A 57,671-nucleotide genomic window follows, 5' to 3' on the forward strand; every position below is an offset into this window, starting at 1 on the left:
TATCAGCAGCGGGTGGGCAAATACTTTGTTGAAAGTCGCCGATAAATTCGATGAAGCAGAAGCACAGCTATGGTGAGCGAATAAAGCAGATTTGGCAGATGCCAGAGCAGCAGCATCAAATATTCCTAATGACTGCTTTGGGTCGTTCTCTGCCGATCAGGGCTGCGAAGCGTGCTGTTCTAATACAATGCAAATGACTGGTCAGGTCGAATGCAACTGGTTGGACATGTCTGTGCAATTACCCAGCAGGCAGCGGGGCTTCAATTCTTTGCGCTTTGAATCATGTTTCCAGCTGCACCCTCATCATTTCCATGCTGAGTCTCCGTACTGATTCGCAAGATGTTACTACCCCCCCTGAGTATCAATATCGCCATCTTGAACCGGCTTATGTTCAGGTTCTGATTTGAAGTCGGGACTGAACGAGTTTTCTTCAGCTGCGGGGTCTTGTTTTGGATTATTAGGCGCGTCAACCTCGGCCGTTTTCGACGGAACTTCAGACCGCTTGGGGTCATGACCAGTTTCGTTATCCGTGCCGCTCGTAGTGCCCTGCTGCGATTTGTTTCCCGGTGCATTCTCATCGATATCCATGCTGCTCTCCGATAGTTATGTATATGTCCGCGCTTGAACATGAGAGGTAGAGAAACGCTGTAAGTGCCCGGCATTAGACGAATGGTGAGAACAAAAAACCCTGCGCACTGGCCGGGTTTCACTCCTATCGTATCGTTCTTCACCGGTTGCTTTTGGTCGATTACAGCCCTTCGTAGGGGCAGCTTTCGGCCAAAAGCGGACGCTGGCTGCCATTCCCCATCCAGTGCTCCCGGTCAGGAACCTGACCCAGTCATTTCAACGGGTCATACCTGATCAACGTCTTCGGCTCCAGATACGCGTTCATCCCCCATCTGCCCATTTCGCGCCCAAGACCTGAATGCTTGAATCCACCGAAGGGGGCACGCGGTTCGTGGGCCAGGGTGTTGATGAGCACGCGTCCCGAATCGATCTGACGGGCAACGTTCATACAACGTTCAGAGCTTTTTCCCAACACCAGGGCGCTCAGCCCATAGTCCGTATCGTTGGCAATGCTGATCGCATCGGCATCATCCTCGTAGGGGATGATCGTCAGCACGGGGCCGAAGATTTCCTCACGCGCGATGCGCATCCGGTTGTTGGCATCACTGAAGATCGTGGGCTTCACGAACCATCCGGCGTGCAAGCCTTCCGGACGACCTTCGCCACCCGCCAGCAACCTCGCGCCTTCTTCCTGGCCGATACGGATATAGCTCTGCACCCGGTCCCATTGTTTCTGGCTCACCATCGGGCCGATGTCGGTGTCGGCGTTACGCGGATCGCCCGATCGAATCTGTGAGACGCCCTCCTTCGCAACCCGCTCGAACTCGGCCAGCCGACTGCGCGGCACCAGGATGCGAGTGCCCGCGACGCAAGCCTGGCCGCTGTTGAGAAATCCGGCTTGCAGCACCAACGGCATGACCGCCTGGAAATCCGCATCGTCAAGCACCACGGTGGGCGACTTGCCGCCGAGTTCGAGCGTCACGCGCTTCATGGTGTCGGCACCGGTTCTTACCAGATGTTTGCCCACCGCGGACGACCCCGTGAACGAAATCTTGGCAACGTCGGGATGACGGACGATTTCCTCGCCAACCACATCGCCCCGTCCGTTGACGATATTGAATACACCCGCTGGCAGACCTGCCTCGTGCAACGCCCTGACCACGACCTGCGTCTGCAACGCGCTCATCTCGCTGGGCTTGATGACGGCGGTGCAGCCTGTCGCCAGCGCGGTGGCCAGCTTGTTGCAGATGAAGCCCGCGTTGCTGTTCCAGGGCGTGATCAGACCGGTAACGCCCACGGGCGTCAGAATGACCCTGGCCATGCCGACCTGCTCCTCGAAATCGAACGCTTCCAGTGCATCGATCGCTTGCGCGATCACGTCAGCCGGATAAGTCGCCATCCAGCGCCCACGTACCGCAGGTGCGCCGTATTCCACGAGGATGGCTTCCAGCAGTTCTTCCTCCCTTGCCGCCACGGCCCGGTGCATGCGTTGCAGTGCCGCAATGCGCTCCGCTCGGCTGGTACGAGCCCAGGCCGGGAACGCAGACTTGGCGGCGGCGATGGCACGCTGTGCGTCCAGTGCATCGCCCAGTCGAACCTGACCGATGACTGCCTCGGTGCTCGGGTTATGCAGGTCGAACCATTCCTGACCGTGCGGAATGACGAACTCGCCGTTGATATAGATGTGTTCAATGCGTTGCATGGAAACTCCTCGCTCAAAATGACTCGCCTGAATCGAGTCTCTGTGGAGCGAAGTCTAAGAAGAGTTCATTGTTCCGATAAGCTATCCTTTGACTCATGAAGCATCCGCATTTTCAGGACAATCCATGCACAGAACAGGAATGACCGAACTGGAAGTGGTTCTGGCCGTTGCGCGCCGCAGCAGTTTTCGAGGCGCAGCACAGGAGTTGGGCATGTCCACCACCGCCGTGAGCAGCGCGGTGGCCGGTCTGGAAGCGCGCCTGAAAGTACGCCTGTTCAATCGCTCCACGCGCAGCGTTGCCCTCACCGACATCGGGCAACGCTATGTGGAACGCATCGCCCCAGCGTTGGCACAGATCAAAAGTGCCGACGAAGAGGCCAGCGTCGGCCCCGACGAACCCAGCGGCACACTGCGCATCAACGCACCACATGGCGCCGCCTACCTGCTACTGGAGCCGCTATTGAAGCAGTACGCTGAGCGCTATCCCGAGGTGCGCATCGACATCGTCAGCGAATCAAGCATGGTCGACATCGTCGCCGGGGGCTTTGACGCCGGGATTCGCCTGGCAGAGTCCGTGCCGCAAGACATGATTGCCGTGGCGCTGTCGGGTGATATCCGTATGCTCGTGGTAGCAACGCCCGAGTACCTCAAGCGCCACGGCGTGCCCGAGCACCCGCGAGACCTGCTCACCCACCAGAGCATCGGCATGCGCATGGCCCATGGTGGTCTCTACCATTGGGAATTGGAGCGCGACGGCCAGAAGCTGCAGATGGATCTGCCGGTGCGCTTCGCCTCCAACGAATTGCTGGCTATCAAACAGGCCGTGTTGTCGGGCCTTGGCATCGGTTTCATTTCCGAGTGGTTCATCCAGGAAGAACTGGCCAGCGGCATCCTGTTGCCAGTGCTGATGCCGTGGTGCCCGTCGTTTGGCGGGTTGAGGCTCTACTACTCGGGCCATCGCTTCGTGCCGGCGCGATTGCGCGCGCTGATTGAACTGGCCCAAGAGTTGCGACCCGCTGTGGTTTGATCATGTTTCGCCGCCTTTTTATCGTCCAATGGAATACCCCATGAAAACCCGCCACCTGCATCGCTTGCTCCAGGGAACAGCGGAGTGTGATTCAGCTGTCGAGTCACTCATCCTCATACGTGAGTCCACTGTTGAACTGGTGTCGATTCCGGGAAATGATTTCTGCTGGTCGTATTGGGCTGATGAGTTCAAGGCAGCTAAATAGCCGCCCTCGGAAAACACTAGACTACGAAACACCGGCAGAACGATTTAGCCAATCTGTTGCATCGACCGGTTGAATCCACAGCCAATAGCGGTCATTCGTGTTTTCACACATGGTCAGCGTGCGTTTTGTATTTCAACGGTTCTTTTCCCATTGGTCATTACTTGTCGCCAAGCGAAATCCGAGATGCGACATGGAGTTCATAGGGTCTGCGCCCTGCCTGGCACTGGTTCGAAAACTCGTGCAGTAGCTGTCGCTACAAAGAAAAGATCCGCCTCGGATTACGCGCTGCGGTGCATTGGCCGTCACCCCAAGTTCGGGATCATAGCTGTCGGAAGGCCCCATTGGGTTTACCGCTACTTCACCCGCCGGTTGATGTTTGAGACCAACTCTAAACGCGTCGGCTCGATACCAATCGGCGACCCATTGCCAAACATTCCCGGACATATCGTAGAGCCCGTAGGCGTTAGGTCGGTAACTGCCTACCGGCTTTGTGCCAATTTTGAATTTGTTACTGGCGCCGGTCACGGGAAAAGGCTGTACCTCATCCCAGGTATTCGCCATCTTTTCTCCACCGGGCGAGAAGTCATTCCCCCACGCATAATTCGCTTGTTCCAGTCCGCCTCTCGCGGCGTATTCCCATTCAGCCTCGGTGAGTAGGCGCTTGTGCGCCCATGCTGCGTACGCCTGTACATCTTCACGTGAGACCTGAACAACTGGATGGGTTTCCTTGCCCTCGATTGTACTGTCGGGTCCCAGAGGGTGACGCCAGTCAGCCCCCGGGACAAATGCCCACCACTGGCTGAAATCATTGAGCGGAATGGGTCTGTCTGTGCCGACAAAAACCAATGCGCCAGGCACCAGGTCGCTGTCATCTGGCTCAGGCGTCCCAGGCGGTAGTTGGACTTTCAGATCCTCCCATTTGGGTTTGCGTTCGGCAGTAGTGACGTAATGCGTTTCAGAAATGAAACGAGCGAAATCGGCATTGGTCACGTCGTAGCGGTCGATCCAGTACCCGTGAAGTCGAACCTTGTGGGCCGGCCTTTCGTTTGGACGAGCCTGCTTATGATCGCTACCCATCAAAAATTCGCCGGCAGGAAGCCAGACCATTCCCAGTGGGCCATTTTTTCCATCACCCAGCGTCAAAGGCACAGGGCCACGAGGCTGATACACCACAAACGCCACGCAAACTGACACGATCACGGCGCAGACAATGGCAATACCCAAACGCCGTTTCCTGATAAGCATTTGCCCCCCCCTTGATTGAAGACTGCGGCCCTTGCTGAACCTGTCTGGTATCAAGTTCAGGTATAGACACCACGCCTCCAAAGTCAACGGCCACTCGAGTTAACGTCGAGATTAACTGGCGAGAGAAGAAAACGGTTCTACACTCCGGGCTTGGGGTTTCGAGGGGTTACAGGAGCTGGCCATGGCCACTGCACACTGGAATAAACCTATAAGGCTGCACCAGCGCATCAGTTCAGGATTGGCAGTTGCCTTGCTCGCCTTCTCTTGCGCGAATGCAGCGACACAAGAAGTCAACGGCACGCCCGGTTCACCCAGCGCAACTACGACAATCGATGGGCGATACCTCCCTAATCCCCCAGCCGCATTCGGCGGCGTTATCAACCTCGACGCCACGACCTCGACGCCCTACTGGTCGCCGACCGTCGTCCCGCCTAAAGATGCGCCCAATGTGTTGTTGATCATCACCGATGACGTCGGCTTCGGCGCGCCCAGTACGTTCGGCGGTCTTATCCCGACGCCGAGCATGGATCGCGTCGCGGCAGCCGGATTGCGCTTCACGCAATTCAATTCGACGGCACTGTGCTCGCCAACACGAGCAGCCTTGATTACCGGTCGCAATCACCACTCCGTTGGCTTCGGCGTCATCACGGAAATTTCAACCGGATATCCCGGCTACAACAGCGTCATCACCAAGGACAAGGTGACCATTGGCAAAATCCTCAAGGACAACGGCTATGCAACGTCTTGGTTTGGCAAAAACCACAACACGCCGTCATTCCAGATCAGTCAGGCCGGTCCGTTTGATCAATGGCCCATTGGTATGGGCTTTGATTATTTCTTCGGGTTCATGGGCGGCGAAACCAGCCAGTGGCAACCGGGCAATTTGATGCGCAACACTACGCCGATCCATCCTTACGTCGGCAAACCGGGGTGGAACCTGATCACCGCGATGGCGGATGACGCCGTCGGCTATGTCAATGAGTTGAATGCGCTCGATCCGAAGAAGCCGTTCTTTCTTTACTACGCGCCCGGCGGTACCCACGCGCCGCATCACCCCACGCCCGAGTGGGTCGACAAATTCAAGGGCAAGTTCGACATGGGGTGGAATGCTGCGCGCGAACAGATCTTCGCCAATCAGAAGCGGCTTGGCGTTATCCCGCCGACTGCCAAGCTCACACCGTGGCCGGACTCACTGAAAAAATGGGACGAACTTTCGGCGGACGAGAAAAAATTGTATGCCCACCAAATGGAGGTCTACGCGGCCTATCTCGCGTACACCGACAATGAAATCGGCCGGGTAATTCAGGCGATTGATGATATCGGCAAGCTCGATAACACGCTGATTATCTACATTAGTGGCGACAACGGCAGTAGCGCAGAAGGTACCCCTAACGGCACACCAAACGAAATGACCACTTTCAACGGAATCGACGTGCCGGTCGCCGAACAGATGAAGTATCTGGATGCTTGGGGATCGGACCAAACCTATCCGCACATGGCCGTGGGCTGGACCTGGGCCATGGACACCCCCTTCAAGTGGACCAAGCAAATTGCATCGCATTTTGGCGGCACCCGCCAGGGCATGGCCATCGCCTGGCCGAACCGGATCAAGGATGCCGGCGGCATCCGTAACCAGTTCCACCACGTCATTGACATTGAACCGACGATTCTTGAAGCCACCGGCATAGATGCACCGCTCCAGGTAGACGGCATTGCGCAAAAACCCATTGAAGGCACGAGCATGGCTTACCTCTTCGACAAGCAGAATGCCGAAAAGCCTTCTACACGCACCACGCAGTATTTCGAGATGTTTGGAATGCGCGCGCTTTATCACGAAGGCTGGATGGCATCGACGACGCCCTACCGCGCACCTTGGGACATTACTTCTCAGCCACCCAAGGACATCGTCAATGGCGTCAAATGGGAGCTGTATGACATCACCAAGGACTGGACGCAGAATGACGATATAGCCGCTGCCAACCCTGCAAAACTCAAGGAGTTACAGGATCTGTTCTGGGTGCAAGCGAACAAATATCAGGTGTTGCCGCTCGACGCTTCCGGTTTTACGCGCGTCATTGCACAGAGGCCGAGCATTGTGGCTGGACGCACCGAGTTCATTTACCTTTCGCCAGTGACCGGCATTCTTCCAGGCAACGAGCCCAACGTGTTGAACAAGTCCTACGTCATTACGGCAGACATCAGTGTTCCTGAAAGCGGCGGCGACGGTGTGTTGGTGACCGACGGCGGCCGCTTTGGGGGTTACGCGCTCTACCTGATGAAAGGTAAGCCGGTTTTCAACTACAACCTCGAAGGCGTTGCGCGATTCCGCTGGGAAGGGACCGAGGCGCTCACTCCTGGAAAGCACAGCATCAGCTTTGATTTCAAATATGCTGGGCCGGGATTCGGTAAGGGCGGCACCGGCGTGCTGTCGGTGGATGGAAAGCAACTGGCGAGTCAAACAATCCCACACAGCGTTCCATTCGTCTTCGGTGTGGATGAAAGTTTCGATGTCGGTTCCGACACCGGCACCCCCGTCGATGACAAGGATTACCAGATACCGTTTGCATTCACCGGTTCACTGCACAAACTTACCGTCAAGCTTGAACCAACGCAGTTGAATGTCGCGGGCAAGGAAGCAGTTCAGAACAAGGTCGGCACCAAAGACTAGGAAAAGCACGCGGGTCAACTCGCACGAGATGATCCGCGACTTACCCGCCAAGAGCTGCCACTCAGATCGCCGTTCAGACTGTTTTACACGTTAACCAGGCACTCCAGAACAGGCTGCTGAAAAACCGGGTAGCGTCCCCAAAACCCGCATCGTGCAAAAGCTTCTGAACTGCCGCCTCAGAATGTGGAGGGTCAGCGCCTTGAAGAATTTTCCCAAGTTTGATTTTCACTTCATCCGGGCTGGCTCCGTGCTGCCGCCAACGTTGCCCCCAGGCAGCGAGGAGTAACGGCTGGCTGGCATAGGCATATTGATTGCCGGCGACAATCAGCGGAGCCCCCGGTTTCAGACGAGCCCGAATGGATCGCAGAATGTCTCCCTTGGCCTCATCCCCATCCAGATGATGGAGCACACCGATCAAAGTGGCTGCGTCGTAGGACTCATCTGCGACCAAATCTTCAACGCGCCCAAGATGCACGTCCGTTCTTTCAAGCACGTTGTTTACGGCTAACTGCTGTTTCGCGGTTTCCAGCATCGGCTCAGATGGATCGACGGCGGTGAAGTGCCAACCCGGCTCGAGCCTGGCCATCGCGATGATCTCCTGCGCGGTACCGCCAGCGCCGACTACCAGTATTTTTGCCGAACCCCTATTTCCAAGGCTTGCCGCGAGCATGCACGCCGCCAAGTCCTGACAGGCGTCATAACCTGCCAGTGCAATACGACTCTGTCGTCCGTACTCATTGGCCCGAGCGTTATCAAACTTTTCAGCTGAGTTAAGTGGTGATTTCAAGGCGGTTCTCCATGTCCTTGAATCAACTTAGGTCATAAAAAGTGATAAGAAAAATTCATTAATTTTATGCACTGCATTCCTACCCGGAATGCCAAAGCAGTCAGGTTTCGTCCAGGCGACAGTTAGCGACGGGGCGCTTTCAGTCCTTCTCAACGGGCCGCAAGCGGCCAAAAGCACGCGGTAACTGGAGCAATGACAAATGTGCACCTATGCTTGGTTTTGCTGGAAAAAACCCATCAAGCAGACCGTGCTGCTCCAACAAGGGTGCGCAACATTTGTAAAAGGTCATCCGCGTCCCCCTCAGGGATGACCAGAGCGCTAAGTAAGTGACCGCGCCCAGAGAAATGTCCCTGCGCCAGTAGTTCCCCAGTTTGGGTAGTCCATGCATTTGGCAGCCTTCAAGGAGAACTCCATGACGCAAGCTCTTAAACCCATAACCGCTCTGGCGGCCGTTATCGCGTTGGCCTTGCCTGCCATGGCCGCCACGCAGGCGGCCACCGAAATTCCACGGGGAATCACCACACCCGATCGCATCGAAACCCGTATCGGCACGCTGGAGTTCAAGGACGGTGCGCCGAGCGTTAAAACCACGCAGGACGTCTACGACACCTTGGCGTTCACTCGCGGCATCGACGCGTTCATGAACAGCTTTTCAGGCGCATCGGCCTATGCGATTCGCGAGGGTTTCCACAGCATTGGGGCTGAAGACAATTCGGTGGTCATCTTCTCCGAGCTGATGGACTCCCAATCGCTGTTTCTCACCGCCAACGCCGACACCATCTATTCGCTCTCTGTTCTCGACTTGACGAAAGGTCCAATGGTGATTGAGGTGCCACCCAAATCACTCGGCACACTCAATGACATGTGGTTCGGCTGGATCATCGACATTGGCGCGCCCGGCCCTGATCGGGGCGAAGGCGGAAAGTACCTGGTCGTGCCGCCGGACTACGACGGTCCGCTTCCAGACAGTGGCTTCTTCGTAGGCCGATCCAAAACCAATCATGTGCTGTATGCCGTTCGCGCCTTCATGGAGAACAATGATCCGAAACCCGCTGTCGACCTGATCAAAGACAAGCTGAAGATTTATCCCTACACGCCCGGCGGCTACGGCACCAGCATCGCCACGGCGCTCGCCGGCCAGATCCGGCTGGAGCCCAATCCGCCGATACCACCGACAAAATTCGTGGAGGGCAGCGGCAAGGCTTTCAACACCATTCCCCCTAATGACTTTGCCTATTACGAGATGCTCGACAAGCTTGTGCAGCTGGAACCGGCCACCTCGTTCGACCCGGAACTCCTGGGCCAACTGGCGGCCATCGGTATCGTCAAGGGCAAGCCCTTTGCGCCGGACGAGAGGATGAAGAAGATCCTCACCGACGCGGCGGCCGTGGGCAATGCGGCGGGTCGATCACTGAACTTTCGTGGCGCCGAATACCCCGGCTGGGCTTACTACCCGAATTCGATGTGGGCCAGCATGCTTTGGCAGGGAGGTTTCGACTTTGAGACACCGCCGCCCATGATCACCAAGGAAGGCTTGTTCAAGCCATTACCACCGACAGGGGCGCGAACACTCGATTCGCGCACGGCCTTTTATTACGGCTACACCATGGATTCGCCGGGCATGATCATGCGACTGCCCAATGTGGGCTCGCAGTACCTCATGGGCTTCACCGATGCGCAAAAGAATCCCTTCGATGGCGGCAAGACCTACAAGGTGACCTTGCCGCCGAAAATTCCTGCGGCCAGGTTCTGGTCGTTCACCGTCTACGACAACCAGACGCGGTCCATGCTCCAGACGCCGCAGCGCTACCCGCGCGCCGGCAGCCAGACCTACCCTTCGCCGGCCGCCGTCGAGAACGCGGACGGGTCCACCACCATCTATTTCGGACCTACAAAGCCCGCCGACGCCAAGGCAGGCAACTGGATCCAGACCACGCCGGACAAGGGCTGGTTCACGATCCTGCGCCTCTACAGTCCACTTGAATCGTTCTTCAGCAAAGCGTGGCGGCCGAGCGAACTCGAACTGGTTCGGTGACACAGCGTCGCGGTCAGCACAACCGTTGGGGTGGTGCTGACCGCGGTGTTGGGGGGCTCAATCCCCAGCCTGCGACAAAGGCCTGGCCACCTGCTCCAATGCTTGACTCTGCGCAGCCACCTCCCCAACCCGCTTGCACTACCGCCGCCACATACATCAGCGCAGTGCCTATCAGTTAACCCACCAAGACTGCTGCGCTGCCGGGTCTGGATCAGTTGGCCAAACAGCATCGGCCCGATGATGCCGTCCAGACCAGTGCCAAACGCGTAAAACACCGCGATGGCCAAGGCGCGGATTCCAGTGGGAAGAGAAACGCCGTCGCCGCCGTAGTATTGCTATGTTCGCCAGCGAACAGACGAACAGCCCACCAAGTCACCACACTCAAGCTGAAAAGCTACGTCCACCCAGCGCTGCTTGGTGCTGGCGCGATGCGTTGGCGCACCTATAAAAAATGCATGCAATTGTATGATGCGTTTCAGGCTCAGGACCTTATGAACAGCATATGGACACGCCTACAGAAGGTATTTTCTCGCTCGTCCGATTTTTGGCGAACCCGTCTGTTTCCCCCACCCCGATTCAAATACGAACCCATTTTGCGCTCGGAGCTTTTCAGTGCCGATCAGATGGCCAGTCACGGCATCGCCCTGGCCGGGCAACATCGCCTGACTACGCTGTCCGCACGGGACTCGATGCTGCACAGGCTCGACGACAACGAGCAGTTGCTCAAGCGCAGCAACACGGCGCTGGCCAACGCGCAAGTGTCCAGCCGACGAGTGACGCCGGCAGCGGAATGGCTGCTGGACAACTACTATCTGATCGATGAAAACATTCGGACCGCCAGAGCGCACTTGCCCAAAGGCTATAGCCGTGAGTTGCCACGCCTGATTAACGGTCCGTCGGCGGGGCTGCCTCGCGTCTATGACATCGCGCTGGAGACCATCTCCCATGGCGACGGTCGAGTCGATGAGGAAAGCCTGAGCCGATTCATTTTTTCCTATCAGACCGTGATGCCGCTTGCGCTGGGCGAACTGTGGGCGATACCGATCATGCTGCGTCTGGCGTTGATCGAAAACCTGCGGCGAGTGGCCTCCAGAGTCATGGCCAACGCCAACGAGCGCAATCTGGCCGATGACTGGGCCGAACATCTGATCGAAACCTCGGAACGAGACGTCAAAAGCGTGGTGCTGACCGTTGCCGACATGGCCCGCTCCGCACCGCCGATGACCGCCGCCTTCGTCGCCGAATTCACCCGCCGCCTACAGGGCCAGAGCGCAGCGCTGGCCCTGGCGCTGAACTGGATGGAGCAGTCGCTGAGTGAGACAGGCTCCAGCATCGAACGCCAAGTGCAGCTCGATGCGCAACAACAGGCAGCGGATCAGGTGTCGATTGGCAACAGCATCGGCAGTTTACGCCTCCTGTCCGCCACGGACTGGCGCGAGTTCGTCGAGTCGATGAGTCATGTCGAGCAAATTCTCAATGAAGACCCGGCAGAAATTTACCGGGCGATGGATTTCAGTACCCGCGACAGCTATCGGCATGTCATAGAGCGCCTTGCCCGCAGAAGTCCCCAGCACTCGGAAATCCAGGTCGCCCGCGCCGCGATCAATCTGGCCGCGGCCGGAACCGCTACAGTTCCCTGCGAACTGCTGGCACGCCATGTCGGGTATTACCTGGTCAGCGCAGGGCTGCCGACACTGGAGCGACGACTCAATGCCAGAGTGCCGCTACATGAGCGCTGGAAACGGTTGTTGCAGCAGTCGCCGCTGATGTTTTATCTGGCGCCGGTGGCTGTTCTGACGCTCATCTTCGCCTGGCCTTTACTGGCCTCCGCGCAACGCGACGGGATGCCCGATGCGGCGCTTCTGATGATGGCGATTCCCTGCCTGATCATGACCAGCCGACTGGCGATCAGCCTGATCAACTGGCTGGTGACGTTCAGTCTGTTGCCGACGACGCTGCCGAAAATGGATTTTGCCAGCGGTATTCCTGATGGCGCGCGAAGTCTGGTGGTGATCCCGACGCTGATCGCCAGTCCGGCAGATGTGGACGAACTGGTGGAAGGTCTTGAAGTGCGTTTTCTCGCCAACCGCGACAGCAACCTGTATTTCGCCTTGCTCAGCGATTTTCTGGACGCGCCTGAAGAGTCTCAGCCGCAAGACGCCGAGCTGCTCACACAGGTCTCCCGTGCAATCACCCTGCTCAACCGAAAATACGCGGACGGACTCAGCGACCGATTCTTTCTGCTGCATCGGCCACGTCGCTGGAACGCCAGTGAACGTGTGTGGATGGGTCATGAGCGCAAACGCGGCAAGCTGATTGAACTCAACGCCCTGTTGCGTGGCCATGGACGGGAACGCTTCAACGCCATCGTCGGTGACATCACGCCATTGCGCGGGGTGCGTTACGTGATCACGCTCGACACCGACACCCTGCTGCCGCGCGATGTCGCTCGCCAATGCGTGGCGGCCATGATGCACCCGTTGAATCGTCCGTTGTTCGACAGTGGCGGCGAGCAGATCATTTCCGGCTACGCGGTGCTGCAACCGCGAGTGGGCATCAGCTTGACCAGCGCCACGCGCTCGATCTATGCCCGGCTGTTTGGCAGTGATGCCGGCGTCGACCCCTACACTCGGACGGTATCGGACGTTTACCAGGACCTGTTCCAGCAAGGTTCTTTCATCGGCAAAGGCATCTACGACGTGGACGCGTTCACCTGCGCCCTGGAAGGTTGCTTACCGGATAACCAGATTCTCAGCCACGACCTGATCGAAGGGTGTTATGCACGATCCGGCCTGCTCAGCGACGTGCAAGTCTATGAGCAATACCCTTCGCGCTACGGTGCCGATGTCAATCGACGGCATCGCTGGGTTCGTGGCGACTGGCAACTGCTGCCGTGGACATTACCCTGGGCGCGCAACGCCGACGGCAAGTGGGTGCGCAACAGGCTGAGCGTCATGGCACGTTGGAAGATTCTGGACAATCTGCGACGCAGCCTGGAACCGCTGGCGCTGTTGCTGATGTTCGCATGGGGCTGGTTTGCCAGCAGTCAGCCAATGAACTGGACCCTCACTGTCATCGGGTTGATGGTGATTCAACCGTTGCTGCGAGCGGTGACCGATCTGATGCAGCCCCCCGCTGATGTGCCCTACGGACAATACCTCAGGGCGCTGTTGGGGGATCTGGCACAAGACCTCGCCCGGGCGGGTCTGGCGCTCGCCTGGCTGCCCTACGAGATGTTCTACAGCGCCGACGCCATCCTGCGCTCGCTCTGGCGAATCGGCTTCAGCAGACGCCGGCTGTTGCAGTGGCAGCCCTCGCGCGAGGTCGAGCGCACCACCGAAAACCGGCTGTCCGGCCTCTATCGCCAGATGTGGATCGAGCCGGTGTCGGCCCTGATCTCACTGTCCCTGCTGGTGAAGGATCCGCAGACGCTGGCCATCGCCAGTCCGCTGCTGCTGTCGTGGTTAGTGGGCCCCTGGATCGCTTGGTGGCTCAGTTCGGCACCCAAGCAGTCGGTGTTCACACCGTCGACGGATGATTTGCGCTTCCTGCGGTTGCTGGCGCGCAAAACCTGGGCGTTCTTCGATCAATACGTCGGACCCGAGGACCATTGGCTGCCACCGGACAACGTGCAGGAAGACCCCAGGCCTGCCATTGCCCATCGCACCTCGCCCACCAATATGGGCATGTCACTGCTCGCACACCTGGCCGCTCACGATTTCGCTTACTTGAGCACCGAACGGCTGCTGTCCCGGCTTGCGGCGTCGCTGGACAGCATGGACGGCCTGGAGCGTTATCGGCAGCATTTCTATAACTGGTACGACACGCAGACCCTCGAGCCGCTGCGTCCGCATTACGTCTCCACCGTCGACAGCGGCAACCTGGCGGGCCTGCTGTTGACGTTGAGCACCGGCATTGCGCAGTTGGCAGACGCCCCGATGTTTGGCCCTGCCGTGATCAAGGGCCTGCGCGATACCCTGGACATCCTTGCAGATTCCCAACGCGCCTCAGGGGCGGATAAATACGCCCTGCCACTGAGAAAAGGCCTTGAAACGGTCTCGCAAGCGGCGCCCCCCGAGGTGCTGGCAGACCTGCTGCACACGGCTCGCAGCATGGTCACTAGCCAGCCAGCGGACACCGACGAGGAAAGCCTCTACTGGCGAGAAGCGTTCATCCGTCAATGCACCGATTGGACAGAAGAACTGCAGCGTTATCGCCTCCCTGCCCCCTTGGTTACGATTGAATCGCCTCGCACCTTGCGTCAACTGGCCCACCTGAACCCCACAGACTGGAGCGCCGAGCATCGTCCTGAAATCGAGCGGGTCCGTAGTGACGCCGCGCAGCGTCTGGAAACCCTCAAGCGTCTGGTGTTATTGGCCAATTCGCTGGCGCAGATGGATTTCTCTTTGCTTTACGACAACCAGCGCGACCTGTTTGTCATCGGTTACAACGCCGAGGAGCGCAGGCTCGACACCGGTTACTACGACCTGCTGGCGTCCGAGGTGCGGCTGACCAATTACGTGGCCATCGCTCAAGGACAAATCCCCCAACGCGCCTGGTTCACCCTGGGAAGGCTGCTGAGTGAAAACGCGGGCGTACCGACGTTGCTATCCTGGTCGGGTTCGATGTTCGAATACCTGATGCCAATGCTGGTGATGCCCAACTTCGAGGGCAGCCTGCTGGACCAGACTTGCCGCGCGGCCGTGTCGGTGCAGATCGAACAGGGCAACAGGCTGGGCATTCCGTGGGGCGTTTCGGAGTCAGGTTATTCCGCCGTCGACGCGCACTTCAATTATCAATACCGCGCCTTCGGCGTTCAGGCCCTGGGGCTCCAGCGCGGGCTGAGCAATGACGTCGTGATAGCACCCTACGCCAGCGCCCTGGCGTTGATGGTCGACGCCGATGCGGCCTGCAAGAATCTGCAACGCCTCGCCCTGCAAGGCTCCGCTGGACGTTTCGGTCTGTATGAAGCCGTGGATTACACCGAGGCCCGCTTACCCCGCAGCCAACACTTCGTCGTGGTCCGCTCGTTCATGGCTCACCACCAGGGCATGAGCTTGTTGGCCTTGACCAGCCGACTGCTCGACCAACCCATGCAACACCGATTCGAGGCCGACCCGGCGCTGCGATCAGCCCTGCTGCTGCTACAGGAGCGGGTGCCGAAATCCGCCGCGCCGTACCTGCAAACCGCGCAGTCGCCGGTACTCGGCGATGTCGGCCAGGGCCAGGATACGGGGCTTCGGGTGTTCTCTGATCCGGGACGCAAGCGTCCGGCCGTGCAGTTGCTCTCCAACGGTCGCTACCACGTCATGCTGACCAGCGGCGGCGGCGGTTACAGCCGCCGTAATGAAATGGCCATCACCCGTTGGCAGGAGGACGCCTCACAGGACAACTGGGGAATGTTCTGCTACTTGCGCGATGTCCAGAGCAACACGGTCTGGTCGCCTGCGCATCAACCGACGATGCATCAACCCGAGAGCCACGAGGCGATCTTCTGTGATTCCCGTGCAGAGTTCCGTGCGCGCAACCTGGATTTCGACACGCACCTGGAGATTGTTGTCTCGCCTGAAGACGACATCGAACTGCGCCGCCTGCATGTCACCAACCTGGCGTCATCGGCCAAGACATTGGAGATCACCACCTACGCCGAAGTCGTGCTGACAACCCCGGTCAACGACGCGATGCACCCGGCGTTCAGCAAGCTGTTCGTGCAGACCGAATTACTGCCTGCGCTTCAGGCCATTATCTGTAGCCGCCGCCCCCGGGCCAGCGATGAACCGACGCCGTGGATGTGCCATTTGCTGGCGGCACACGGGGTGGACATCGATGCGATCTCGTACGAAACCGATCGCGCCCGGTTCATCGGCCGAGGACGCAGCCTTGTGTCACCTGCCGCCCTTGATGCCGATTGCCAGCGCCTGTCAGGCAGCGCGGGCCCGGTCCTCGATCCGGTGATCGCAATTCGCTGCAGGATTACCCTGCAACCTGGCCAACAGGCCACCATCGACCTGGTCACCGGTGTCGCCGACAGCCGTGATGACTGCCTTTACCTCATCAACAAATACCGTGACCGCCACCTCGCCGACCGCGTGTTCGACCTGTCCTGGACCCATAGCCAGGTGCTTCTGCGTCAGCTCAACGCCTCATTGTCCGATGCCCGTCTGTTCGAGCAGATGGCCTCGTCGTTGCTTTACGCGAACGCCTCGATGCGCGCCAACCATGCGGTGTTGGTTGCCAATCGCCGCAATCAGCCGGGGCTCTGGGGTCAGGCCATCTCCGGCGACCTACCCATCGTGCTGCTGCAAATCCAGAGCCTGGACAACATCGCCCTGGTGCAGCAATTGGTTCAGGCCCACGCCTACTGGCGGCAAAAAGGGTTGGTGGTCGATTTGTTGATCTGGAACGAAGATCAGGTGGGGTATCGCCAGCAACTGCAGGACGCGATCCTGGGCCTTATCACCTCAGGCAGTGAAGCCGCTCTGCTGGATCGTCCGGGCGGAATTTTTGTGCGCCCCGCGCAGCAGATGTCGAATGAAGATCGCGTGCTGTTCCTATCGGTTGCCAGGCTGGTGCTGAGCGAAGATCTGGGCAGCCTGTCCGAACAGATTCATCGCCGCAAAGTATCGCCGGTGCACGCGCCGTTTGTGGCGACCCGGCATGTTCAGGCTCGGCCGGCACCGGTAAGACCGAATCGTCCCTTCCTGCTGCTGAGCAACGAATATGGCGGCTTCAGCGCCGATGGCGGTGAGTACATCATCACCGGGCTCGCGCCCGGTCCGACACCTGCGCCCTGGGTCAACGTGATCGCCAATGCCCATCTCGGCACGGTGGTCTCACAAGCCGGCAGTGCCTATACCTGGGCCGAAAACGCCCATGAATTTCGCCTGACGCCCTGGCACAACGATCCGGTCACCGATCGCAGCGGCGAAGCCATTTACCTGCGCGATGAAGAGACCGGGCACTTCTGGTCTGCAGCGCCTCAACCCTGCCCCGGACAAGGCCCGTACCAGACCCGTCACGGTTTCGGTTACAGCGTGTTCGAACATGAAGAAGACGGCATTTACAGCGAGCTGTGGATCTACGTGGCGCTGGATGCGCCGATCAAATTCTCGCGGCTAGTGTTGAGCAACCGCTCGGGACGCCGCCGGTCATTGTCGGTCACAGGGTATGTGGAATGGGTGCTGGGCGATTTGCGCAGCAAATCGGCGATGCATGTGGTCACCCAATCGGATCCCGCCAGCGGGGCCTTCTTCGCCCGCAACGCCTACTCGGTGGAGTTTTCCGAGCGAGTGGCGTTCTTTGACACCGACACGATCGATCACGGTGTCAGCGGTGACCGTACTGAATTCATTGGCCGCAGTGGCACCCTCGCCTCACCGGCGGCGATGCAGCACGCTGGTCTGTCCGGGCGCATGGGCGGCGGTCTGGACCCTTGTGCCGCCCTGCAAGTGTCGATCGAACTCGGCGAGGGTGATACACGGGAAGTCATTCTGCGGCTGGGGGCGGCGTCTTCCAGTAACGCCGCCACCCAGCTGGTGCAGCGTTATCGGGGCAGCCGGGTGGCTGCCGAGGAATTGCATAAAGTACGGGAACACTGGCGTTCATTGCTCGGGGTGATTCGTATTGAAACGGGCGCGCCTGAGGTCGACGTCATGGTCAACGGCTGGTTGATGTATCAGGTCATCGCGTGCCGTTTCCAGGCCCGAAGCGGCTACTACCAGTCAGGTGGCGCCATCGGTTTTCGCGATCAGTTGCAGGACAGCATGGCGATGATCCATGCCGATCCGGCAGCCGTGCGAGCGCACCTGTTGCTGTGCGCCGGCCATCAGTATGTGGAAGGCGACGTGCAACACTGGTGGCACCCGCCGATGAATCGAGGAGTTCGCACCGCCTGCTCCGACGACTTTTTGTGGCTGGTGGCCGCCACCAACCGCTATGTCGAAATGACCGCAGACGTGGGTGTGCTGGAAGAAGTCGCCGGATACCTGGAAGGACGCCAACTGGTGGCCGGCGAAGAGTCCTACTATGACCTCCCCGGTGAATCGCCCCTGCGAGAGTCCCTGTATCAACACTGCGTGCGGGCCATTGAACACAGCCTGCGCCGCGGTCATCACGGGTTGCCGCTGATGGGTTCCGGTGACTGGAACGACGGCATGAATCGCGTCGGTCACCTGGGTGCAGGTGAAAGTGTCTGGCTGGGCTTCTTCAGCTACCAGGTGCTGGAGCAATTTGCGCTGACCGCTCGCCTGCACGGTGATCACGCATTTGCCAAACGCTGCAGCGACAGCGCGGTGACACTGCAACGCAACCTTGATCAAACGGCTTGGGACGGCGCCTGGTATCGCCGTGCCTGGTTCGATGACGGACAAATGCTCGGCTCGGCGAGCAATGAAGAATGTCGTATCGATTCCATTGCTCAAAGCTGGTCAGTGCTGTCGGGGGCCGGCTCTGCCGTCCGTCAGATCAAGGCCATGCAGTCATTGGATGAGCATCTGGTCAAACGTGACATCCGCGCCGTGTTGCTGCTCGATCCCCCGTTTGACAAGGGCGCCCTGGACCCCGGCTACATCAAGGGCTACGTGCCAGGCGTGCGCGAGAACGGAGGTCAGTACACCCATGCTGCCGTTTGGGCGGGCATGGCGTTTGCGCAGTTGGGTGAAGCCGGCAAAGCCTGGGAACTGCTGAATCTGATCAACCCCGCCGCGCCTGCCAACAACGCTCAAATCGAGACCTATAAGGTCGAGCCCTATGTCATGGCCGCGGATGTCTACGGTGCCGCGCCCCATGCAGGCCGAGGTGGCTGGACCTGGTACACCGGTTCTGCAGGCTGGATGTACCGGCTGATTGTCGAGTCGTTGCTGGGCGTACAACGCAGCGGCCACACGCTCAGAATCGAACCGCTGATACCGGTCGACTGGCCGGGCTTCATCCTGCACTACCGCTTCGGCAAAACCCTCTACCACTTTGATGTGCGTCAGGGCAGTTCGACCTCCACCTCCATGACCCTCGACGGCCAGCCATTGAGTGACGCTACGCTGACACTGGAGGACGGCGGTCTGGAGCACTGGGTCCGGGTAGATTGTCGCGCCCGTTCACCCAGGCCTCAGGCGCTGGAATTCGAGCATGCCGCCGATGAATAGACATTGAGCACCAGCCATGGCGTGCATGGGAGTACCCTGAGCGGGCACGCCCCTGTTCCGCCACGGATGCTCTGCCATGCATGCCTCCCCCGATCCAAGCCACAATCATTTACTGGCGGCGCTCCCGACCGTCGACCTCCAGCGTCTTGTTCCGGACCTGGAGCAGGTCAGTCTGGCGCTGGGGGGATGTGCTGTATGAACCGGGGGACACCTTGCGGCACGTTTACTTCCCGACCGATGCCATCGTCTCCCTGCTGCATGTCACGGAAAACGGCTCGTCAGCAGAAATCGCCGTGGTCGGAAACGAAGGTTTGATCGGCATTGCGCTGTTCATGGGCGGCGAAAGCACCTCCAGTCGGGCGGTGGTGCAGAGTGCCGGTGGTGCATTTCGCCTGCCGGGGCAAAAACTCAAGAAAGAATTCAACCGTCATGGCGATCTGCTCCTGCTGATGCTGCGTTACACCCAGGCGCTGATCACGCAGATGTCACAGACCGCCTTGTGCAATCGCCACCATTCGATCGATCAGCAACTGTGTCGATGGCTGCTGTTGTCGCTGGATCGCCTGCACGGCAATCGCCTGAACATGACCCAGGAGCTTATCGCCAATATGCTGGGCGTGCGCCGCGAGGGCGTCACGGAAGCGGCCGGCAAACTGCAGCGTCAAGGCGTCATCGAGTACAGCCGAGGCCAGATCACGGTTCTGGATAGAGCGCGCCTTGAACGGCTCAGCTGCGAGTGCTACCTGGTGGTCAAGACCGAAACCGATCGGCTGTTGCATTACACCCGTCGTCAGGACGAGTGATGCATTCGAATGGACAGCCAGTGCCAGTACCGGCAGTCCCTTAAACCTGTCAGCGAGCGGATATTGTGTTGGCGTACGAAGGCAACCAGCTCATTGAAATCGGTACGGCGCGTTACGGAGCATATGAAGGCGATGCTCATTGCGAGTTCGCCGTTGCTGTTCGCGAGCGCGCTGGCAGCTTCATTCAATTGGGTGAAGCCCTGCCCTGCACTGTTCAGTCATCCGCCGATTAGCCGATAATCGAAATCCCCCTTCGCTATCGGCGCGCTCACATTGGATCAGGTTCTTTCGCTTCTCTCCGAAACCCTTCCAAAAGCCAAAACCCTGGAACAGCTGACGCGTCCCTTGCTGACCCTGCTCAGCCGGATAACCGGTATGGAGTCGACCTACCTGACGACCATCGATACCGACGAGGGTGTCCTGCGTGTCGAGTTCGCACGCAACGAACGAATGCAGATGCGCTACAACAATACATAGAACTCTGGGCCCCTCACTGGAAGCGAGCGAATGTATATGAAACGCAAACTCTGCGTCGTCAGGTTGGTTCGGTTCGCATCCGCTTCGCTCATCGTAGTAGCCCCCGGTGCAGTCGCAGAGGATCTCGAACCCAGGTCCTATGCCAATACGCCGGTCGGTATCAATTTCCTGCTCCTGGGCTACAGCGATCTCCATGGCAACGTGACGGCCAACCCCTCAATCCCACTCGAGGATGCCAAGCTCAACATCAAGACTGTCGTGTTTGCTTTTGCCAGATCCCTGGACGTCTGGGGCCGCTCCGGGAAGTTCGATATCGTCGTACCTGAAGCAGAATTGAGGGGCTCAGCTCTGCTCGCCGGTGAGCCCAAGGAACGCAATGTGACGGGATTGATCGATCCAAGATTCCGCTTCTCGGTCAACTTGTATGGCGCCCCGGCGCTGTCCCTGGCTGAATTCCCCAGCTATCAGCAGGATGTGATTATCGGCGCCAGCCTGGCGGTCACGGCGCCACTCGGCCAGTACGACGCTAACAGGCTGATAAATCTCGGCAACAACCGCTGGTCATTCAAGCCCGAACTGGGAATTTCCAAGCGCCTGGGGGCAGTGACCCTGGAGTTATCCGGCGCGGGAACCTTTTACACCGACAATAACGAGCTCCTCGGCGACCACACACTGTCCCAGAACCCGATTTACCAGGTACAGGGGCATCTTATCTATGCCTTCAGCAACGGTGTTTGGGCTTCGCTGGACACGACCTACTACGCGGGCGGCAGTACCTCGGTCGATGGGGTCGGTAACCACGATTTTCAGGAAAACACACGCTACGGATGCACCCTCACGCTACCGTTGAACCGCAACCATTCGCTAAAGCTGAATGCGAGTAATGGCGGGCATACCCGCACGGGCAGCGAATACGATGTCATTGGCATGGTCTGGCAGTATCGCTTCGGCGCAGGGCTTTGAAACACAGGATTGCCGCTACATCCAGTCATAAGATTGGTTTGCCATACCCTCCGGGGCACATTCAACTAATCCATCTTTGACAACTGAAATCTGGCCCGATACGCCCCCGGCGTAAATCCGACCCGCTCACGAAACAAGCGGGAAAACGAGCTGATGTCGCTATAACCAACATACTGAGCGATTCGCTCGGTGCTCAGGTCACCGGCCTCCAGTAACGCGCGTGCCGTATCGATGCGCAAGTTCTGCAAATAGGTCAGCGGCGACAGCTCAAGCACATTGTTGAAGCGGCGTATCAGTGTACGTTCGCTGACTGCCAATCTCGTCGCCAGGTCTTTCATGCGTATCTGCTCCGCCAAATGATCCTGTAACCACTTCTGTGCCTGTTGAATCAACGGATCATTGTGGGTGTTGTCGGCGATAAGCGGTTGCAACGGTGTCTGTGTCGTTTGGGTCAAGTCGATCAGCATGCTGCGTGCGCACTGCATGGCTATCGCCTTTCCGGCAAATTGGGTGAGCACGTGGATCGATTGCAACAGAAAAGTGGCGTGTGCGCCGCCGCACACCAGTCGCTCAGACTCGGTGACCAAGGGACGCATTTGCAGATCGACCTTCGGAAATCGCTCGCGGAAATGCCCCTCCAGCCACCAGGTAGTCGTTGCAGTCCGGTTATCGAGCAAACCTGTATCGGCGAGCACAAAGGTGCCCGTGCAATTCGCGCACAGCCATGCACCCTGCTCCCATTGCTTGATCAGCCAGTCGCGCACGGTTATCTGATTGGCCAGAAATTGCTGGAAATGCTGCCAGCCTCGGTAATGCAGGCTTGGGATAAAGACCAGATCGTAATTGTGGTTCTGCGGTAGTGGCCGCATGGCCAGTTCAAGTCCGTTGCTCGTCCGTACAGGCTGCCCGCTTTGCGATAGGAAATGCCATTCAAACAGTCCGGCTGGTGGCATTCCTTGCCTGGACATATGCGCATTGGCGACCTGCAACATGTCGGCAAATCCTCCGATAACGGAAGCATAGGAATCGTCAAACCCGAGAATCGCGACGGTAGGCATGGCAGCACCTTTGAGTGGGTATGGCGATATTCGCATATTTACAGTCGTTTTTGCCTATTACGCCCTATCCTGCGTCTCACTACAGTGCTCGCCACGCTGCTTTCCAGGCTAATGACGAGATTACTCATGACCCAGACCACGATTCCCCGCTACCAAGACAGCCTGTACCACGACCTGAATACCCCGCAGGAAATCCTCGCCATTCGCCAGGAGGTTCGTCGCTTCGCCGATGAGCATGTCGCACCGGTGGCTTATGCCATTGGTCATACCGAGGAATCTGTCGAAGCCTTCCCGCGCGACCTGTTCGCCAAGATGGCCAAGGCCGGTTTGTTCCGCATTCCCTTTGCTGCCGACGTCGGGGGACGCGGGCTCAAGCATCCGACAGCCGCCACCGCCGTGATGATCGAAGAGCTGGCGTACCATTCGAATTCGGTGGCCGCCATCGTTGACGTGCATTGCATTCTCGCGGGCAATGCGCTGAATCATGGGTCAGACTCGATCAAGCAACGCTATCTCACGCCCCTGCTCAACGGCGACAAGATTGGGAGCTTTGCCACTACCGAACCGGATGCCAGTACCGACCTGAGCATCCAGGCCATGAACACCCACGCCACGCGTACTGAAAATGGTTACATCGTCAACGGTCGCAAGCGCTTCATTACCAACTCCCCCGTCGCCGATTTTGTTGTGCTGCTCTGTGTCGATGGAGAGCGCATGACCGAGCTGGTGGTCGAACTGAATTGGCCAGGCGTTCGTGTGGGTGAGCCAGACAAGAAAATGGGCAACCATGGCCAACTCACGGCGGACATCTACTTCGACAACGTCAAGGTGCCCATGGAGAACGTTGTTGGCCAGCCGGGTCATGGTCTGAAGATAGCGTTGCAAACGCTGACCTATGGACGCGTCGGGATCGCTGCGAGCGGGACCGGCATGGCTCAGGCGCTGTTTGATCACAGCGTCGAACGACTCAAGACCCGCCGGGCTTTCGGCAAAGTCATTGCGCAGTTCCAGCACTGGCAGTTCAAGCTGGCTGAGCGCGCGACTGAAATCGAAAATGCCCGCAACCTGTACCTCAAGGCGGCGTTACGCATGGATGAGGGACATGCGTTCCCGGAACCCGAGGCCGCGATGGCCAAATGGTATGGCACTAACCTCGCCGGTGAATTTGCCCGTGATGCGGTACAGATCTTTGGCGGTTATGGCTTCATGCGTGAACTGGCGGCTGATGGTTCGCACTACCGAGTCGAGGAGATTTACCGCGATTGCAAAATCGCCGAGATCTATGAGGGGACCAATGAGATTCAAAAACTGGTCATCGCACGCGGCATCTTTGGTAAAGACATCACCGGCTGACGGGGCAGCCCACTATCGTCGCTAAACAACAGGCGTAGAACGCGTTGAAGTACAGGGCTGGGGGTGGTGATCCCCCTTCAATCCCCAGCCTGCGACAACGGCCTGGCCACCTGCTCCAGCGCCTGACGCTCCGCCGCCACGCCCCAAACCGCTTGCACCCCCGCCGCCACACACATCAGTGCAGCGCCGATCAGATACCCGATCAACAAACTGCTGCGCTGCTGGGTCTGGATCAATTGGCCAAACAGCATCGGCCCGATGATGCCGCCCAGGCCAGTGCCAAACGCGTAAAACACGGCGATGGCCAAGGCGCGGATTTCCAGCGGGAAGGTTTCTGCCACGGTCAGGTAGGCCGAACTGGCCGCTGCCGAGGCGAAAAAGAAGATCACCATCCACGCCGCCGCTTGCTGGGTCACGTCCAGCCAACCCTGCTGGAACGCATAGCCACTGAGCGCCAGCAGGATCCCGGACGTCGCGTAGGTGAAGCTGATCATCACCCGTCGGCCGATCACGTCAAACAAACGCCCCAACAGCAACGGACCGCAGAAATTGCCCAGCGCCAAGGGCAATACATACCAACCGACCTGCTCCGCGGGCACCTGATAAAAATCGGTGAGCACCAGCGCGTAGGTGAAGAAGATCGCGTTGTAAAAGAACGCCTGCGCGGCCATCAGGGTCATGCCCACCAGTGCCCTGCGCCTGAAGCTGATGAACAGCGTGTGGAAGATCTCCGCCAGCGGCGTATGGTCCCGCGCGTGCAGGCGCAGCGGTTGGCTGGTCACGGGCGGCAGTTCATGACCTTGTTCGCGCAGACGCGCTTCGATGCCTTCGACGATGCGTTGCGCCTCATCGTGCCGACCATGGATCAGCAACCAGCGCGGGCTTTCCGGCAGCCACAGGCGCATCACCAGAATCACCAACCCCAACGCAGCGCCGATGCCGAAACACAGGCGCCAGCCCAGATCGCCGCCGACCACGTTCGGGTCCAGCAGGACGATGGCCCCACCGGCGCCCAGCGCTGCGCCTAACCAGAATGTGCCGTTGATGGTCAGATCAACCCAGCCGCGAAAGCGCGCCGGTGTGAATTCCTGGATGGTCGAATTGATCGCCGTGTATTCGCCGCCGATGCCCATGCCGGTGAGGAAGCGGAACAACAGGAAGCTTTCCAGGTTGAAGGAAAACGCCGTCGCCGCCGTGGCGCCGACGTACAGCCATAACGTGATGAAGAACAACTTGCGCCGCCCCAGGCGATCGGTCAGCCAACCGAACAGCAAGGCACCGAGCACGGCGCCAGCGATGTAGACGCCGCCGGCCAAGCCAATATCGACGTTGCTCATGCGCAGGTCGGGGCTGTTTTTCAGCGCGCCGGACACCGAACCGGCCAGCGTCACTTCCAGGCCGTCGAGCAACCAGGTGATGCCCAGCGCGACCACCAGCAGCGAGTGAAAACGGCCCCACGGCAAGCGGTCCAGGCGTGCTGGAAGATCGGTTTCGAATATGGTGCCGGGGTTGCGGCTAAAGAGCTGTTGGTGGGTCATCGCCACTTCATTGTTATGGGCGGGGCATTGTGAGTTAGGAGTTAGGGCCGGGAGCGGGAGTTCAATTCCCCTGCCCGCTTAAACAGGTTTCAGGCCGCACGTTTAAAGACACTCGGTGAAACGTCCTAACGGCTACAACGCCTTGCGCCATCGCCTACGGGTAAGACAGAATCCGCCGGCTTGTGCGGCTGCGGGGTGGGCTATATCGTTTTCCGGTCACTGCAAAACAGTGATCGGGTTTGGTAGCCCGCCTCGAAACAATCGCATGACGACACCTTTCGCAGTCTCTTTTTTGGGACTCAGCTTTATGGTGGTCATGCGTGGGGCTCCTTTGTGAGCGCCGGGTTTCCTGTTTCGACCGGTCTACCAACCCACGCATGGCCGCCACCCATCGTTTGGTAGCGAGGGTGATGGCTCCTCTTTGATATTCGAAACAGGATTCATCTATGTGCAAACCAACACCCAACCCACCAGAAACCGATCCGGCATCGCCTTACGAATCTCACGATTCCAAAAAATTCCACGAAGCGGCCGAACGCGCCCTCGACCATTACCTCAACCCGGCTGCCCAGATCATGGCCAGCACCCACGAACCCGAACCGATGTTCCTCGCCAACCCCAAGTGCGACACCGAATCCCTGCTGGTCAACGCCAGTGAATCATTGGGCTCGGCGACCACCATGCTCAGCAATCTTGCAGCGTTGCTGGACAACTCAAACCGCAAGACCCTGTTGGGGATTACCCAAGTGGTCATGTTGGGGGAATTGGCGGTGAATCAGGTGTTGGATAAGGTTGAAGTGAAGGAGTAATCCAATCTGTCGCGTCGAGCTGTAGAATCCGCAGTCGAATGCCGCCCTTCGCGACAGAGAGCAACTGGGCCAAAAGCAGTCAATTCCGCACCTTTTCGTCTACCCTCACAGGGCGCCAGGCAGCAATCAGCGTGTGCCAGGCGCCTCGACATTTTTTCGTTAATGCACCGGAGAAACTCCATGCTCAAGCGTACCCTGGCATTGGCCGTCGGCTTGTCCCTGTCATTTTGTACCCTGTTGGCGCAGGCCGCCGACACCCTGAAAGTCAGTGCCATTCCCGATGAAGCCCCGACCGAACTGCTGCGCAAGTTCAAGCCGCTGGGCGAATATCTGGAACAAAAGTTGGGCATGAAAGTCGAGTTCGTGCCCGTGAGCGACTATCCGGCCGTGGTCGAGGCGCTGGCCACCGACCGTATTGACATGGCCTGGCTGGGCGGCTTCACGTTCGTGCAGGCACGCCTGAAAACCGGCAATGCCATTCCGCTGGTACAGCGCGAACAGGACGCTCAATTCACCAGCAAATTCATCACCGCCGACCCGGCCGTCAAGTCCCTCGCCGACCTCAAGGGCAAGACCTTTGCATTCGGTTCGGTGTCCTCCACGTCGGGCAGTCTCATGCCGCGTTATTTCATGCTCAAGGACGGCATCAAGCCTGAAACCTACTTCAGTCGCGTCGGCTACTCCGGCGCCCATGACGCCACGGTCGCCTGGGTCCAGGCCGGCAAAGTGGACGCCGGGGTACTGAACGCCAGCGTGTGGGAAAAACTGGTCGCCGCCGGCAAGGTCGACACGACCAAGGTCAAAGTGTTTGCGACCACCCCGGCCTACTTCGACTACAACTGGACGGTGCGCGGGACCCTCGACCCGGCGCTGGCAGCCAAGATAAAGGCAGCCTTCCTCGCGCTCGATCCGGCGAACCCCAAGGACAAGGAAATTCTGGACCTGCAGGCCGCCAGCCGTTTCATCGAAACCAAGCCTGAGAACTACAAAGGCATCGAGGAAGCCGCACGCGCCGCCGACCTGCTCAAATGACATTGCAACTGACCCAAGTCAGCCTTACCCACGCCAACGGCGTCCAGGCACTGCGTGACGTGGACCTGCACATCGGTGCCAGCGAACAGGTCGCCATCATCGGCCCGTCCGGCGCCGGCAAGTCGAGCCTGCTTAACGTGCTGGCCACCGCCCTGCGACCGGGCAATGGCGAGCTGCAGGTACTCGGCGAGCGAGCCTGGCAGCTGTCTGCCCGTCAGCGTCAGCGTCTGCGTGCGCGCATCGGCCTGATTCATCAGTCGCCTCCCCTGCCACCGCGCCAGCGCGTGGTCACCGCGGTGCTGGCCGGAAAGCTGGGTCAGTGGGGGCTGGGCAAGAGCCTGCTCAATCTGCTGCATCCACTGGATATTCCAGGCGCACGCGCGGCGTTGGCCAGGCTGGACCTGAGTGAAAAATTGTTCGCGCAATGCCAGCAACTGTCCGGTGGCCAGCTACAGCGCGTGGGCATTGCCCGCGTGTTGTACCAGGCGCCCGAGGTGTTGCTGGCCGATGAGCCGGTATCGGCCATGGACCCGGTGCTGGCCGAGCACACGCTGTCGGTGCTCTGTCGCCATGCGCGGCAGCACAACGTCACCCTGGTCGCCAGCCTGCATGCGGTGGACCTGGCCCTGGCGCATTTTTCGCGGATCATCGGCGTGCGTGATGGACAGATTCTGTTCGACCTGGCGGCCAGCGAAGTCGACCGCGAGTTGCTCGACAAGCTCTACGCCAACGAACAACTGCAATCCCCACCGATTGCTCCGCCACCCTTGAGTGTGCAGATTCCCCGATGCTGACCCGTGATACCCGAGACCCGGCCACCCTGCCCCGCCTGCTGCTCAGCTTGCTGGCCCTTGCCTTGCTCTGGCCGGGCATCCGCTTGAGCGAACTGGACCTGAGCGTACTGGTGGCGAGTGACAGTCAGAGCGAGATGGGCCGGTTTGTAGCGGCCTTCTGGCCACCGGCGCATGGCGCGGAATTCATCGAGCTGTTGCTGCAAGCCACCCTGCAGACCCTGGCCATCGCCACGGCCGGCATGGCCCTGGCATTGCTGTTGGCCGTCCCCGCCAGCCTGCTGGCCAGTCGGGCCCTGTCGCTGTCGGCAGCCTCCCGTTCCGGCCACCCGAATTATTGGGGCCAACTGCTGCGTTGGCCTGTACGCGGCGTGTTGATCTTCCTGCGCAGCGTGCCGGAAATTGTCTGGGCCCTGCTGTTCGTGCGCGCCGTCGGCCTCGGCCCGACGGCTGGGGTACTGGCCATCGCCATTACCTACAGCGGCATGTTGGGCAAGGTCTATGCGGAAATTTTCGAGTCGACCGACCAGCGCCCGGCCCATGTGCTATTGCAGTCCGGCAGCGGTCGGCTCGCCGCTTTTTGCTACGGGATCCTGCCCAATGTCGCGGCGGAACTGCTGTCCTACACGGTGTACCGCTGGGAATGCGCCATCCGCGCCTCGGTGGTGATGGGCTTCGTCGGTGCCGGCGGACTGGGCCAGCAAATGGACCTGTCGCTGCGCATGTTCGCCGGCGGTGAAGTGGCCAGTCTGCTGCTGACATTCCTGGTACTGGTGCTGTTCGCCGATCAACTCAGCCGCCTGCTGCGCTGGAGACTGGCATGAATCGCCTGATCAACCTCGCCTTGTTGCTCTGCATCGGCGCAGCGGTGGTCGCCTCGTTCAGCTACCTGGGCATCAACCTCGGCGAACTCGGCGACAGCGGCAACCTGCATCATATGGGCGCTTATGCGCAGCGTTTCCTCAGCCCGGACCTGAGCGCGGACCATCTGCAAGCCATCGGCCACGGCGCCCTGGAAACCATCGCCATGTCCGCCCTCGGCACCCTGCTCGCGGCGGTATTCGGTCTGCTATTGGCATTGCCCGCGGCCGGGCGCTTCGGCTGGCCACTGCAGAGCGCATCGCGCCTGGTGCTCAACGCCTTGCGCGCAGTTCCAGAACTGGTATGGGCCGCGCTGATGGTCCTCGCCGCCGGCCTCGGCCCCAACGCCGGCACCCTGGCATTAGCCCTGCACACCACCGGCGTGCTCGGCCGACTGTTCGCCGAAGCATTGGAAAACACCCCACCCGAACCGGCCGACGCCATCCGCCTGCAGGGCGGCAATGCCGTGTGGGCGTTCTGTTACGGCACACTGCCCAACCTGCTGCCACAGCTACTGGCCTACATCCTGTACCGCTGGGAAAACAACATCCGCATGGCGAGTGTGCTCGGCTTTGTGGGCGCCGGGGGGTTGGGGCAGATGCTGTATGTCAGCCTTAGCCTGTTCCAGGAAGCTCAGGCCAGTACGGTTATTTTGGCGATGCTTTTACTGGTGTTGGGGGTTGATACGTTGAGTAGTTGGAGCCGTCAGCGTTGGGTTAAGGCTTGACTGTTTTAGCAGAAAAATCGCAATAGCTTGATTGGGATGTGGGTTGAACCCGCTACCTAGTTACGTGGGTTTTTGCCCGACTTTTGATGGTCTTAAACAGGTTTCAGGTCGCGCGTTTAAAGACACTCGGTGAAACGTCCTAACGGCTACAACGCCTTGCGCCATCGCCTACGGGTAAGACAGAATCCGCCGGCTTGTGCGACTACGGGGCGGGCTATATCGTTTTCCGGTCACTGCAAAACAGTGATCGGGTTTGGTAGCCCGTCTGCAAATAGTCGTATGGCGACACCGTATGCAGTCTCTTTTTTGAGGCTCGGCGTTATATGGTGGTCATGCGTGGGGCTCCTTTGTGAGCGCCGGGTTTTCCTACTTGCAGCCGGTCTACCAACCCGCGTATGGCCACCACCCTCGTTTGGTAGCAAGGGTGATGGCTCCTTCAAATCTGCCGTAGGAGTTTCACTATGAAAAAACCAACACCCAACCCACCGGACACCGATCCGGCATCGCCCTACGAATCGCTCGATTCCAAAAAAATCCACGAAGCGGCCGAGCGCGCCCTCGACCATTACCTCAACCCGGCTGCCCAGATCATGGCCAGTAACAACGAACCCGAACCGATGTTCCTCGCCAACCCCAAGTACGACACCGAATCACTGCTGGTCAACGCCAGCGAATCACTGGGTTCGGCGACCACGATGCTTAGCAATTTGGCGGCGTTGTTGGAGAACTCGCACCGCAAGACGCTGCTGGGGATTACGCAGGTGGTGATGCTGGGGGAATTGGCGGTGAATCAGGCGTTGGATAAGGTTGAGTTGAAGGAGTAAGGGCGAGCCTCTGTGGCGGGGAACTGGTTCGTCGTCACAGAGGGAAATAGTAGATCCGCATCTGCATGCGTGACTTTTCAGTTCGGAGAACTCGGATCTGCACTGATTGCTATTGGTCAAATGCGGATGGTCTTCGAAAATTCTTTTATCACCTTCTTCCTGATTCGCTTTTGTCTGCTAAACATACTGAGGCAAGAGGCTACGGTAGGTGTATTCATCGGTGAGGTAGTACTACGCCAAGGAGTAGGTAGGTGACGATCATTCAGGAAATTCACGCGTGGTCTAAGGGACTGCCTGCTTGGCAGCAAGATGCAATTGCTCGCCTCTACCAAGGCCGTATGTTGAGTGCCGCCGATCTTGACGACCTTTATGCATTGGCCAAAGCTGAAACTGGGATCCCAGATCCAGAGGGCCGAAACCCCAAGGTGCTTGAAGAAGCACTTATAGCTCAGCCCGCCGGCCCAGCACGGCTTGTACAGTTGGCTGCGATCAAGCAACTTGTGAACGTAAATGCCTTAGCTAACGGGGGACGTGTTCCGATCTCCTTGACTGGCCTGACCGTTATTTACGGGGAGAACGGTGCAGGGAAGTCCGGTTACTCCAGAGTATTCAAACATGCGTGTCGTGCAAGGGATCGACGTGAGCCAATTCTTCCGAACGCCAACCTAGACCCCAAGACTGCCGGCGTCGCCCAAGCGGTGTTCGAAACCGTAATCGACGGCGTGGCTACCGATCTTCCCTGGCAATACGGTGCCGTTGCACCCGAGCCGCTTTCGGACATTGCCATCTTCGATACGCATTGCGCTCGTGCCTACATTGATAACCATGGTGACTTCGCTTACGCGCCATATGGGCTGGATATCTTGGAAGGGTTGGCCGGCGTATGTAACAAGCTTAAGGCACGCGCCACCCTAGAGAAGGCGGCGAATGCTCCGAGTGACGCGGCGTATGCGGCCCTTACGAGAGATCAAACGCAGGTCGCCGTAGCATTACTCGGCATCCCGAGCACGACCCTCCCTGAGAAAATAGAGGCTTTGGTCACACTCAGTCATGCCGAACTGGATCGACTGGCGTTATTGACTCAAACCCTCGCCGAAGCAGATCCGAAGCAAAAAGCACAAGCGTTGCGCCAAAAGGCAACGCGCTTCTCGGGTTTAAAGGATCGCATGGCGGCAGCGATTGCGTTGATCGACGATAAGACGGTCAATCAGCTCAGACAACTTATTGAAAACTCGAAAACTGCAAAAGCTGCGGCAGAGTTGGCAGCTAAAGAGTTCAAACAAACCCCAGGTCAACTTGCCGGCACCGGAGGTGAAGAATGGAAGGCGCTGTTTGACGCGGCCAGAGTCTTCGCCCAAGTGAGTCATCCTGGTCATGAGTTTCCAGAGGTTCCTGAAAACTCTGCATGCCCTCTCTGCCAAAACCGCCTTGGCCAAGAAGGTGCTGCGCGCCTAGTTCGCTTTGATACGTTCATCAAGCAGGCTGCCGAAAAGGCCGCAAAGGACGCACGTGACACTGCAGCAACGACATACAGGGCAGTTCAAAAGGCGGCCTTGGATGTAATGTTTCGTGATGGGCTGGTGGAAGAGTTGACAGAGACTGTTCCCGAGCTCGCTGCAGACTGTTCGTCGATGCAGACATGCCTGAACACCCGCCAGACTTCGATTCTGCAGGCCGCTGCGGCAGAGCTTAAGTGGGAAGATATAGTGGCATTACCGGCCGACCCTCGCCCCGGTTTGGCCAGTGTGATCGAAGGCTTACTGAATCAGGCCAAATCGCTAGAGGCAACTGCCGACGAGAAGGTCCGGGCTCAGATGACAGCGGAGAAGCGAGAGCTTGGTGCACGGATACGTCTGGCTGAGATCAAGGCCGCTGTTTTGGAGGCGATAGCCAAACATGAGGCGAGTCGGAAATTTCAACTGTGCATCGATGGTTTTGACACCCGGGCCATTTCCAGAAAATCCACAGAGCTTTCGCGGACAATAGCCAGCCAAGAACTGGCGGACGCCCTCAACGACGAACTTAAACGCCTAAAGGTGAATCAGCTTCAGATTGTGATGAAGCCAGAGTCTCCAGGGGGGAAGACCCAATTTAAGCTCGTCTTGCAATTGCCCGGTGGAGGTACTCCTGCAGCCATTCTTAGTGAAGGGGAGCAGCGCGCTATTGCCATCGCATCGTTCCTTGCGGAGATCAAGCTTGGCAAAGGGCGTGGTGGAATAGTCTTGGATGATCCAGTGTCATCGCTAGATCACCGACGCCGCTGGGAAGTTGCAGAACGCTTGGCGTTGGAAGCGCTAAACCGGCAGGTGATTGTCTTCACTCACGACATCTACTTTCTTTGCATTTTGGAGCAAAAGGTGGAGGAGCTTGGCGCCCAACTGACGAAGAACTACATACGTCGCACCGCACAGGGATATGGTGTGCACTCGCAGGATCTGCCATTCGACGTCGTGGGTACCAAGGATCGGCTGGCAAGACTCCGACAAGAGCTGGTGGAGGTTCGCAGAGCACAGAAGAGTGGGGATGATGATGAACATCGTCGCTTAACTTCTGCTTGCTATGGTCGTTTGCGTCTAGCTTGGGAAAGGTGTGTTGAGGAGGTGTTATTAAACGGAGCGGTCCAACGGTTCGGCGAGGGAGTATCTACACAACGCCTGAAGTTGGTCGTTGTCACCGACGATGATTATCGGGAGGTAGACAGCGGTATGTCCAAGAGCTCCAAGTTCGAGCATGACGCGGCAACCCACGCTGGAAGGCTTCCCATACCAGAACCTGACGAACTAGAGGCGGATATCGACAGGTTGGCGGAATGGAGGATTGCTCTAGATAAGCGCTCGAAAGAAACAGCCAAAGCTAGGTGCTAAAGTCAAAAAGGGGGAGGATTTATTTTTCCTTTCGAAAATAAACCAATCCCCTTTTTCGTGTTGAGAAATTGCGGGACGTTCTCGCCGATGGCTACCGATCAGTGGCAGCCCATGGACACGCTACAGTTCCTCAGTAAAGCGCACCATAGTCATATCGATCTCCCTCCTGCTTCATGTCATTTTTGACCCGCCACTCAAGCTGATCGAGGAGTTATGCATAAATGAGGAATGTCATGAAGCACAAGAGGCGTAAACGTTACCCTACTTGTACCACCTACTTGTAGTTAGGAGAAAATATGGCTAGTGCCTTGGACTGGGAGACGGGTAATCGCAATGATCGCGTTCATAAAGAAAACATTACCCCTGCAACTCCGCCACGCAAAGGGTCATATATTGATCTTGCGAAAAGGTTAGAGACGGCAATTAGGCTAATAGAGTCAGAGCAATGGACCAAGAAAAAACCGGGATTCAAATCGCAATACTTGATACAAATGGCCAAAGTTTACGGAAAAATATCTAAATCCAAGCCAAGCTTCAAATCAAGCCCATTAGGAAAAAAGGCATCAGCAATATTGCGCTGCCCTCTTAACCTAAACGTTAGAAGTATTTAACAACATGAACCTAGCCACCCTATCAATACCTGAACTGCTCAAGCTACACGCTTCGGCAATTGATGAGCTTATGAGTCGCGGAGTATTGAGAACAAAAAACAATCCAGTCGGAGATTATGCCGAGTGGTTGGTTTCGTCTGCTTTAAACCTAACCCTTGCTAAAAATTCGGCCACAGGCCACGACGCCGAGTCCAGCAACGGTAAGAAAATCCAAATCAAAGGACGGCGTATAACTGCAAACAACCGATCAAGGCAGCTAGGCGTCATACGTAACCTAGAAAAATATGACTTTGACGAACTCATAGCTGTAATTTTCAATGAGGCGTATGAAATCATTGAAGCATACTTAATCCCGCACTCCGTAATTGCAGAGTACAGCTCGTATAGAACTCACGTTAACGGCCACATTTTGCATATGCGTGGAGCCTTATTGACAGATGAACGAGTTCTGAACATTAGCGGAAAATTAAATTCCTATAACAGTTTGGCAACATTGCCAATCACCCTCATAGGGTCCGTCTAAATTGGCCATTTAACCAAGTGTTGACTCACTTGCCTACAGGTTAAATAAGTCTGAAACCGACATTCTCGACGATTGAAAAAAAAGAACAGGCGTTGACAACGCCCAAGGTGGACTGGGAGCAACTAATAAATAAGAAACTTAAAAAGATTGGTGCCATTGGTGGTTTAATCGACCCGTAAAATGTCACATAAAAAGACGTTATCAGCACATGGAACAAGACCAATTGGTAGTTGCATTTGGTCTAAAAAATCGCTTAAGTATGTTCCGGCCCTTCAGGTCTTCACGAGACAGCCCGAGCTTCGCTTATCTCATGGCATGACGCCTGGTGCTTAGGGGGTGCAGAATGGATAAAATTAACCAAACGTTAGAGGACATTCTAATGACCACGGCATCTCCAATTGAAAGCTTGAAAATTCCAAAGGAGCTCGTATTTGAATTTCTAGCTGTATTTTCTCGCTTTGAGTTCTCACTAAAAGAGTCAGGATACTTTCGAAAAAGTCGGCATGACACAGTAGAAGCTGACTGGGTAAAATTCACCGAAAGCATGGCTTTACACTTCGATGAAATCGACTCCCCCAACCTGTCAAGCGCCATTGAGTATTTAACAAAAGAGCCACCGCAGCAGCAAATAGTCGAAGGCGGCAGCTTAAATTGGCGCCCACTAACATTTAAGCCAGAGCAAACGTTAGCAGCAAAGGCGTTTCTAGCAGTCCGCATGACACGCAACAATCTCTTTCATGGCGGCAAACACTCCCCACATTCAGCTGAGGGGCGTGACGAAAAACTAATAAAGTCCAGCTTAATAATCTTGGATTATTGCATAAACACCCACAAAGATATTAAGTTTGACTATGAGACATATGCTTTCTAAGAAACAATCAACACCACCCACCTTACTCGCACTTACAATATCGGAATATCAAAAATGACAATAAACTACTGGGTCGTTGGTGCTACATGGGGAGGATCAGAAGACGTCCTCCCCAAATTCATAAAGCGCGGATATTGGTACTGCTGGGATGCAAACAAATTCGGGAATGAGGAGTTCGGAGCTGGAAATGCAATTAAAAATCAACAAGAACGATTTAAACAGGTAAAATCCGGGGACCGTATAGCTGTTAAACGTTTGCTAGGTAAAGGCGCATCCGAAATGGCAATCCTCGCCATAGGAATAGTCAAAGACATAGATATCTCCGAATGGAGAATTTACGTGAACTGGATTATTTCTGATATTGAAGATCGCAACGTCCCGTTAAAAGGTTGCGCAGCGTCAATTCACGGCCCATTCTCAAAATCAGGAAATGATGAGGATTGGGTTCAAAAAACATTCTGCCTCTAAAACTAACATTGTACGGAAACGCCGATCACTTCGTTCGTTGGACAGCCAAAAGCTACGCTTTTGACTGTCCGTTTGCTTAATCGTTAATTTCACGTCCGGGGCATTTAATACCATTCGTGCCAGGCGGAAATCTATTGCTGTCCTTCATATCATGAAGTAATCGACCAGTAGCGCTTTGCTCGGGATAGGAAACCTCCGTTCCTGAGCAGCCACTTGATTTGTCTATGAAGCGTCGTAGGTGGTTTGCCCAAAATAGTAAAATTCACCCTTCCCACTACAGCGTCAGGAAACTCAAACAAGAACGGCCTACCGCCCCATTCCCCCAACCACCCCATACAACCCCGCCCGCCGATCCCCATGCAAATCATTCCGCGCACTAATCCGCTTATTCCTCGCCTCCCCAAGATTCAGCGTAGCCAACAAAACCCGCTCCCCCTCCTCCTCCGCAGGCCCCGCCACCGGATACCCATCTGCATCAACAATCACCGAACCCTGCACCCAACCCACCCCGCGCTCAAACCCATGCCGATCACACGCCGCAATAAACATCCGATTCACCGAAGCATTCGCCTGCACCCGCACCACCTCCGCCGGCCTCTCCGTCGGCGGCCTGGGCCCATCCGGCCAATTCACCGGCGCACACAGCAAATCCGCCCCCGCCAGCGCCGGCAGACGCACCCACTCCGGAAACTCCAGGTCATAACAAATCAACATCCCAATCCGCCCATGCACCGTTTCAACCACCGGCGGCGCCGCATCACCAGCGGTGAAAATTTCACTCTCCGCATCCCACAGGTGCGCCTTGCGATAAACAGCCCGCAACCCTTGGGCATCGATCATCGCCGCGCTGTTAGCCAGCCCATCCCCCTCCAGCCGTTCGCAAAAACCACCCACCACCACAATGTTCAATTCCCGGGCCAGTGCAGCCCACAAACTCAAGGTCGGTCCTTCAACCGTTTCCGACAACGACAACGCTTCACTGCGGTCATTGAACACATACCCGCTCTGCACCAACTCAGGCAGCACCACAACCTGCGCCCCTTGATGCGCCGCCGAACGAATCGCGCGTTCCGTCAGCGTGCGGTTGAACGCGAGGTCACCAATCTTCGGCGCCACTTGGCAGCAAGCAACCACGGTATTTTTTGCAGTGTTCAACGTCCCTCCTCCACAGCCGGTTGGGTCATGGCGATGATGTCGCTCTCGGTAATCGCGTCGATGATCTTGCGTTCCGCCGCCAGGTCCAGCGAGCGGCTGAGGATGAAGTACGTCAGGCCCGACACCACCAATCCCACCAGCCAGGCGATGTCCACGCCTTCGAGCATGCGTGCCAGCGGGCCGACGAAGACTTCTTTGTTGGCGGCGGCATCGAAGATGTAGAAAAACGGGACCATCGCGGCGAAGCCGATCAGGTAGGAGACGATGCCGCGAAATTGCCAGGCGCCGTAGATGCCGTTTGGGGTGAAGAAGTGCGGGATCGCGTAGCGGCCTTTGCGCACGAAGAAGTAGTCGACCAGGTTGACGGCGGTCCAGGGCACGAGGAAGTACAGGAGCAGCACGAGGAAGGTGTTGAGCAGCGCGATGCCGTCGCCTTTGATCGACAGCACGCAGGTCAGCAGGATCACGCTGATCGCGGTGATGGACAGGATGCGGGCGCGGGGTGTCGGGGTGATTTTCTTGATCGAGTCGGCGCCGGTGAGCAGTGTCAGCATGGCGCTGTAGGTGTTGAGCGCGATGATCGGCAGGAAGCCGGCCACCGAGACGATCACCAGCACGTTGCCCAGCCCGGGAATCATCGATGAGCCCACCTGGTTCAACGCCACCAGCGCATCCACCGCTTTCAACTGCTGCGCCAGCCACGCGCCGAGGCCGATCATCCAGCTGCCGGACAGCGAGGCGCCGATGAACACGGCGGCGATCAGTTTGGGGCGGCTGGTGTTTTTCGGCAGGTAGCGGGAGTAGTCGGAGACATAGGGCGCATAGGAAATGTTGTAGCTGGCGCCGATGGCGAACAGTGTGGCGAACGCGACCCAGTTGAAGCCGAGGTCCGTCGCCGGGGTGACGCCCTCCTGGCCGGCGCCGAACATCAAGGCGATGGTGACCAGCGCGTACAGCGGCAAGGTGGCGAGCAACGCCCACTTGAAGGCTTTGTGCATCAGGTCGTGGCCGTAGATCGACAGCAATGCGCCGATCAGCACCACCGCCACCGCGACGATGGTCGGGTCGATGCCGAACACATGTTCGAGGCCGTTCATGATCAGCGAGATGTTCACCACGTTGAAGCCGACGAACACAAACATGGTCGCCATCAGGGCCAGGATCACCCCGCGATAACCGAATTGGGCACGGGACTGGATCATTTGCGGCAGGCCCATTTCCGGACCTTGCGAGCCGTGGAAGGCCATGAAGATGGTGCCGAACATGATGCCGAGCGCGCCGGCGAGCATGGTCCACAGCGCCGACAAGCCGAGGCTTGGGCCGACGAAACCGATGGAAATGGTGAAGAAGTGGAAGTTGCCCAGGAACCAGAAAGGGCCCTGGCTGCTGAGTTTGGCGTGACGTTCGTTTTCCGGAATGTAATCGATCGAGTGGCCTTCGATGGCCAACCCGCTGCTCGCTTCGAGGGCGTGCGCAGATTGTGGGGACCCTGACATACGAATGTTCCTATGCTGGTGATTGTTGTTTTTATGGGCAAAGCGCCGGTTTCATTGCAATGTAGGGCGTCGGTCAGGGCGGTAAAATATCGCAGGCGCACTGTTTACATAGATCGGCGTCTATGTGGTGAACATCGGAGGCAACACATGCTGGGCACTGTATCGGAACTGGATCTGCGCTTGATCCGGGTCTTTCTGACCGTCGTCGAGGCCGGCGGAATCTCGGCCGCGCAGACGGCGCTTAATACCACGCAACCGACCATCAGCGCGCAGTTGGCGACGCTGGAAGCGCGGGTCGGTTTTCGTCTGTGCGAGCGTGGGCGCGGCGGGTTTTCGGTGACGCCCAAGGGCGGCCAGTTTGTCGAAGCGGCCCGTCGGTTATTGGCGGCGGCCGAGGGCTTTCGGGTTGAGGTGCAGCACATCAATCGCAAGGTGTCGGGCACGATTAACATTGGCTTGCTCGGTCAGATCGATCCGTCCGCCAACAAGAACATCGCCCTGGCGATTGCCCGTTTGCGCTCGCGGCATGAGGGGCTGTATTTCCACTTCACCGAGCTGTCGTCATCGCTGCTGGAAGAGAAAATCATCAACGGCCACATCGATCTGGCCATCGGTTACTTCTGGCACCGCTTGCCCAACATCGATTACTTCCCGTTGTTCCAGGAAACCCAGATCGCCTACTGCGCCCCGGCGCATCCGCTGTTCGATCAGGTCGGTGATCTGAGCCGCGAGGACGTGCGCGATTACGACTGGGTCTGGCCCAGCCACCCCTTGCCGGAAATGCCCGCGCCCACGTCTATCGAACGCTTGACGGTGCTCACCGACAGCATGGACGGTGCGGCGCTGCTGATTTTGTCGGGTCAGCATTTGGGTTTTCTGCCACAGCATTACGCGGCGAAACATGAACAACTGGGGCAGTTGCATCCGCTCAATCCTGAGTTGCTGCGTTATGAGGTGGGTTTCCATGCGGCGGTGCGACATTCGGCGCGGCAACGGGAGGTGGTGAGCGCCTTCCTGGCGGAGTTGATCGGGATTTTCGCCTCAACCTGAACAGCCAACGACAGTGTCTAGTCCCGAAAGAGGTGTAAACCTATTTCAGGACTAGACAGGACCTGGAAGTACGTCCCCTGCCATTCCAAGGTAGAACAATCCAAGTAATCGCCTAAGCTCCCCGGAGGGGTTGCGATGCAAACGTCGCGCAGCCGAAGGAGGATTTTGATGGACCGACGCGAGTTTCTTGAGAGCAGTGCCCTCGGTCTCGGCGGCCTTGCCATTGCGGGCGCCATGGTGACCTCGGCTCCCGCCGAGGCGGCGGGTGAATCTTCGCAAACCAGCGCCATCGACACGGTGCGCAAATGGGACCCTGCCAAAGCCGAGGCGTACCTGAAGGTCAACACGAATCCGTGGACAAACGGAATTCTCGACATCAAGTCCATCGAGCTGATCTGCGTCGGCCTGAATGCCGCCTGCACAAACCTGCAGCCGGAACCCACGCGCCGTCATATCAGGGCGGCGCTTCAAGCGGGCGCCACTCGAAACGAGATCCAGCTGGTGATCGAGGGTGCGGCGTTCATGGCGATCCATGCGTGCAGTCTCGGCGCGCCCATTCTGCTCGAGGAAGGCAAGGCGGCGGGAAAGGCCCCTACGGTCAAGAACGTCGCGACGCCTTCGGCCGACATGATGAAAGAGAAGGGACTCTGGAATACGGCCTGGGATCCGTTCTTCAACCTTGATCCACTATGGACCGACCAGTTCTTTGCGGCCGTCGGGGGCATTTACGACGGCAAGACTCTCCAGCCAAAGTTCGTCGAACTGCTCAGCATCGCCTTGGACGCGTCGGTTACACACATGTACGCACCCGGCACGCGGCGTCATATCAAGGGCGCCTTGGCCCTGGGTGCGACCATGGAAGAGATCATGGAGACGCTGAAGATCGCGACGTCCTTCGGGCAGGAGAGCATCAACATGGCGATACCGATCCTGGCCGAGGAATTGGCTGCCTTCGAGAAGAAAAAATAGTCTGGCAGGTCGGCCTGTTTCCGCCTGATAGCGGGTCCGACTATCGGGCATTGAAGTCGATAGCTAAACCCAAGCAATCACCTACGCTCCTAGAGGGGATAGCGGCGTTTACACAGTCATCGCACACCCTATTAAGCACGCGCCACTGATGCGATTCCATGGATTGAATCCAAGCCACTTGACCTTCAGGTAGGGGAGATTTCTATGTTCAAGTATCTGCATTTCAGTCCGATTCTTTTACTCGCCGCTTCCATTTGTCTTGGCGGATCGTCCTGCCACGAACCTAAAGATGATGACAATTCGCAGAGCAATCCATCGGCGAGTGGTGGCCCGAATCGGGCGGGCGCCGCGATTATCCCCCGCACACAAATTCAACCCAGAATGAACAGAACTCACTGACATCGGCTTCCAAGCGCCGTCAATCAAGGGACGAAAACAGATCCGTCCCCTTTCAGTCCACGGCGCGTCGACCGAATTATTCCGCCATGATCGCCTGATACTGCTTCTGGTACTCGGCATAGGGAAGGTGTTGATCCATCAATGCTTTCACCCGCGATTCCTTGTATTGAACAGGAGTCAACATTCCAGCCGGAACCGACGGGATCGCAGAAGCTGACGCTTCGGTAGTGGGTGTGATGTTTCCGATGCATTGATATTTGACGATCATCTGGCCAGCGGTGCAATTACCCCAGCCATCGCGGACCTGGCAGTTCTGGGTTTGCCCACCGAAAGGTTCGGCGCGGGTGTAACCCCAAACCGCACATTTGTTGTTTGCAATTAACTCGGCTTGCTTATAGTCAACGACCGGTGTCTCAAAGGGTTTGAAATCATAAGCCATATCGATCGAGCCATCCGCTCGGCTCCCGCCAGTTGCGTAGAAGTCTTTACGGCTTGAGCAGCCTGTTACCACAACAGCCAGAATGATCAGAAAAAGTAGCTTACGCATGGAGGAAAACCTTCAGATATAAGAAAAGTACGATGACGGCAATGCGCCTTACAGCTGTCTACAAAAACGACAACGGGAGGTGGTGAGTGCCTTCCTGGCGAAGTTGATACGATGTTTTGCAACCGGGTAATCAAGGGGCGGAAACAGATCCGTCCCCCCTTTCAGTTACTCAATGTTCTTCAAGCACACCAAAGCGAAGGTTGTTGGCCACGTAATCCGGATGGAAGACATCCTGATCGAGCTCGAACAGCGCTTTGTTCTGCGGCAGGCGCTCGTTCTCGTTCAATGATTCGTCTGGGCTCACGCCTGTCAGCTCGGCGAGAAGATCGCCGATCAGTTGTTCTACGCTCATTTTATTGTTCTCGTTGAGGCTGAAGGTCTATGCGGTCGAGCCGCCGAACTGCGGGGCTTGTGGCGCAATTCGTGAGAAGAATTTAATACGCGCAGACATCATCAATTTTTCAATCGGCGACAGCGCTTTTTCATTTCATGACAATTTGTGCCCGTTGATCCGGCAGTTCCACGTCATTCATAAACAGCCGAACGACGACGTCATCGCTAGCCCTCTCGATATATAGTTTTGTATATTGCGCAGCTCAAATCACCAAGACACCTCCATGAGCCGCATTCGCCAACACAATCAGCAACTCATCCTGGCCGCCGCCAGCGAAGAGTTCGCCGCCAAAGGTTTCGATGCCACCCAGACCCGGGACATCGCTGCGCGTGCGGGGGTGCCGAAGGCGAATCTGTATTACTACTTCCAGAGCAAGGAAAACCTCTACTCGCGCGTGCTTCTCGGGTTTGTCGAGCCGCTGCTGCACGCCTCGGCAGCGCTGCGCGAAAGCGATGAACCTGTGGCGGGATTGCAGGCCTACATCGCCGCGCGAATCCGTATCGCCCGCGAGCATCCGCACATTGCCAAGGTGTTCAGCGGTGAGTTACTGCTGGGGGCGCGGCAATTGCCCGAGGAGTGCCGGGTCCTGCTGTATGCCGAGGCGCAACGCAATGTGGAGTGCCTGCGCAGCTGGATTGATCGGGGTCTGTTGGCGCCAGTGGACCCGGAGCACTTGATGCTGTTCATCTGGTCGGCGACCCGGACCTACACCAATCTGGGCTGGCAGATGGCGCACATCACCGGGCAGCAAACGCCGCAGGATGAGGATTACGCGCTGGCGGCGGCGACCATTACGCGGCTGGTGTTGGGCGGCGTGGTGCCGGAGATTGGGCAGTCGCCGAGGGTGTTGATGTTTGCGACGTGAGCAGCCTGAAGCGTGCAAGCCTCAGGGTTGACAGTGGGTTCAGATGCGGATTTCAGCCGCTGGTTTCACGTCGATCCGCGCCACCGAACCGGTCAGGTGCGCAAGGTCCTTGTTGTGCTCGGCGATGATCTCTTCGGCAGTCAGGTTACCGTTGTCGACGGTGGAGTGCGCATCCTCCGCCAGCTCGACGTCGTAGCCCAGTTTCAGTGCCTGGCGCACGGTCGCGTTGACGCAGTAATCGGTTTGCAAACCACAGATGATCAGTCGCTCGAAGTCCTCTGTCGGCAGCAGCTTTTTCAGATTGGTCTGGTAGAAGGAATCCGGGGTGGTTTTGCGTACGTAATGATCCGTGGGCTCGGTGTCCAGATTATTCGCCAGTTTCCAGCCGTCGCTGCCGTATGCCAGCGGCCCCCCCTCTTCCTCATGCTGTATGAAAACGACCGGCACCTTGGCTATCCGGGCTCGGGTGCTGAGGTGGTTGATGCTTTCGATGACGCGGTTGATCTCGAAGCACTCGTACTCGCCAGAGCACAGCGCCTGCTGGACGTCGATGATTAGCAGTGCGGTAGCCATGATTCATTCCTTGAACAATCAATGGATCAGGGGACGAAAATAGATCCGTCCCCTTTCAAACACAACCTCTAGTAGCCGAGTGACAACCCGGTGTTGCGACGTGGGTCGTTGGCGCCGTAGAAGCGGTTTTTGCCGACCGGTTTGCCTTCCAGCGAAGGCGCGCCGACGAGGATCGCCGCGACGTGGTTGGCGTCCTGTGGCCCGGCAAACTTATGCCCCCAGCTTTCGAGGATCTTCACCGTGTCCGGGCTGGTGGTGAAGGTTTCGAGGTTGGTCTCTTCCGGCAGCCATTGCTGGTGGAAACGCGGGGCGTCCACCGCTTCCTGGATGTTCATGCCGTAGTCGATCACGTTGAGCATGGTCAGCAGGGTGGCGGTGATGATGCGGCTGCCGCCGGGGGTGCCGACGACCATCACGACCTTGCCGTCCTTGGTGACGATGGTCGGGCTCATAGACGACAGCGGCGCCTTGCCGGGCGCGATGGCGTTGGCCTCCCCTTGCACCAGGCCGTACATGTTCGGTACGCCGATTTTCGAGGTGAAATCGTCCATTTCGTCGTTGAGGATGACCCCGGTTTTACTGGCCATGACGCCGGCGCCAAACCAGTCGTTGAGGGTGTACGTCATCGACACCGCATTGCCCCATTTGTCGACGATGGAGAAGTGCGTGGTGTTGCTGCCCTCATGCGGCGCTACGCCGGGCTTGATCTCGCGGGACACGCCGGCTTTTTGCGGCTGGATCGCGGCGCGCAGCTTGGTGGCGTAGTTTTTGTCCAGCAGGTGCGCGATCGGATTTTTCACGAAATCCGGGTCGCCGAGGTAGCTGTTGCGGTCCACATAGGCGTGGCGCATCGCTTCGATCTGATAGTGCATGGCTTGGGCCGAGTGGTAGCCCAGGTCTTTCATCGGGTAACCGTCGAGGATGTTCATGATCTCGCAGATCACTACCCCGCCGGAGCTTGGCGGCGGCGCCGAGACCACGTGGTAGCCACGGTAGTCGCACTCGATGGGCGCCAGTTCGCGGGTTTTGTATTTGTCGAGGTCGGCCTGGGTGATGATGCCTTTGTTGGCCTGGCTGGAGGTGACGATGGCGTCGGCGACCCAGCCTTTATAGAAACCGTCGGCGCCCTTCTCGGAAATTTCCCGCAGGGTTTTGGCCAGGTCCTTCTGCACCAGTTTTTGCCCGACCTGCATCGGCTCACCGTTGCTGAGGAAGATCGAGCCGGAATCCTTCATGTCTTTCTTGAACACGTCGGTGGCGTAGTCGAGCAAATCGACATCGCCCTGCTCCAGGGCAAAACCGTCTTCGGCCAGTTTGATCGCCGGGGCGATCACTTCCTTGCGCGGCTTGGTGCCGTACTTGCTCAGGGCCAGTTCCATGCCGGACACGGTGCCCGGCACGCCGACGGCCAGGTGGCCACGGGTGCTGAGGTCGGGGACGACATTGCCTTCTTTGTCGAGGTACATGTTGGCGGTGGCGGCCAGCGGGGCTTTTTCACGGAAATCGAGGAAGGTCTTGCGCCCGTCCGCCAGCTGAATGGTCATGAAACCGCCGCCACCGAGGTTGCCCGCTGCGGGATAGACCACCGCCAGCGCGTAAGCCACCGCGACGCCGGCATCCACGGCGTTGCCGCCGTTCTTGAGCACATCGACCCCCACCTGGGAGGCCAAATGCTGGGCCGTGACCACCATGCCGTTTTCGGCGGCAACGGGGGCCACGGAGGCGGCGTGGGCAGTCAGGCAGCTAAGCGCCAAGGTGGTCGCGATGAGCGATTTGGCAAAAGGTTCGTACTTCATGAGTCGGTCTCTTTTTGTTTTTAGGGTCTGAAAAAAGCAGAGAAAACGTTTCAAGAGCAGAAGGCAGTATGGCTCGGATTACACATTGCGCCTCCCCGTCGAGGCAGTATGCTGAGGCTCTGTTCAGCCCCTTTGCGGAGTCCGCCAGCATGACCTACACCTTCACCACCCTGGCGTCTCCGGTCGGCGAACTGAAGCTGGTCGCGAAAGAGGCAAGACTGGCGGCCATCCTCTGGGAAAACGACAAACCGAACCGGGTGCGGCTGGGCCCGATGTACGAAGCGCCGGACAATCCGATCCTGATGCGCGCCGTTCAGCAGTTGCAGGAATACTTTGCCGGCACCCGCAACCGCTTCGATCTGGAACTGGATTTTGCCGGCACGGATTTTCAGAAGAAGGTCTGGCAGGCCCTGCTGACCATCCCGTTCGGCGAGACGCGCAGCTACAGCCAGATTGCCGAACAGATCGGCAACCCGAGCGCAGTTCGGGCAGTGGGCGCGGCGAATGGCAAGAACCCGATCTCGATCGTTGCCCCCTGCCATCGGGTGATCGGCGCCTCGGGCAAGCTCACCGGGTTTGCCGGCGGGCTGGAGGCGAAAGAGCGGTTGCTGACGCTTGAAGGGTGCGAGTGGTCAGGCGCCAGCAGAACGGGCGACTTGTTTTGACTGACCGGAACACCTGTTGCAGCTGCCGAGCCTGCGAGGCTGCGTTCGGCGGCGAAGCCGTCGTAATCCGAGCGCACTCGATCTGGCTGATGCACCGCGCTGCCCGCATCAAACGCAGCCTCGCGGAGCTCGTCAGCTGCTACAGGGAAAGTGTCGTTCAGGTGAAAATATTCTTCATCGCCGCGTACTGCAGCAGCATGATGGTCTTCGCGTCGCAGATCTCCCCGCGATAAAACGCTTCTAGTGCATCATCGAACGCCCACTCCAGCACTTCCAGTTCTTCGGTCTCTTCCTCCAGTCCGCCGCCTTCGCTGACTTTCGACGCAGCGTCGTACTCGGCAATAAAGAAGTGCAGCTTTTCAGTGACGGAGCCAGGGCTCATGTACGACTCGAAGACCTTCTGCACATGGTGCACGCGGTAACCGGTTTCTTCCTCGGCTTCGGCGCGGATGCGTTCTTCCGGCGCCGCCCCTTCGAGCAACCCGGCGGCCACTTCGATCAACAAGCCGTCATGACCGTTGACGAACACCGGCAAGCGGAACTGGCGTGTGAGCACGACAGTGCGCTTTTCGCGGTTGAACAACAGAATCGCCGCGCCGTTGCCCCGGTCGTAGACCTCGCGGGTCTGACGTTGCCAGTCACCGTTGTTGCGCTGATAGTCGAAGGTGATTTTCTTCAGCAGGTACCAGTCGTGGGACAACACCTGGGATTCGATTATGTTGATCCGTTCGGCTGTGTTCGCCATGGCACCGCATCCTTTTTCGTGAGAAGCGCCCATGGTAGGCGAAAACGGAAAAGCCCGGCATCTCCCTGATGCCTAATGCGCAACCTTGTAGCAGCTGGCGAAGCCTGCGTCCGGCTGCGAAGCAGTCGTGAAATCAGACGATGCGGTGTTTCAGGAAGACCGCAAACTCAGGTTTTACGACTGCTTCGCAGCCGGACGCAGGCTTCGCCAGCTGCTACAGGGTTGTGGTGTTGCTTGGGATCAGGACAGCTGCGCCTCGTATTCCTTCACGTACTGACCGGCGAGGGTTTCTTTCTGTTTGTCATCGAGCAGTTTGCCGGCCATCTGGAAGAACTTCTGCTCTTCCTCTTTCAGGTGGTGATGAACCTTCTCCGCCAACTTCTTCGCGGTCGCCAGCCAGGCCGGGCTGGACATCTCGGTCTTGTCCAGTTCCTCCATCATTTCGTCCATTTCGTGGTGCTCGGCGATGGCGTGGCGGCTCAGGTCGACGCCGTTGTCGAATTCCATCAACGGAATGTAGAAATGCCGCTCTTCGGCGGTTTCGTGGGCCTGGAGTTCGGACTTGAGTTGTTTGTAAGCCTCAACCCGCTCCGGGGTGTCACCACTGGTTTTGATCAGCGCATCGGCATAGCTACGTTGGCGCTCGTGGCTTTCACGCAAGGCTTCGAAAATATTCACGGGGTGTCCTCTTTGGCCGCGTTCTGAAGTGACGCTGTTTAGGCTAGACATCCGCGCGACGACGACGGTTCCACAATTGCCGCGAGCACGCTAGGCTGCCGGTTCATTGCCATAAGGATGTCGCTCATGACCCTGCGAATCGAACAATCGCAAAACCCCACGGACGAAGAACGTGAGGCGATCCTCATACCGCTGCGCGCCTACAACACCGCACAGGCTGGCCCGGGCAATCCGCAACCGCTGGCTTTGCTGGTACGCGACGAAAACGGCGAGATTCTCGGCGGGTTGTATGGCCGGTTCTTTTACCAGTGGTTGTTTATCGAGTTGCTGTCGGTGCCCGAACAGGCCCGGGGACAGGGTTTGGGCTCGAAACTGATGCAGATGGCCGAAGACCTGGCGCGGGAAAAGGAATGCGTGGGGATCTGGCTGGACACCTTCGACTTTCAGGCGCCGGAGTTTTACAAACGGCTCGGTTATAGTGAGCTGGGCCAGATCGCCGACTACCCGCCGGGCCACAAACGCCATTTCTTCCAGAAGCGCCTGATCAACTGATCAAAATACAAACCTCTGTAGGAGTGAGCCTGCTCGCGATGGCGTCGAGTCAGTCAACATTGATGTTGAATGTAACGCCCTATCGCGAGCAGGCTCACTCCTACAGGGGGTACTGCGTCAGCCTTGGATCAGAGGCAAGTCGCCAACGCCGCCAAACGGCGCTTGGCCACGAAATCATCATGCTGCGCGTAGTAACTGATCACGGTGCCGGACGCATCGGTGGTCACGTCGATAAAGGATTCCGCCGAGCGCGTGTAAACCGTCGAACCACCCTTCTTGCCCGGCTGCAGATACGCGCCGGCATCCACACCAAACACCGCCTCGTCCTGCCAGGAAAACTGCACGCACTGGGCCACGACCATTTCCGGCTTGTTCGAGTTCAGGGTTTTGTACGGGGTCTTGGTGCGAGCATCGTCCATCACCGAGCCCGCGCATCCCGCCAGCAACGTTACGGCCAGCGCCACCATCAGAATTCGCATTACGTTCGCTCATCAAGAAAAAGCGGACTGTATCACCGTGGCGCGGCGTTTCGTTCTGCTTTACTGCATTTATACCGCGACACCGCGTAACGATTCGCGCACCCTGTCGCGCCATAAACACCGCCTTTTTCTGGAAACCCCATGACACCCAACGCCGAATTCTACAAACCAACCCCTGAATACGCCGACAAGCTGATCAGTCAGATTGGCCAGACACCGTCCTGGATCGCCAAGCGCATTGGCGTGACCGACAAGCGCATCCGTTACATCCTCGACGGCGAACGCACCGTCAAAGGCGAAACCACGCCGATCAAGATGACCTACACCGAGCAGTTCGCCCTCGAATGCCTGGCCGCCGCGGCCAAGGCCAGCAAGAAACAATCTTCGTAACCCGTTATCAAGGAGCGACCATGGCGGCAACCGAACAGCAACACGAGCAGGCGCTGAAGAAGTTTCTCGACGAACGCCCTGAACTGCGCCACGAACTCGACAACCTCAACCCGCTGCTGGCCCAGGCCAAGGGTGAGACCGCGGCGCAGTACCGTGACGAGCGATTGCACGAAGCCTTCGAGGATGAAGCCGAACGTCGGGGGTTGTTCGCCTGGGAGCTGACGTTGCTCCTGACGGCTGCCACACCACAGGACTACGAAGCCCAGCGCCGGGAAGTGCATATCGAAGTCGCGGAGATGGCCGGCATGGATTGGCTGGACTATTGCGAGCTGTACGGGATAAAACCGTAACCACTGTTCAAGGATGCCCGCACAGATGCTGCCTTCCGCCTCTTCAACCCACGCCAGCCCCGGCCACCTGCATACGCAAAAGTGGCGCGGGCGCATCGGCATGACGCTGGTGGCCATGCTATCGGTGCTCGCCGGCATGACCGACGCCATCGGCTTCATGGCCAGCGGCGATTTCGTCTCGTTCATGAGCGGTAACACCACGCGCCTCGCCGTGGCCATCAGCGTCGGCGATCTGGGGCTGACCGGGCGTTTACTGCTGCTCGTGGCCACGTTCATCGTCGGCAACGCCCTGGGCATTATCGTCAGCCGCCTCGGCGGGCGACGGGCGCTGCCGTTGATGCTGACCATTTCTGCACTGCTGTGCGCGGCTGCCATCTGGCCTTACGACGACCAATTGCCCGCGCTGCTCGCGGCGATCATCGCCATGGGCATGCTCAATGCCGCGGTCGAGGAAGTGAACGGCCTGCCGGTTGGCCTGACCTATGTCACCGGCGCCCTGTCGCGCTTCGGACGGGGATTGGGGCGTTGGATGCTCGGCGAACGGCGCAATGGCTGGCGCGTGCAATTGATCCCCTGGACAGGGATGTTTGCCGGGGCTGTGCTTGGGGCGGTGCTGGAACATCATTTGGGACTTCAGGCGTTGTTTGCCAGCGGATTGCTGGCGGGGGTGCTGGGGGTGGTGTCGTTGAAGATTCCGCGGCGGTGGCAGTTGGGGTATATGCCGCGCTGATTACAGTGTTGCCTGCCAGGCCGCCTTCGCGAGCAAGCCCGCTCCCACATTAAATTTGCGATGGATCATGATTTTGTGATCGACAAATATCGAATGTGGGAGCGGGCTTGCTCGCGAAGGCCGCAACTCGGTCCCCAGAGAAAACGCCCTTCGCCGCCCCGCCGATAAAGCTTTATCATGGCCGCAGTTTCGCTGATCGAGTCCGTCATGAAGTTCGCCATCGCGCTGTTTTCCGCCGCCCATGCGCCCTCCTCGCGCCGCGCCCTGTTGTTTGCCCAGGCTGCGCTGGCCGGCGGACATGAGATTGTCCGGCTGTTTTTCTATCAGGACGGCGTCTACAACGCGTCCGCCAGCGTGGTTACCCCGCAAGATGAACTGGACCTGCCCAAGCAATGGCGCGCGTTTGTCAGCGAGCATCAACTGGACGGCGTGGTGTGTATCGCCGCCGCGCTGCGCCGTGGCGTGTTGAACGAGGAAGAAGCCGGGCGTTACCAGCGTGACGCCGTGGCCGTCGGTGCGCCGTGGGAATTGTCCGGCCTCGGCCAGTTGCACGATGCAGTGCAGGACGCTGACCGCTTGATCTGTTTCGGAGGCGCGTGAGATGGCTAAATCCTTGCTGATTATCAGCCGTCAGGCGCCATGGTCCGGGCCAAACGCGCGCGAAGCGCTGGACATCGTGCTCGCCGGCGGCGCCTTCGACCTGCCGATCGGCCTGCTGTTTCTCGATGACGGGGTGTTTCAGCTCGCCGCGAAACAGGACGCCAAGGCACTGCAACAAAAAGACCTGAGCGCCAACCTGCAAGCCTTGCCGATGTTTGGTGTCGAGGAGTTGTTCGTCTGCGCTGACAGTGCCGCAGAACGTGGGCTGGACCCTTGCGCTTTCTCCCTGGAAGAAGCCCGGGCGCTGACCGCCCACGACATCACCGCCCTTATTGACCGTTACGACCAGGTGATCACCCTCTGATGTCGACTTTGCATGTGTTGTCTCATTCCCCGTTCGGCGACGATCGCCTGACCAGTTGCCTGCGTGTGATCGGCGCCAACGATGCGCTGCTGCTGAGCGGCGACGCCGTGTATGCCCTGCAACCCGGCACCGCACCGTTCAGCGCGCTGAATACTCGTGGCCTGACACTGTTCGTACTGGCCGAAGACGTTCAAGCCCGCTCCATTGCAACGCCAGACTGGGCCAAGGCCATCGATTACCCGGCCTTCGTCGATCTGTCGATTCACTATGACAAGGTCAACAGTTGGCTATGAATTCCCTGACAGTCGGCGCTCGCGCCATCGAGTTGGACAAGGACGGTTTCCTGGTCGAACTGAGCGACTGGTCCGCTGACGTCGCCAGCGCCCTCGCCGCGGCCGAAGACATCGAGCTGAGCCCTGAGCATTGGGAAATCCTCGAACTGCTGCGCCGTTTCTACGACGAATTCCAGCTGTCGCCGGCCACCCGTCCGTTGATCAAGTACACCGCGTTGAAGCTCGGCCCGGAAAAAGGCAACAGCCTGCACCTGAACCGACTGTTCAAAGGCACCCCTGCCAAACTCGCCGCGAAACTGGCGGGCCTGCCCAAACCGACGAATTGCTTATGACCGACTTCCCAGCGCTGACCCTCGAAACACCTGCCGAGCACCCGTTCGCCCAGTTCGTGCGAATCCTCGGCAAAGGCAAACGCGGCGCCCGCGACCTGACGCGTGAAGAAGCCCGTGAAGCCATGGGCATGGTGCTCGACGACAAGGTCGAAGACACCCAGCTCGGGGCGTTTCTGATGCTGCTGCGGCACAAGGAAGAAAGCGCCGAGGAAATGGCCGGTTTCACCGAAGCCCTGCGGGAACGCTTGCAGGCGCCCGTCTTGAATGTCGATCTGGACTGGCCGACCTATGCCGGCAAGAAGCGTCATCTGCCGTGGTACCTGCTCGCGGCCAAGTGCCTGGCGCAGAACGGCGTACGCATTTTCATGCACGGCGCCGGCGCGCACACGGCCGGGCGGCTGTACAGCGAACAACTGTTGGAAGGACTCGGCATTCCACTGTGCCGTAACTGGCAACAAGTGGGTGCGGCACTCGATAACGGCGGCCTGGCGTTCATGCCGCTGGTGGATTGGGCGCCGCAACTGCAGCGCATGATCGACCTGCGCAACACCTTGGGCCTGCGCTCACCGATCCATTCCCTGACGCGCATCCTCAATCCGCTAGGCGCCCGTTGCGGCCTGCAAAGTATTTTCCACCCCGGCTACCAGGCCGTGCACCGCGATGCCAGCGGCTTGCTGGGCGACACGGCCATCGTGGTCAAGGGCGACGGCGGCGAGATCGAGATCAACCCGGACGCCGACAGTCACTTGTACGGCACCACCGGCGGTGAAAGCTGGGATGAAGAGTGGCCGCAACTGTCAGCCCAGCGTCACGTAAAACCCGCTGCCCTCGACCCTGAGCATATGAAAGCCGTGTGGCGCGGTGACGTGGTCGACAGCTACCCGCAAATGGCCCTGATCTCGACCATGGCCCTGGCGTTGCGCGGGCTCGGTCAATCCCGTGATCAGGCGTTTGAAACGGCCCAGCAGTATTGGGATGCTCGCGACAGATCGATTTAACCGATCATAACTGCCCAACCTTTGCGCTATTTGTTCGAACTGATGGGCATAGACTCCTCTCCAACGCTTTATAAGTTTGAGGAGTCTTGATCATGGGTTTATTAGTCGAAGGCCGCTGGCAGGACCAGTGGTACGAAAGCGGTAAAGACGGCGCATTCCAGCGTGAACAGGCGCAACGCCGCAATTGGGTCACCACCGACGGCAAACCGGGCCTGACCGGTGTCGGTGGCTTTGCCGCCGAAGCCGGCCGCTATCACCTCTATGTGTCCCTCGCCTGTCCGTGGGCGCACCGCACGTTGATCCTGCGCAAACTCAAAGGCCTCGAAACCCTGATCGACGTGTCGGTGGTCAGTTGGCTGATGCTGGAAAACGGCTGGACCTTCGACCAGAGCCTCGGTTCCACCGGCGACAAGCTCGATCACCTCGACTTCATGCACCAGCGCTACACCGCCGACACCGCCAATTACACCGGCCGCGTCACGGTGCCGGTGCTGTGGGACAAACAGCAGAACCGCATCGTCAACAATGAATCGGCGGAGATCATCCGCATGTTCAACAGCGCATTCGATGACCTGACCGGCAATGACCTGGATTTCTATCCGCAGCCACTGCGCGCCGAAATCGATGCGTTGAATGAGCGGATTTACCCGGCGGTGAACAACGGCGTGTATCGCGCCGGCTTTGCGACGTCGCAGCACGCTTATGAAGAAGCGTTCGATGGTTTGTTTGAAGAACTGGACCGACTGGAGCAGCTGTTAAGCGCCAATCGTTACCTGACCGGGGAATACCTGACCGAAGCGGATATTCGGCTGTTCACTACGCTGATTCGTTTTGACGCGGTGTACCACGGGCACTTCAAGTGCAACCTGCGGCGCATTGCCGATTATCCGAACCTGTCGAACTGGCTGCGCGAGATTTACCAGTGGCCGGGGATTGCCGAAACGGTGAGTTTTGAGCACATCAAGAATCATTACTACGGCAGCCACAAGACCATCAACCCGACCGGGATTGTGCCGAAAGGGCCGGCGCAGGACTTCACCGTGGCGCATGACCGGGCGCGGTTGAGCGGGAAAGGGGTTTGGCGCCGGGCCTGAGGTTTGTGCAGGTTTTGAGGGCCTCAATCGCCAGCAGGCTAGCTCCCACAGTTGATTTGCGTCGTTCACAAATCCCCTGTGGGAGCTAGCCTGCTGGCGATCGGATTAACTCGGTGTTCAGACTTGTGATTGAGCCCCTTCAAACCACGCCAGTTTCTCGCGCAGCTGCACCACTTCCCCAACAATCACTAACGTCGGCGCATGCACTTCATGCTCCGCCACCAGCCGTGGCAGGTCCGCCAACGTGCCGGTAAACACCCGCTGATTGACCGTGGTGCCCTGCTGGATCAACGCCGCCGGGGTATCCGCCCCGCGACCGTGCTTGATCAACTGTTCGCAGATGACCGGCAAGCCCACCAGGCCCATGTAGAACACCAGCGTCTGCGCCGGCGCGACGAGGTCGGCCCACGGCAGATCGGTGGAGCCGTCCTTCAAATGCCCGGTGACAAACCGCACCGACTGCGCGTAGTCGCGGTGGGTCAGCGGAATCCCGGCATACGCCGCGCAACCGCTGGCTGCCGTGATACCCGGCACCACCTGGAACGGGATGCCATGGGCCGCCAGTTCTTCGATCTCTTCACCGCCGCGACCGAAGATGAACGGATCACCGCCCTTCAACCGCACCACGCGCTTGCCAGCCTTGGCCAGATCGACCAATTGCTGGTTGATCTGATCCTGCGGCACGGCGTGATCAGCGCGGCGCTTGCCGACGTAAACGCGCTCGGCATCACGACGGCACAGCTCCAGAATTGCCGGGGCCACCAGGCGGTCATACAGCACCACGTCGGCTTGCTGCATCAGGCGCAAGGCACGGAACGTCAGCAGGTCGGGATCACCCGGCCCCGCCCCGACCAAATACACCTCGCCGGTCGTGACGTCCGCTTCGCCGTCGAGTTTCGCCTGCAACAGACGCTCGGCTTCGGCGCCCTGCCCGGCCAATTGCCGGTCAGCGATCGGGCCTTGAAATACGTCTTCCCAGAACCCGCGACGCTGCTGCACATCCGGAAACAGGCCTTTGACCTGATGACGAAAACGCGCCGCCAAACCGGCCAGTTGACCGTAGGTCGAAGGAATCCAGGTTTCAATCTTGGCGCGAATCAGCCGCGCCAGCACCGGCGCATCGCCGCCGCTGGACACCGCAATAATCAGCGGGGAACGATCGACAATCGCCGGAAAGATCACGCTGCACAGGGCCGGCGCGTCCACGACGTTGACCGGCACACACCGCCGATGGGCATCAGCGGACACTTGCGCGTTCAACGGCTCGTCGTCGGTGGCGGCAATGATCAGCCCACAACCGTCCAGATCCGTTTCGACATAACCGCGTAATAGGCACTCGCCACCGCTGCCGGCCACCAGTTCGCGCAGTTGCGGTTCGATTTCAGGTGCAACCACCCGCAGCAGCGCACCGGCATCGGCCAGCAGGCGGGATTTGCGCAAGGCAATCTCCCCCCCACCGACAACCAACACACGACTGCCGCGCAGGTTGTGAAACAGCGGCAGATAGTTCATTTAGCCAATGACCTCAAGGCCACCCATGTACGGTTTCAGCACGTCAGGCACGCGGATCGAACCGTCGGCCTGCTGATAGTTCTCCAGCACCGCCACCAGGGTACGACCGACCGCCAGGCCGGAACCGTTCAGCGTGTGAACCAGTTCAGGCTTGCCGGTTTCCGGGTTGCGGAAACGCGCTTGCATGCGACGGGCCTGGAAATCGCCGCAGTTGGAGCACGACGAAATCTCGCGGTACTTGTCCTGGCTCGGGATCCACACTTCCAGGTCGTACGTCTTGACCGCGCTGAAGCCCATGTCGCCGGTGCACAGCGCCAGGGTGCGGTAAGGCAGTTCCAGCAGTTGCAGGACTTTCTCGGCGTTGGCGGTCAGGCCTTCCAGTGCTTCCATCGAGGTCGACGGCTCAACGATCTGGACCATTTCAACTTTGTCGAACTGGTGCTGACGGATCATGCCGCGGGTGTCACGACCCGACGCGCCGGCTTCGCTGCGGAAGCACGGGGTGTGGGCCACGAACTTGATCGGCAGCAGTTTCGAATCAACGATCTCGCCGGCGACGATGTTGGTCAGCGACACTTCGGCAGTCGGGATCAGGTACAGATCGGCTTCGCCTTCGCGCGCGATCTTGAACAGGTCTTCTTCGAACTTCGGCAGTTGACCGGTGCCTTGCAGCGCCGGGGCCTGGACCAGATAAGGCGTGTAGGCCTCTTCGTAGCCGTGCTCGGTGACGTGCAGGTTGATCATGAACTGCGCCAGGGCGCGGTGCAGACGGGCAATCGGGCCGCGCAACAGGGCGAAACGCGCGCCGGACAGCTTGGCGGCGGTTTCGAAGTCCAGCCAGCCGAATTTCTCGCCCAGGGCCACGTGGTCCTGAACCGGGAAATCGAACGCGGTCGGGGTGCCCCAGCGGCGGACTTCGACGTTGCCGTCTTCATCTTCGCCAATCGGCACCGATTCGTGCGGCAGGTTGGGGATGCCCAGCAGGATCGCATCCAGATCGGTCTGGATCGCGTCCAGTTCGACTTTACCGGCGCTCAATTCGTTGGCCATGCGCTCGACGTCAGCCATCAGTGGCGCGATGTCTTCGCCGCGCTGCTTGGCCTGACCGATGGATTTGGAACGGGCATTACGCTCAGCCTGCAGTGCTTCGGTGCGGGTCTGGACGGTCTTGCGCTGTTCTTCCAGCGCTTCGATGCGCGCAACATCCAGCGTGTAGCCACGGGATGCCAGGCGGTCCGCTACGTCCTGAAGGTTGCTACGTAACAGTTTGGAATCGAGCATGTCGGTTTCTCGTTTATCAAAGTTTGGTCAAGGACAGGCCGGCCCAGGTGGCAAGCAGCCCGCCGAATACGCTGAGCGTCGCATAGCCCAGGGCCAGCGGCACTTGCCCGCTTTCCAGCAGGCGCACCGTATCCAGTGAAAAGGATGAAAAAGTCGTCAGCCCTCCGAGGAAGCCGACGATCAACCCGGCACGCACCTCAAGCGGCACTTCCGGGCGTATCAAAAACAGACCGTAAAGAACGCCGATCAGCAAACAGCCCACGATATTAACGGCCAGCGTCGCGGTATAGAAGTGCCGCGGCCAATTAGCGTTGATCCAGTTTCCGGTAGCAAAACGTAACAGCGTGCCGGCGACACCGCCGACGGACACCGCGATGACCAATGGAATCACTATTTTCTCCGCTGCCGGGGGCTTAGACGGTCAAGTTGGGCGAGGTGATTGAGCTTCTCGCCGATCTTCAATTCCAGGCCACGCGGCACTGGCTGGTAGAACGGCTGCGGTTCGAGCTCTTCGGGGAAGTAGTCTTCGCCCGCGGCGTAGGCATCCGGCTCATCGTGGGCGTAACGGTATTCGTCGCCGTAACCGAGTTGCTTCATCAATTTGGTCGGGGCATTGCGCAGGTGCAGCGGCACTTCCAGCGAACCGTGCTCGGTGGCGCTGCGCATCGCCGCTTTGAAACCCATGTACACCGCGTTGCTTTTTGGCGCGCAAGCCAGATAGGTGATGGCCTGGGCCACCGCCAACTCACCTTCGGGGCTGCCGAGGCGCTCCTGCACTTCCCACGCCGCCAGGCACAGGCTCAGGGCGCGGGGGTCAGCATTGCCGATGTCTTCGCTGGCCATGCGCACCACGCGCCGGGCCAGGTACAGCGGATCGCAACCGCCGTCGATCATCCGCGCGAACCAGTACAGCGCGCCGTCGGGGTTGGAGCCGCGCACCGATTTATGCAGCGCGGAAATCTGGTCGTAGAACGCTTCGCCGCCCTTGTCGAAACGCCGACGGGTATCGCCGAGCAGACTTTGCAGGAGATCGACGCCGATCTCGCTACTGTCTTCGGCGAGGTCCGAGGCGTTTTCCAGCAGATTGAGCAGCCGCCGGCCATCGCCATCGGCGGCGGACAACAGCATCTGGAAGCCTTCATCGCTGAGCGTCAGTTGGCGCTTGCCCAGACCACGCTCTTCGGTCAGTGCGCGATGCACCAGTTTGCGCAGGGCCGCTTCGTCGAGGCTCTTGAGCACATAGACGCGGGCCCGGGAGAGCAAGGCGTTGTTGAGTTCGAACGAGGGGTTTTCGGTGGTCGCGCCGATGAATATCAGCGTGCCGTCTTCAACGTACGGCAGGAACGCGTCCTGCTGGGACTTGTTGAAGCGGTGCACTTCGTCGACAAACAAGATGGTGCGCTTGCCGTATTGCC

General features: G+C 58.6%; 52 protein-coding genes and 2 pseudogenes (2 of these 54 running past the window's edge). 34 read left to right on the forward strand and 20 right to left on the reverse strand.

Annotation, left to right across the window (positions count from 1 at the left end; translation table 11 throughout):
* Window positions 1-76 carry the final stretch of a hypothetical protein gene (locus tag BK660_RS04075; protein WP_123432198.1) on the forward strand. 257 nt of this gene lie to the left of the window's left edge, so the window shows 76 of its 333 coding nt (coding positions 258-333); its start codon lies beyond the left edge, outside the window; its stop codon occupies window positions 74-76.
* Between the two features lie 269 nt (window positions 77-345).
* Here the strand turns inward: BK660_RS04075 and BK660_RS04080 are convergent, their stop codons facing one another.
* Both BK660_RS04080 and BK660_RS04085 read right to left on the reverse strand, forming a co-directional pair.
* The gene (locus BK660_RS04080; protein ID WP_123432199.1) at window positions 346-588 is read right to left on the reverse strand and encodes a hypothetical protein; all 243 of its coding nucleotides are present in this window, start codon (window positions 586-588) and stop codon (window positions 346-348) included.
* A 250-nt stretch (window positions 589-838) separates the two neighbouring features.
* Entirely contained in the window at window positions 839-2,269 is a 1,431-nt protein-coding gene (locus tag BK660_RS04085) for an aldehyde dehydrogenase family protein (RefSeq protein ID WP_123432200.1), read from the reverse strand.
* Between the two features lie 124 nt (window positions 2,270-2,393).
* Here BK660_RS04085 and BK660_RS04090 point away from each other — a divergent pair, with 124 nt between their 5' ends.
* Window positions 2,394-3,296 (forward strand): LysR family transcriptional regulator, encoded by a 903-nt coding sequence (locus BK660_RS04090; protein WP_185044959.1) that lies wholly within the window; start codon window positions 2,394-2,396, stop codon window positions 3,294-3,296.
* A 337-nt stretch (window positions 3,297-3,633) separates the two neighbouring features.
* Here BK660_RS04090 and BK660_RS04095 read toward each other — a convergent pair whose 3' ends face one another.
* Window positions 3,634-4,725 carry a formylglycine-generating enzyme family protein gene (locus tag BK660_RS04095; RefSeq protein WP_221178637.1) on the reverse strand — a complete coding sequence of 364 codons (1,092 nt, stop codon included), beginning with the start codon at window positions 4,723-4,725 and terminating at the stop codon, window positions 3,634-3,636.
* Window positions 4,726-4,927: 202 nt separating this feature from the next.
* Here BK660_RS04095 and BK660_RS04100 point away from each other — a divergent pair, with 202 nt between their 5' ends.
* A complete protein-coding gene (locus BK660_RS04100; RefSeq protein ID WP_123432203.1) occupies window positions 4,928-7,414 on the forward strand; it encodes an arylsulfatase in 2,487 nt (828 codons plus the stop codon).
* 73 nt (window positions 7,415-7,487) lie between these two features.
* Here BK660_RS04100 and BK660_RS04105 read toward each other — a convergent pair whose 3' ends face one another.
* Complete coding sequence (locus BK660_RS04105) at window positions 7,488-8,201, reverse strand: class I SAM-dependent methyltransferase (protein ID WP_123432204.1); 714 nt, start codon at window positions 8,199-8,201, stop codon at window positions 7,488-7,490.
* Window positions 8,202-8,613: 412 nt separating this feature from the next.
* Between BK660_RS04105 and BK660_RS04110 the strand changes: the two genes are divergently transcribed.
* The gene (locus tag BK660_RS04110; protein WP_123432205.1) at window positions 8,614-10,236 is read left to right on the forward strand and encodes a DUF1254 domain-containing protein; all 1,623 of its coding nucleotides are present in this window, start codon (window positions 8,614-8,616) and stop codon (window positions 10,234-10,236) included.
* 57 nt (window positions 10,237-10,293) lie between these two features.
* Here the strand turns inward: BK660_RS04110 and BK660_RS32930 are convergent.
* Window positions 10,294-10,552: pseudogene (locus BK660_RS32930) on the reverse strand (MFS transporter); the annotation flags it as partial.
* A 175-nt stretch (window positions 10,553-10,727) separates the two neighbouring features.
* Here BK660_RS32930 and BK660_RS04120 point away from each other — a divergent pair.
* The 4 genes and pseudogenes from BK660_RS04120 to BK660_RS04135 all read left to right on the forward strand — a co-directional run bounded on the left by BK660_RS04120 (window position 10,728) and on the right by BK660_RS04135 (window position 21,619).
* Window positions 10,728-19,376, forward strand: coding sequence for a glycoside hydrolase family 94 protein (locus tag BK660_RS04120; protein ID WP_123432540.1), 8,649 nt, complete (start codon window positions 10,728-10,730; stop codon window positions 19,374-19,376).
* A 76-nt stretch (window positions 19,377-19,452) separates the two neighbouring features.
* Window positions 19,453-20,179, forward strand: a pseudogene (locus BK660_RS04125) (Crp/Fnr family transcriptional regulator).
* Window positions 20,180-20,452: 273 nt separating this feature from the next.
* The gene (locus tag BK660_RS04130; protein WP_259698476.1) at window positions 20,453-20,656 is read left to right on the forward strand and encodes a hypothetical protein; all 204 of its coding nucleotides are present in this window, start codon (window positions 20,453-20,455) and stop codon (window positions 20,654-20,656) included.
* Window positions 20,657-20,692: 36 nt separating this feature from the next.
* A complete protein-coding gene (locus BK660_RS04135) occupies window positions 20,693-21,619 on the forward strand; it encodes a transporter (protein WP_259698477.1) in 927 nt (308 codons plus the stop codon).
* Between the two features lie 65 nt (window positions 21,620-21,684).
* On the opposite strand, the gene BK660_RS04140 is transcribed toward BK660_RS04135, so the two are convergent.
* On the reverse strand, window positions 21,685-22,677 hold the full coding sequence (locus tag BK660_RS04140) for a GlxA family transcriptional regulator (RefSeq protein WP_123432207.1): 993 nt from the start codon (window positions 22,675-22,677) through the stop codon (window positions 21,685-21,687).
* A gap of 126 nt (window positions 22,678-22,803) precedes the next feature.
* On the opposite strand from BK660_RS04140, the gene BK660_RS04145 reads away from it, so the two are divergent.
* On the forward strand, window positions 22,804-24,030 hold the full coding sequence (locus tag BK660_RS04145) for an acyl-CoA dehydrogenase family protein (RefSeq protein ID WP_123432208.1): 1,227 nt from the start codon (window positions 22,804-22,806) through the stop codon (window positions 24,028-24,030).
* 77 nt (window positions 24,031-24,107) lie between these two features.
* On the opposite strand, the gene BK660_RS04150 is transcribed toward BK660_RS04145, so the two are convergent.
* Window positions 24,108-25,568 carry an MFS transporter gene (locus tag BK660_RS04150; RefSeq protein ID WP_123432209.1) on the reverse strand — a complete coding sequence of 487 codons (1,461 nt, stop codon included), beginning with the start codon at window positions 25,566-25,568 and terminating at the stop codon, window positions 24,108-24,110.
* Window positions 25,569-26,014: 446 nt separating this feature from the next.
* On the opposite strand from BK660_RS04150, the gene BK660_RS04155 reads away from it, so the two are divergent.
* The 11 genes from BK660_RS04155 to BK660_RS04205 all read left to right on the forward strand — a co-directional run bounded on the left by BK660_RS04155 (window position 26,015) and on the right by BK660_RS04205 (window position 35,949).
* Window positions 26,015-26,377, forward strand: a complete 363-nt coding sequence (locus tag BK660_RS04155; protein WP_123432210.1) for a DUF6124 family protein — start codon at window positions 26,015-26,017, stop codon at window positions 26,375-26,377.
* 180 nt (window positions 26,378-26,557) lie between these two features.
* Window positions 26,558-27,409 carry a putative selenate ABC transporter substrate-binding protein gene (locus BK660_RS04160; RefSeq protein WP_123432211.1) on the forward strand — a complete coding sequence of 284 codons (852 nt, stop codon included), beginning with the start codon at window positions 26,558-26,560 and terminating at the stop codon, window positions 27,407-27,409.
* Window positions 27,406-28,203: a phosphonate ABC transporter ATP-binding protein gene (locus BK660_RS04165; RefSeq protein ID WP_123432212.1), complete on the forward strand. Its 798-nt coding sequence runs from the start codon at window positions 27,406-27,408 to the stop codon at window positions 28,201-28,203. Before BK660_RS04160 ends, BK660_RS04165 begins: the two co-directional genes overlap by 4 nt.
* Window positions 28,197-29,024, forward strand: a complete 828-nt coding sequence (locus BK660_RS04170) for a PhnE/PtxC family ABC transporter permease (RefSeq protein ID WP_123432213.1) — start codon at window positions 28,197-28,199, stop codon at window positions 29,022-29,024. The genes BK660_RS04165 and BK660_RS04170 overlap by 7 nt, the downstream gene beginning before the upstream one ends.
* Entirely contained in the window at window positions 29,021-29,788 is a 768-nt protein-coding gene (phnE, locus tag BK660_RS04175) for a phosphonate ABC transporter, permease protein PhnE (RefSeq protein WP_123432214.1), read from the forward strand. Before BK660_RS04170 ends, phnE begins: the two co-directional genes overlap by 4 nt.
* A 461-nt stretch (window positions 29,789-30,249) precedes the next feature.
* Window positions 30,250-30,612 carry a DUF6124 family protein gene (locus BK660_RS04180; protein ID WP_123432215.1) on the forward strand — a complete coding sequence of 121 codons (363 nt, stop codon included), beginning with the start codon at window positions 30,250-30,252 and terminating at the stop codon, window positions 30,610-30,612.
* Window positions 30,613-30,863: 251 nt separating this feature from the next.
* Window positions 30,864-33,476 (forward strand): AAA family ATPase, encoded by a 2,613-nt coding sequence (locus BK660_RS04190; RefSeq protein WP_123432217.1) that lies wholly within the window; start codon window positions 30,864-30,866, stop codon window positions 33,474-33,476.
* 296 nt (window positions 33,477-33,772) lie between these two features.
* The gene (locus BK660_RS32410) at window positions 33,773-34,087 is read left to right on the forward strand and encodes a hypothetical protein (RefSeq protein WP_148057421.1); all 315 of its coding nucleotides are present in this window, start codon (window positions 33,773-33,775) and stop codon (window positions 34,085-34,087) included.
* 4 nt (window positions 34,088-34,091) lie between these two features.
* Window positions 34,092-34,610 carry a DUF6998 domain-containing protein gene (locus BK660_RS04195; protein ID WP_123432218.1) on the forward strand — a complete coding sequence of 173 codons (519 nt, stop codon included), beginning with the start codon at window positions 34,092-34,094 and terminating at the stop codon, window positions 34,608-34,610.
* A gap of 343 nt (window positions 34,611-34,953) precedes the next feature.
* Window positions 34,954-35,481 (forward strand): hypothetical protein, encoded by a 528-nt coding sequence (locus BK660_RS04200; protein WP_123432219.1) that lies wholly within the window; start codon window positions 34,954-34,956, stop codon window positions 35,479-35,481.
* Between the two features lie 54 nt (window positions 35,482-35,535).
* The gene (locus BK660_RS04205) at window positions 35,536-35,949 is read left to right on the forward strand and encodes a glycyl-tRNA synthetase subunit alpha (RefSeq protein ID WP_123432220.1); all 414 of its coding nucleotides are present in this window, start codon (window positions 35,536-35,538) and stop codon (window positions 35,947-35,949) included.
* Window positions 35,950-36,255: 306 nt separating this feature from the next.
* On the opposite strand, the gene BK660_RS04210 is transcribed toward BK660_RS04205, so the two are convergent.
* Window positions 36,256-37,104, reverse strand: coding sequence for a nitrilase family protein (locus BK660_RS04210; protein ID WP_123432221.1), 849 nt, complete (start codon window positions 37,102-37,104; stop codon window positions 36,256-36,258).
* Window positions 37,101-38,600 (reverse strand): purine-cytosine permease family protein, encoded by a 1,500-nt coding sequence (locus tag BK660_RS04215; protein WP_123432222.1) that lies wholly within the window; start codon window positions 38,598-38,600, stop codon window positions 37,101-37,103. Before BK660_RS04215 ends, BK660_RS04210 begins: the two co-directional genes overlap by 4 nt.
* 147 nt (window positions 38,601-38,747) lie before the next feature.
* Between BK660_RS04215 and BK660_RS04220 the strand changes: the two genes are divergently transcribed.
* Window positions 38,748-39,650, forward strand: a complete 903-nt coding sequence (locus BK660_RS04220) for a LysR family transcriptional regulator (protein WP_123432223.1) — start codon at window positions 38,748-38,750, stop codon at window positions 39,648-39,650.
* 168 nt (window positions 39,651-39,818) lie between these two features.
* Window positions 39,819-40,619 carry a carboxymuconolactone decarboxylase family protein gene (locus BK660_RS04225; protein ID WP_185044963.1) on the forward strand — a complete coding sequence of 267 codons (801 nt, stop codon included), beginning with the start codon at window positions 39,819-39,821 and terminating at the stop codon, window positions 40,617-40,619.
* Between the two features lie 475 nt (window positions 40,620-41,094).
* Here the strand turns inward: BK660_RS04225 and yecR are convergent, their stop codons facing one another.
* A complete protein-coding gene (gene yecR, locus BK660_RS04230) occupies window positions 41,095-41,565 on the reverse strand; it encodes a YecR family lipoprotein (protein WP_123432225.1) in 471 nt (156 codons plus the stop codon).
* 169 nt (window positions 41,566-41,734) lie between these two features.
* Window positions 41,735-41,917: a hypothetical protein gene (locus tag BK660_RS04235; protein ID WP_123432226.1), complete on the reverse strand. Its 183-nt coding sequence runs from the start codon at window positions 41,915-41,917 to the stop codon at window positions 41,735-41,737.
* Window positions 41,918-42,182: 265 nt separating this feature from the next.
* Between BK660_RS04235 and BK660_RS04240 the strand changes: the two genes are divergently transcribed.
* Window positions 42,183-42,824, forward strand: a complete 642-nt coding sequence (locus tag BK660_RS04240; RefSeq protein WP_123432227.1) for a TetR/AcrR family transcriptional regulator — start codon at window positions 42,183-42,185, stop codon at window positions 42,822-42,824.
* 39 nt (window positions 42,825-42,863) lie between these two features.
* Here BK660_RS04240 and BK660_RS04245 read toward each other — a convergent pair whose 3' ends face one another.
* Both BK660_RS04245 and ggt read right to left on the reverse strand, forming a co-directional pair.
* Window positions 42,864-43,397 (reverse strand): cysteine hydrolase family protein, encoded by a 534-nt coding sequence (locus tag BK660_RS04245; protein WP_123432228.1) that lies wholly within the window; start codon window positions 43,395-43,397, stop codon window positions 42,864-42,866.
* A gap of 68 nt (window positions 43,398-43,465) precedes the next feature.
* Window positions 43,466-45,193, reverse strand: coding sequence for a gamma-glutamyltransferase (gene ggt / locus BK660_RS04250; protein ID WP_123432229.1), 1,728 nt, complete (start codon window positions 45,191-45,193; stop codon window positions 43,466-43,468).
* A 149-nt stretch (window positions 45,194-45,342) separates the two neighbouring features.
* On the opposite strand from ggt, the gene BK660_RS04255 reads away from it, so the two are divergent.
* A complete protein-coding gene (locus tag BK660_RS04255) occupies window positions 45,343-45,858 on the forward strand; it encodes a methylated-DNA--[protein]-cysteine S-methyltransferase (RefSeq protein WP_123432230.1) in 516 nt (171 codons plus the stop codon).
* A 157-nt stretch (window positions 45,859-46,015) separates the two neighbouring features.
* Here the strand turns inward: BK660_RS04255 and BK660_RS04260 are convergent, their stop codons facing one another.
* Together BK660_RS04260 and BK660_RS04265 are read right to left on the reverse strand one after the other, a co-directional pair.
* On the reverse strand, window positions 46,016-46,603 hold the full coding sequence (locus tag BK660_RS04260) for an NUDIX domain-containing protein (protein ID WP_123432231.1): 588 nt from the start codon (window positions 46,601-46,603) through the stop codon (window positions 46,016-46,018).
* A 240-nt stretch (window positions 46,604-46,843) separates the two neighbouring features.
* On the reverse strand, window positions 46,844-47,281 hold the full coding sequence (locus BK660_RS04265) for a hemerythrin domain-containing protein (protein ID WP_123432232.1): 438 nt from the start codon (window positions 47,279-47,281) through the stop codon (window positions 46,844-46,846).
* Window positions 47,282-47,407: 126 nt separating this feature from the next.
* Here BK660_RS04265 and BK660_RS04270 point away from each other — a divergent pair, with 126 nt between their 5' ends.
* Window positions 47,408-47,833 (forward strand): GNAT family N-acetyltransferase, encoded by a 426-nt coding sequence (locus BK660_RS04270; RefSeq protein WP_123432233.1) that lies wholly within the window; start codon window positions 47,408-47,410, stop codon window positions 47,831-47,833.
* A gap of 128 nt (window positions 47,834-47,961) precedes the next feature.
* Here BK660_RS04270 and BK660_RS04275 read toward each other — a convergent pair whose 3' ends face one another.
* Window positions 47,962-48,312, reverse strand: coding sequence for a hypothetical protein (locus BK660_RS04275; protein ID WP_123432234.1), 351 nt, complete (start codon window positions 48,310-48,312; stop codon window positions 47,962-47,964).
* A gap of 141 nt (window positions 48,313-48,453) precedes the next feature.
* Here BK660_RS04275 and BK660_RS04285 point away from each other — a divergent pair, with 141 nt between their 5' ends.
* The 9 genes from BK660_RS04285 (at window position 48,454) to BK660_RS04325 (ending at window position 53,463) form a co-directional block, all read left to right on the forward strand.
* Window positions 48,454-48,702 (forward strand): hypothetical protein, encoded by a 249-nt coding sequence (locus BK660_RS04285; protein ID WP_027925145.1) that lies wholly within the window; start codon window positions 48,454-48,456, stop codon window positions 48,700-48,702.
* Window positions 48,703-48,722: 20 nt separating this feature from the next.
* Window positions 48,723-49,052 (forward strand): DUF6388 family protein, encoded by a 330-nt coding sequence (locus tag BK660_RS04290; RefSeq protein WP_123432235.1) that lies wholly within the window; start codon window positions 48,723-48,725, stop codon window positions 49,050-49,052.
* Window positions 49,053-49,077: 25 nt separating this feature from the next.
* The gene (locus BK660_RS04295; RefSeq protein WP_123432236.1) at window positions 49,078-49,782 is read left to right on the forward strand and encodes a YoaK family protein; all 705 of its coding nucleotides are present in this window, start codon (window positions 49,078-49,080) and stop codon (window positions 49,780-49,782) included.
* 207 nt (window positions 49,783-49,989) lie between these two features.
* A complete protein-coding gene (gene tusD / locus BK660_RS04300) occupies window positions 49,990-50,382 on the forward strand; it encodes a sulfurtransferase complex subunit TusD (protein ID WP_123432542.1) in 393 nt (130 codons plus the stop codon).
* A 1-nt stretch (window position 50,383) separates the two neighbouring features.
* Window positions 50,384-50,746, forward strand: coding sequence for a sulfurtransferase complex subunit TusC (tusC, locus tag BK660_RS04305; protein ID WP_123432237.1), 363 nt, complete (start codon window positions 50,384-50,386; stop codon window positions 50,744-50,746).
* Window positions 50,746-51,039 (forward strand): sulfurtransferase complex subunit TusB, encoded by a 294-nt coding sequence (tusB, locus tag BK660_RS04310; protein WP_123432238.1) that lies wholly within the window; start codon window positions 50,746-50,748, stop codon window positions 51,037-51,039. The genes tusC and tusB overlap by 1 nt, the downstream gene beginning before the upstream one ends.
* A complete protein-coding gene (locus BK660_RS04315; protein WP_027925139.1) occupies window positions 51,036-51,371 on the forward strand; it encodes a TusE/DsrC/DsvC family sulfur relay protein in 336 nt (111 codons plus the stop codon). The genes tusB and BK660_RS04315 overlap by 4 nt, the downstream gene beginning before the upstream one ends.
* Window positions 51,368-52,369: a glycosyl transferase family protein gene (locus tag BK660_RS04320; protein WP_123432239.1), complete on the forward strand. Its 1,002-nt coding sequence runs from the start codon at window positions 51,368-51,370 to the stop codon at window positions 52,367-52,369. The genes BK660_RS04315 and BK660_RS04320 overlap by 4 nt, the downstream gene beginning before the upstream one ends.
* Window positions 52,370-52,461: 92 nt before the next feature.
* A complete protein-coding gene (locus BK660_RS04325) occupies window positions 52,462-53,463 on the forward strand; it encodes a glutathione S-transferase family protein (protein WP_123432240.1) in 1,002 nt (333 codons plus the stop codon).
* A 117-nt stretch (window positions 53,464-53,580) separates the two neighbouring features.
* On the opposite strand, the gene cysG is transcribed toward BK660_RS04325, so the two are convergent.
* The 4 genes in view from cysG to BK660_RS04345 are tightly spaced (at most 16 nt apart) and all read right to left on the reverse strand, a layout consistent with a single transcriptional unit that may run on beyond the window.
* Window positions 53,581-54,975 carry a siroheme synthase CysG gene (gene cysG, locus BK660_RS04330; protein WP_123432241.1) on the reverse strand — a complete coding sequence of 465 codons (1,395 nt, stop codon included), beginning with the start codon at window positions 54,973-54,975 and terminating at the stop codon, window positions 53,581-53,583.
* Window positions 54,976-56,256, reverse strand: a complete 1,281-nt coding sequence (serS, locus tag BK660_RS04335) for a serine--tRNA ligase (protein ID WP_123432242.1) — start codon at window positions 56,254-56,256, stop codon at window positions 54,976-54,978.
* A 16-nt stretch (window positions 56,257-56,272) separates the two neighbouring features.
* On the reverse strand, window positions 56,273-56,647 hold the full coding sequence (crcB, locus tag BK660_RS04340; RefSeq protein WP_123432243.1) for a fluoride efflux transporter CrcB: 375 nt from the start codon (window positions 56,645-56,647) through the stop codon (window positions 56,273-56,275).
* Window positions 56,647-57,671: the 3' portion of a replication-associated recombination protein A gene (locus tag BK660_RS04345; protein ID WP_123432244.1), read on the reverse strand. Its footprint extends 298 nt past the window's final position; only the last 1,025 of its 1,323 coding nucleotides appear in the window; its start codon lies off the right edge, out of view; its stop codon occupies window positions 56,647-56,649. Before BK660_RS04345 ends, crcB begins: the two co-directional genes overlap by 1 nt.

The organism is Pseudomonas brassicacearum (assembly GCF_003732265.1).
GTDB classification, from domain to species: Bacteria; Pseudomonadota; Gammaproteobacteria; order Pseudomonadales; family Pseudomonadaceae; genus Aquipseudomonas; species Aquipseudomonas brassicacearum_D.

Coding starts and splice junctions, on each gene's coding strand:
- tusB (WP_123432238.1), top strand. CDS start 50,746: ATGTCGACTTTGCATGTGTTGTCTCATTCCCCGTTCGGCGACGATCGC.
- yecR (WP_123432225.1), bottom strand. CDS start 41,565: ATGCGTAAGCTACTTTTTCTGATCATTCTGGCTGTTGTGGTAACAGGC.
- BK660_RS04165 (WP_123432212.1), top strand. CDS start 27,406: ATGACATTGCAACTGACCCAAGTCAGCCTTACCCACGCCAACGGCGTC.
- serS (WP_123432242.1), bottom strand. CDS start 56,256: ATGCTCGATTCCAAACTGTTACGTAGCAACCTTCAGGACGTAGCGGAC.
- BK660_RS04085 (WP_123432200.1), bottom strand. CDS start 2,269: ATGCAACGCATTGAACACATCTATATCAACGGCGAGTTCGTCATTCCG.
- BK660_RS04260 (WP_123432231.1), bottom strand. CDS start 46,603: ATGGCGAACACAGCCGAACGGATCAACATAATCGAATCCCAGGTGTTG.
- BK660_RS04090 (WP_185044959.1), top strand. CDS start 2,394: ATGCACAGAACAGGAATGACCGAACTGGAAGTGGTTCTGGCCGTTGCG.
- BK660_RS04140 (WP_123432207.1), bottom strand. CDS start 22,677: ATGCCTACCGTCGCGATTCTCGGGTTTGACGATTCCTATGCTTCCGTT.
- BK660_RS04150 (WP_123432209.1), bottom strand. CDS start 25,568: ATGACCCACCAACAGCTCTTTAGCCGCAACCCCGGCACCATATTCGAA.
- BK660_RS04215 (WP_123432222.1), bottom strand. CDS start 38,600: ATGTCAGGGTCCCCACAATCTGCGCACGCCCTCGAAGCGAGCAGCGGG.
- BK660_RS04160 (WP_123432211.1), top strand. CDS start 26,558: ATGCTCAAGCGTACCCTGGCATTGGCCGTCGGCTTGTCCCTGTCATTT.
- BK660_RS04320 (WP_123432239.1), top strand. CDS start 51,368: ATGACCGACTTCCCAGCGCTGACCCTCGAAACACCTGCCGAGCACCCG.
- BK660_RS04200 (WP_123432219.1), top strand. CDS start 34,954: ATGGATAAAATTAACCAAACGTTAGAGGACATTCTAATGACCACGGCA.
- BK660_RS04100 (WP_123432203.1), top strand. CDS start 4,928: ATGGCCACTGCACACTGGAATAAACCTATAAGGCTGCACCAGCGCATC.
- BK660_RS04205 (WP_123432220.1), top strand. CDS start 35,536: ATGACAATAAACTACTGGGTCGTTGGTGCTACATGGGGAGGATCAGAA.
- BK660_RS04275 (WP_123432234.1), bottom strand. CDS start 48,312: ATGCGAATTCTGATGGTGGCGCTGGCCGTAACGTTGCTGGCGGGATGC.
- BK660_RS04285 (WP_027925145.1), top strand. CDS start 48,454: ATGACACCCAACGCCGAATTCTACAAACCAACCCCTGAATACGCCGAC.
- BK660_RS04315 (WP_027925139.1), top strand. CDS start 51,036: ATGAATTCCCTGACAGTCGGCGCTCGCGCCATCGAGTTGGACAAGGAC.
- BK660_RS04290 (WP_123432235.1), top strand. CDS start 48,723: ATGGCGGCAACCGAACAGCAACACGAGCAGGCGCTGAAGAAGTTTCTC.
- BK660_RS04195 (WP_123432218.1), top strand. CDS start 34,092: ATGAACCTAGCCACCCTATCAATACCTGAACTGCTCAAGCTACACGCT.
- BK660_RS04155 (WP_123432210.1), top strand. CDS start 26,015: ATGTGCAAACCAACACCCAACCCACCAGAAACCGATCCGGCATCGCCT.
- BK660_RS04220 (WP_123432223.1), top strand. CDS start 38,748: ATGCTGGGCACTGTATCGGAACTGGATCTGCGCTTGATCCGGGTCTTT.
- BK660_RS04145 (WP_123432208.1), top strand. CDS start 22,804: ATGACCCAGACCACGATTCCCCGCTACCAAGACAGCCTGTACCACGAC.
- BK660_RS04255 (WP_123432230.1), top strand. CDS start 45,343: ATGACCTACACCTTCACCACCCTGGCGTCTCCGGTCGGCGAACTGAAG.
- BK660_RS04120 (WP_123432540.1), top strand. CDS start 10,728: ATGAACAGCATATGGACACGCCTACAGAAGGTATTTTCTCGCTCGTCC.
- BK660_RS04225 (WP_185044963.1), top strand. CDS start 39,819: ATGGACCGACGCGAGTTTCTTGAGAGCAGTGCCCTCGGTCTCGGCGGC.
- BK660_RS04235 (WP_123432226.1), bottom strand. CDS start 41,917: ATGAGCGTAGAACAACTGATCGGCGATCTTCTCGCCGAGCTGACAGGC.
- tusC (WP_123432237.1), top strand. CDS start 50,384: ATGGCTAAATCCTTGCTGATTATCAGCCGTCAGGCGCCATGGTCCGGG.
- BK660_RS04170 (WP_123432213.1), top strand. CDS start 28,197: ATGCTGACCCGTGATACCCGAGACCCGGCCACCCTGCCCCGCCTGCTG.
- BK660_RS04245 (WP_123432228.1), bottom strand. CDS start 43,397: ATGGCTACCGCACTGCTAATCATCGACGTCCAGCAGGCGCTGTGCTCT.
- BK660_RS04270 (WP_123432233.1), top strand. CDS start 47,408: ATGACCCTGCGAATCGAACAATCGCAAAACCCCACGGACGAAGAACGT.
- BK660_RS04080 (WP_123432199.1), bottom strand. CDS start 588: ATGGATATCGATGAGAATGCACCGGGAAACAAATCGCAGCAGGGCACT.
- BK660_RS04135 (WP_259698477.1), top strand. CDS start 20,693: ATGAAACGCAAACTCTGCGTCGTCAGGTTGGTTCGGTTCGCATCCGCT.
- phnE (WP_123432214.1), top strand. CDS start 29,021: ATGAATCGCCTGATCAACCTCGCCTTGTTGCTCTGCATCGGCGCAGCG.
- tusD (WP_123432542.1), top strand. CDS start 49,990: ATGAAGTTCGCCATCGCGCTGTTTTCCGCCGCCCATGCGCCCTCCTCG.
- cysG (WP_123432241.1), bottom strand. CDS start 54,975: ATGAACTATCTGCCGCTGTTTCACAACCTGCGCGGCAGTCGTGTGTTG.
- BK660_RS04110 (WP_123432205.1), top strand. CDS start 8,614: ATGACGCAAGCTCTTAAACCCATAACCGCTCTGGCGGCCGTTATCGCG.
- ggt (WP_123432229.1), bottom strand. CDS start 45,193: ATGAAGTACGAACCTTTTGCCAAATCGCTCATCGCGACCACCTTGGCG.
- BK660_RS04325 (WP_123432240.1), top strand. CDS start 52,462: ATGGGTTTATTAGTCGAAGGCCGCTGGCAGGACCAGTGGTACGAAAGC.
- BK660_RS04240 (WP_123432227.1), top strand. CDS start 42,183: ATGAGCCGCATTCGCCAACACAATCAGCAACTCATCCTGGCCGCCGCC.
- BK660_RS04295 (WP_123432236.1), top strand. CDS start 49,078: ATGCTGCCTTCCGCCTCTTCAACCCACGCCAGCCCCGGCCACCTGCAT.
- BK660_RS32410 (WP_148057421.1), top strand. CDS start 33,773: ATGGCTAGTGCCTTGGACTGGGAGACGGGTAATCGCAATGATCGCGTT.
- BK660_RS04180 (WP_123432215.1), top strand. CDS start 30,250: ATGAAAAAACCAACACCCAACCCACCGGACACCGATCCGGCATCGCCC.